Origin of the sequence: Rhodococcus sp. AW25M09 (assembly GCF_000333955.1) — a bacterium.
Lineage (GTDB): Bacteria > Actinomycetota > Actinomycetes > Mycobacteriales > Mycobacteriaceae > Rhodococcoides.
Window position 1 is genome coordinate 1 of sequence record NZ_CAPS01000104.1, and the last position, 56,931, is coordinate 56,931.

The window sequence follows — 56,931 nt, forward strand, 5'->3', positions numbered from 1 at the left end:
CCGCGGTCCACAACATCGGCAAAATCCTCACCCAACTCGCCGCAGCCCCCACCGCAGCACCTGCCTGAACGAGTGTGGCCGGGCCCTACCGGGCCCGGCCACATGCACCGACCTCACACGGCCGAACAGTTCATGCCCTCACGCGTACCAAAACGCAACAGCCCGCCTGCTACGAATTTCCGCTCACGTGTGCAGAGCCGCAGACCACTCCACCAGCGGGGTGAGAGCTCGCCAGGCATCGCGTACCTTCGTCGCGGCCTTCGGGGTCTTCAACCACTCGGGTGAGCCGAAATGCTTCTCGGCGGTGAGCGATTTGTGCCGCAGGAGATCGATACGGGGGTGATCGATGTCGTATCCCCGCGGTTTGGTCTTGAGCTTCTCGCCGCCGATCTCGTAGCCGGCCTTCGTCAACGTTGCGATCATTCGTTCGAGTTCGGCTCCACGGACGTCGTCGTCGACGGTGGTGCGGTACCGCGCAACGGCGTCGGTCGAGCCGTGGTAGAAACCGCCGGCGACGAAGAGTCCGGCGGGGTCGATCTGCACGTAGTACCCGAGACCGTCGCCCCGAGCGACGAAGCCACCCTGATGTGTCTTGTACGGCGTCTTGTCCTTGGAGAATCGGACGTCGCGATACGGGCGGAACAGCTTGGCGCTGCCGAACTCCGGTTCGAGGTCTGCGAGCAATGCCGTCATCGGTGCCTTGACTGCGCTGTCGTACACATCTTTGTGTTCGGTCCACCACAGCTTGCTGTTGTCGGCTTCGAGGTCCTCGTAGAAGTCCAGGGCAGCGAAGGGGATTCCGGTGAAGCCAGTCATCCCGCGATCTTATGCCGCTCCCGTGGCCGACGATCGTGGGATCGAGTGCAATGCGAGGTACACGTCCAGTCTGTCCTCGGTAGAGGCCAGGTCGCGGCCGAGCAAGTCCTCGATTCGCTTGATTCGGTATCGCACCGTGTTGAGGTGGACGTGCAACGACTCGGCCGTACGATTCCACGATCCCCCGGTGGCCAGAAACTCGCGAAGGGTGTCCGTCAGACCGGAATCGGTGCGGCGGTCGTACTCGAGCAGAGGTGCCAGAACGTGCTCGACGAAAGACCGACGCACGTCGTCCGGCAGCGCCGATAGCATCGACACCGCAGAGGTCAGCTGTGCTCCCGCGGTGACGGTCACCGGGCCTGTCCCCTGCCTGCTCATGTCGAGCGCGTGCCTGGCCGATCGCAGCGCGCCGTCGACGGTGACGCCGGTCGCCTCCGAGCTGACGCCCACCAGCAGGCGGCTCCGTCCGATACCGGAACCCAAGCGAGACAATCTGATTCGTAGAGTATGAGCGATGTTGGGATCGTCGGTGTTCACGATCGCGACGATGTCGCCGTGCGTACTGCATCCGACACACCCGCCGCCGAACGAGGTCAACGTATCGCTCAGAACTGTGCGCAGCATCTCGCGTAGGTCGATGCGCCCGCTGTGCACGACCCGGACGACGACCAGAGACCGGTCCGGGTCCACGCCTGCCTGACGCAACCGAGTCAGTGCTTCGGGCCTGGTGCTGTCGGCTTCGATCAACGCCACTGCCTGATCGGCGATTTCGCGCCGGACCAGCCGTCCCTCTTCGCGCCGAGCCCGGTCGAGTGCGGCGATGGCTGCAAGCTGTCCGAACGCATCGGAGATAGGCGGAGGAAACGTATCCATATCTCCTGCAACCGCCAGGAACCATCGCGTGGTTCTCTGCGCGAGCGACGGCCCGATGCCGAAGATACTGTATGTCGCACCGCCGCTGAGAGTGGTTGTTGTCGGTAGCCTTTCGCAGGACAGGGCAGCATGTGTCAGCGTGTCGACATCCGCATCGGAAAAAGCCGAGACTTCGGCGACCAGCCGACGCCCGGTCGCGGTGAAGATCAGGCACGCCATCCCGGTTTCTCGTGAGGTGTGCAGCGCCAGCTCGTCGAGGGCACGGCCGTCTGCGACTGCTGTGAGCAATTGGCGTTGCCGGACGAGCGAGTTGTTGAGCGAGGCAATTCGATCCCCGGTAACGCGGCCTACGAGAAATTCGGTGACCTCGCCGAACGAGACGGTGTCGGGTACCGCGAGCAGGGGCAGTCCGTGTCGCTCGCACGCGTCGGTCAAGTCGGATGGAATGTAGCCGAGTAATCCTTCCCCGGCGGCCAGTGCCGACGCTCCGGATTCGGCGACTGCCCGGACGAATGCCTCACTGTCTGCGGGCGTTCGACGCCACACGAGACCGGTGATGACCAACTCACCGCCTGCGATGTAGCGCGACGGGTCGGGAAGATCGGTCGTGTACGTCCATCTCAGCGTGCGGCGCGCAGCGTCGGCATCGGAGGTGAGCAATCGAATGCCGAGCTGCGTGGCGTCGAGCAAGTCCTGGACCTGCACTTCTGCCCCTCCCCAGGCTCGGCATGACTGAGTTCGTAGAAAGCAACAATATGTGTCGGTTGTTTCGGCCGAGTTTCGGGCGCATCGCCAGACCACCGAAGATCGGTAACAGAAATTCACTACAGTTCGAGTGAACGCATCGGGCGGAGGACCCTGCCGGCGAAGACGAGGTGAACGAAGGCCATGGATCTAGGCACTGTCGACGACATTCTGCTTCCCGGCGCCCGCGAGGATCTGCCCCCGGGACGAGCCGACACCGCTGTGCTCGCGGGTGGAACCTGGTTGTTCTCGGAGAAACAGGATCACCTGACTACCCTCGTCGACATCACGGCGTTGGGCTGGGAGCCGTTGACCGTGACCGAGACCGGGCTCGAGATCGCCGCCACCTGCACGATCGAGACGCTCGCGCGCTTCGAATCGCCGTGGCCTGCCACCGCGCTGTTCCCCCGTTGCGCTGCAGCGTTGTTGGCCTCGTTCAAGATCTGGAAGACCGCTACTGTCGGTGGCAACATCGCGCTGGCACTGCCTGCCGGTGCGATGATCTCGTTGACTGCAGCGCTCGACGGTATCGGGCAGGTGTGGTCGGGGCAGGGCCCCGATCACGACTACCGAATCGCGATCGACGATCTGATCACCGGTCCGCATGCCAACGCCCTTCGGCCGGGAGATGTACTGCGCAGCATCGAGATTCCGCAGCGCGCACTCGAGGCGAGAACCGCGATTCGCACGCTGGCACTGTCGCCACTCGGACGCTCTGCGGCCGTGGTGATCGGCCGGGCAGACGCCGGTGGCGAGTTCGTCCTGACGGTCAGTGCGTCGACGGTACGTCCCTTCGTCCTGCGGTTTCCGGCTGTGCCGACTGCCGCCGAACTCGACCACGCGCTCGAGGATGCCATCGGCCCCCAGCATTGGTACGACGACCCCCACGGCGCGCCGGACTGGCGTCGGCACATCAGTTGTACTGCAGCACAGCAAATTCGCGAGGAGTTGTCATGATCGTCGACATCAACGGTGTACCGACCGACGTCTCTCCTCGGCCTGGCCAGTGCCTGCGCACGATGCTCCGCGAGCACGAGCATTTCGAGGTGAAGAAGGGCTGCGACGCAGGCGATTGCGGGGCGTGTTCGGTGCTCGTCGACGGCGAGCCGGTGCATTCGTGCATCTTCCCCGCATTCCGCGCGGCCGACCGCTCCGTCACCACGGTCGCGGGGCTCGGCACCACGGAGGATCTTCATCCGATGCAGAGCCGGTTCGTCGAGGCGGCCGGGTTTCAGTGCGGGTTCTGCACAGCAGGCATGGTCGTGACCGCCTCGACCTTGACCGAGGACGATCTCGATGAACTTCCCGAGCGGCTGAAGGGAAATCTGTGCCGCTGCACCGGGTACCGAGCGATATCCGACGCGGTCTGCGGGGTGGTCAACACCGAAAAAGCGGTCGACGGTCCGGCTTGCGGACGTTCCCTCGCAGCACCGGCCAGTGCCCGCATCGTCACCGGAACCGAGCCCTACACCCTCGACCATTCTCCTCCGGGCCTTCTGCACGCCAGTGTGCTCGGCAGTCCTCATGCACACGCGCGAATAGTCTCGATCGACACCGCTGCGGCCGAGCAGGTGCCCGGAGTGCATCTGGTCCTGACCGCGAAAGACAGCCCGCTGACAGCATTTTCGACGGCCCGGCACGATCGCCGGGTCGAGGACCCCGACGACACCCACGTCCTGGACACCGTCGTGCGCTTCATCGGACAGCGAGTGGCGATCGTCGTCGCCGAGTCGATCGCTGCCGCGCAGGAGGGGTGCCGCGCGCTGGCCGTCGAGTACGACGTGCTGCCCGCGGTGTTCGATCCCGAATCCGCGCTGGCACCCGGCGCACCGAAGATCCACGGCGACAAGGACTCGTCAGCTCGGATCGCGGATCCGTCGCAGAATCTCGTCGCCGAGTTGCATGGCAGTACCGGGGATGTCGACGCCGCGGTACTGGCCGCAGCGGCGGTGGTGACCGGGCGGTGGACGACGCAGCGAGTGCAACACGTGCACCTGGAGACGCACGGCACCATCGGGTGGCTGGACGAGACCGGGAGGCTGAACCTGCGCACCAGCACCCAGGTTCCGTTTCTGGTGCGCAACGAGATCTGCGAAATCTTCGGCTTGCCGCACGATCGCGTACGGGTGTTCACCGCGCGGGTCGGCGGCGGCTTCGGCGGCAAGCAGGAGTTGCTGACCGAGGACGTCGTGGCGATGGCAGTGCTCCGCACCGGTCGACCCGTGCAGTTCGAGTTCACGCGGACCGACGAGTTCACCGTCTCACCGTGCCGTCACCCGTTCCGAGTCGATGTCACCGCGGCTGCGAGCGCCGACGGCACGTTGACCGCTCTGTCGATCGATGTGCTCACCGATGCCGGTGCCTACGGCAATCACAGCGCCGGGGTGATGTTCCACGGATGCGGGGAATCCGTGGCCGTGTACCGCTGCGCGAACAAACGGGTCGATGCGAAGACGGTCTACACCAACAACATTCCGTCGGGGGCGTTCCGGGGCTACGGATTGGGCCAGGTGATGTTCGCGATCGAATCGGCGATGGACGACCTCGCCCGAGAGCTCGACGTCGATCCGTTCGAGTTTCGCCGACGCAACGTCATCGTCCCGGGCGACGACATCGTCGCCGCACACCTGGAGGGAGACGACCTGCAGTTCGGCAGCTACGGCCTCGATCAGTGCATCGACCTTGCCGAGTCCGCCCTGCGACGGGGCAACGGCGAGCATGCACCTGCGGGCTGGAAGGTGGGCGAAGGCATGGCGGTGGCCATGATCGCCACCATTCCGCCGCGCGGACACCGCGCCGAGACGTCTGTGGCATTGCTACCCGAGGGGCACTACGAGATACGCGTCGGGACAGCGGAATTCGGTAACGGAACCACCACCGTGCACACACAGATCGCGGCGAGCGAGCTGTGTACCTCCGTCGATCGCATTCGGGTCGATCAATCCGACACCGACTCGACCACCTACGACACCGGTGCCTTCGGTTCGGCAGGCACCGTGGTGGCAGGGAAGGCACTCTATGCTGCGGTCCGCAGCATGTCGGCACGGATCCTCGACCTCGCTGCAACCGCGACCGGGCACCGGTACTCGGAGTGCACACTGGGTCCGGAGGGCGTGCGATGCGGGGACCGATTCGTCACCCTCGACGAGATTCTGGCACGGGCCGGAGGCTCACTCGTCACCGAAGGCGACAGTGGCGGATTACCGCGTTCTCTGGCGTTCAACGTCCAGGCATTCCGGGTAGCGGTGCACGAGGACACCGGCACGGTGAGGATCCTGCACTCGGTCCAGAGCGCAGACGCCGGCACGGTGCTGAACCCGCAGCAGTGCCGAGGGCAGGTCGAAGGTGGTGTAGCGCAGGCGATCGGCAGCGCGCTGTACGAGGAGATTGGTACCGACGGTGCCGGCCTGGTCACCACAGATTCCATCCGCAGCTATCACGTACCGCAGTTCGCGGACATTCCTCGTACGGAAGTTCTGTTCGCCGACACCTACGACAGGTTGGGGCCGTTCGGCGCGAAGTCGATGAGCGAGTCTCCGTACAACCCCGTCGCACCGGCGTTGGCGAACGCGATCCGTGACGCCGTCGGCGTCCGTCTTCACGACCTACCGATGTCCTCGGACCGCGTGTGGCGGGCCGTCAACGGTCGTAGAACGTCTGAAGAATGATCGTGCTGCGTGTCTGAACGTTGGCGGTGGCCCGGATCTCCTGCAACAAACGCTCGAGTGCCCGCGGCGACTCCACCCGAACCAGCAGCACGTAACTTTCCTCACCGGCAACCGAATGACACGACTCGATGGCCGAGATGTGCTTCAACCTGGCGGGAGCATCGTCCGGCTGGGCGGGATCGATCGGAGTGATGGCGACGAACGCTGACAACGCGCGACCCAGAGCTTCCGGGTCCACCTGCGCGGTGTACCCACGGATCACCCGCCGCGACTCCAGCCGTCGAACTCTGGATTGAACGGCCGAGACCGACAAGGACGCTTTTTCAGCCAGCGTCGCCAAAGTGGCGCGGCCGTCGGACACCAGCTCGTCGATGATCAAGCGATCGACGCGATCGAGATTTTCACTCACCTGCGCAATGTAGCCCAGTTCCGAGACGAATCAGCGCGCACGACCGCTTCTGCTGGTCGAATCGGTGTCTGCGACTCTTTCTGTTCGAACAGCGAAGTCATACGAACAGCGGAGGTAGGGCGAGCACCATGACGGCAGACCAACTGACGTGCGTGAGAATCGGAGCCAGAATTCCGCCGGAGGCACGCCGCTGCAGGCCCATCACGTACCCCAGAAGCACTGCGGCGAAGCCCAGCATCGGGTTGCCCGACGCGAGCGTGGCTATTGCATAGACGACCGTGGAGATGATCACCGGATGCTTGACCCCGATCGCTGCGTACAACGCGCCTCGGAAGAATATCTCCTCCGCGACACCGTTGAACAGCGCGATGAACACTATGAGCACCAACGAACCCACTCTGGCGTGCGCGAGCACATTCTCGGTGAATTCGGCCAGCGGAGGTATCTGCCGGACGACGAGACCGCCGAGCATGAACACTCCGCCTACGGCGAGACCGATCAGGATAGGGCTGACGATCGGTCGCCGGATCGACCCTCCGACCACTATGCGACCCAGATGCAGCGGACCCGACAGGATTCCGCCCACCGTCCACACCGCGGCCAACACCAGGGTCAGTGCGTAGAACACCGGGTCGCCCGGCTCGACCTTGAGCGAGAAGTAGAGCACCGTGGCACCGAGCACCAATGTGATCAACACGACGATTCGCCGCTTGCGAAACGCAGCGTCGGACTGTCGGTGATCGCGCTCGACCGGATCGACCAGAGCGGATTTCATCACGTTCAGCGCGGTCGTCGACCACGTTCCCATCACGCCTCCTCGGTATCGGTCAGCCGACGCACGGCCGACGTCACACGTCGATTCACACCGGCCAGCACGTCGAGATTGGTCCTCACCGCGGCCGCTACAGGCGTCGAGTACAGCAGTCGACGCCCACCGAGAGCTTCGATCAAACTCCAGGTGCGGTCCGAGGACGCCGCAACACCGCGACGCCTGATCCCCAGAACATCACCGCCGCTCCACGCAGCGTCGGTGTTCGCCAACCGAAGCGGATCCTTCAGTGCGCACACACCGGGAGGCTCGCCCACCGTGCCCCGCACACTACGGGCCATGGCGTCTGCGATGGTGGTCAGACCATGTGGCGGGTCCGGGACGAGTTCGCGTATGCGACTCTCCGATGTCGTCATCGTGTTGTGCAGCGACCCCACCAGATCCTCGGCGAGGCCGGCGGGAACCGGAATGATCCTACCGATCACTTTGCCTGCGAGCGAGGTAGGCACGAACGGCACCGGCACACCGATGCGCTGAAGACCGGCGGCCTCGACGTACGCGAACACCAGATCGCGATAGGGCACCGCGTCCGGACCACCGATGTCGTAGGAACCCGCGGGAACCTTCTCGGGATCGGCAGACGCGGCCAAGTAATGGAGCACGTCGTCGACAGCAATGGGCTGCACGGGCTCGGCGAGCCAACTCGGCAGCGGCAGCACCGGCAAGCGGTCGGCCAGATAGCGCAACATCTCGTACGACGTCGAACCGGCACCCAGGACGATCGCTGCTCGGAGCCAGACCAACTCGACGCCCTCGATCGTCAGAGCTTCGCCGACGTCCGCGCGACTCGCGAGATGCTCGGAAAGTTGATCGTCGTCGGGTACGAAACCGCCGAGATACACGATCCGACGGACACCTGCGCGGGCGGCAGCCGCAGCGAATTGCTCGGCCGACCTGCGGTCCTGAGCACGGTAATCGGACTCGCCGATGGCGTGCACGAGGTAGTAGGCCACGTCGATCTCGCCCGATTCGGCGAACGCGGCCGCACAGGACCCTTCGTCGGTGACGTCGAGCGAGACCGCGGTGACGGAGTCGTAGAAATCGAAGGCCCGCAGATTGTCGGGTGTACGAGAGCCGACGACAACGTCGACGTCGTCCGTCAGAAGAGCCGCCACGAGTCGCGACCCGATATACCCGCTGGCACCGGTGACGAGAGCTCTCATGCGTCGAGGCTAACGGCACTCGGGACGTAGCGTCGGTGTGGCATTGTCGCTCCTATGGCTCTGGTGTTGGCAGGTGTGGTGCTCCCCGATCCTCTCGGTACCGAAACGGTGCTCCGGCGCGGAGTCGCGGTGGCGCGGGTCGGTGCAAGCTGGATGCTCACCACGACCGAGATGGCGCTTACCCTGCCCAGCCGAATCGAAGCACTGCTGAGCCACATAGAGACATTGATGACACGAATCGACCGTGTGATCGACTCGGCCGACGCGGTGGTCGCCAACGTGCAGCGGACGACCGGTGCCGCCGACGACGTGGTCGCGTCGGCATCGGTCGCCTCACACACTGCGCTGGAGCTGATCGAGCTGTTCGATCCCATCGCCAAGAAATCCGAACCCATGGCACGCAGATTTGTCGACAATCTGTCCGACGAAGAGGTCGACGCCGCGATCGCCATGGTCGATCAGCTACCCGGACTCCTCGAACACATGGAGTCTCTGTTGCCCATTCTCGCCACCCTCGACACGGTCTCGCCCGAGATTCACGAGTTGCTCGGGGTCACCAAGGATGTCCGACGCGCGGTCATCGGCATCCCGGGGTTCAAGTTCTTCCGCAACCGCGGCGAGGACAAGCTGGCCGACGAGGAGCGAGAGGCCGAGCAGTAAACGCTACTTCACGAACGCGAACTCGTCGCCGGCGTGGAAGCGGGCGAGGGTTTCGGAGATCGACCGTCGTGATGGCGGATGAAATGCGAAGGCGTGCAACGCCGCTGCGATGTAGCCGATTTCAGGGGACTTGATGAAGCCGATTCCACCGAGGGATTCGATCGCCGCCGAACTGCTCCGTACCAGCGCATCGCGAATCGCGATCCGGTTGAAGAGCAGTCGTGCCGAGATGTCTTGTCCGCGTTCGCCTTCGTCGACCGCTCGCGCAACGTTCTCGATGGCCGCCATGGACGTCTCGAGTTCCGCAGCCGCACGGACGTAGCCCTCGTGGTCACCCTTGTCCTGCTCGATCATTCGCTCGAGCAACGCCGTTGCAGCACCGATGTAGTTCGCGGTGATCAGCATTCCGAACCAGAGGTACCCGGTCATCTCGTGCACACCGTCGGGATCGTCGTCCTTGTTCGGCAGAACCAGGCTGGCGGGCACCTCGACGTCTTCGAGTAGCACCTCCTCGCTCTGCGCTCCGGCCAGGATGTCGGTGGTCCAGAAGGGCTTCACACTCATCCCGGGCAGGTTCGCCGGAATCAACGCCACCGCACGGTCACCGTTGTCGATCTCGACGCTGCAGGTCAACAGGTCCATGGACCGCGCCAGGCTGCACGGCTTCTTGCTGCCGTTGACGATGTAGTTGTCGCCCTTCTTGACGGCGGTCATGGTCGGGATGAACACGCTTCCGCCGGTGACGCCCTCGGAGAAGCCGGAGGCCACGATTGCTTTCTGCTCCACCAGCCCCTTGATGAGGGCCCGATCGTCTTCGGTGGCAGCCTGAGCGAACTCGTTGAGCGAAGCCAGCGACAGGTGGTGCATCGTCGTCCCTGCACCGAGAGAGGGTGAGCGGCTACCGATCGCTCGTTGCGCGCGCACCGCATCGATAGCCGGGGCACCCAGACCGCCCAGGTTCTTCGGGACGCACAGCGCAGTTCCGCCGAATTCGCGAAACTTGTCGATCGCGTCGGAGTCACGAGCTTCCAATTGAGCGAGTGGCGTCTCGTCCAGGTACGCCAACAATCCCGGAAGGTACCGCTCCAGAGTTTCTCTTTCGCGCACCATAAGGCCAGTCATAGCTAATCTCCTTGTGTCACCGATTGTGTGCAAATTGTGTCACAGATTGAGTGCGACATAGTGGTCGTGGAACGTTGCCGTTCGGTTCAAATTTGAAACAGTTGAATTCGCGCTGGTCGTCGACGATACCCCGCGACCTGCGGTTATAAACGTAAAGTTTTCTTAAAATTAGAAGAGCGAAAAGAAACCTCGGATATTTTTTTGCAACATTTTCCACAAGCATCTCCGGATCTTTACGTCACAAACCTCCGATCGATTTTCTTCGATCCAATACCCATCGAACATCGTCACCGCTCCGAATTACTTGGGAATTCGCGAAAATTGCAATCTGACTCTGTAAGGAGTTCTGGTCGATAATGGCTGTCAACAGACTGATCAAGAGGCTCGGCGGGGACGCAAGAGTCGATCTGCTGCGCGCAACACGGGAAGCAGACGTAGTCCCGTACTTCCGCAAGATGGAGTCCGCCGTAGCGCCCGTGGTACGGGTCGAGGGCAAGGACAAGATCATGCTCGGGTCCAACAACTATCTCGGCATCGCCGACCACCCCAAGGTCGTCGAAGGTGCCCAGCATGCGTTGGACACCTTCGGCAGCGCGGTGACCGGTAGCCGACTGCTCAACGGCACGCTGGACCTGCACGTCGAACTCGAGCACGAGATAGCGCAGTGGCACGGGACCGAGGACGCCTTGGTCTTCACCACCGGCTATCAGACGAACCTGGGCACGATCAGCGCGATCGTAGGACCCGGCGACACGATCATCGTCGATTCGGCGGCACACGCGTCGATTCGAGACGGCAGTGCACTGTCCGGTGCCACCGTGGTCAAGTTCAAGCACAACGACATGGCCGACCTGGAAGCGAAACTGCAGCTGCCCGTCGTCGACGACGGTGCCGTGCTGGTCATTGTCGATGGCCTCTACTCCATGGAGGGTGATCTCGCCCCTCTCGATGCAATATCGGACCTGTGCCTGCGCTATCACGCAGCACTGATGGTCGACGAAGCTCACAGCCTCGGCATCTACGGTCCCGAGCTCACCGGCGCTGCGGAACTGTTCGGGATCAACAACGATGTCGACGTCGCGATGGCGTCGCTGTCCAAGAGCCCCAGCTCCACCGGCGGTTTCGTCACCGGTTCGAGCGATCTCATCGACACGCTCCGCATCAAGGCGCGCGCCTTCCTGTTCACGACGTCCGGTGTGCCTGCCGCCCTCGGTGCCGCCTTGGCTTCGGTTCGCCTGATCCGTAGCGATGAGGGCAAAGACCGTGCCCGACGCGTCCTCGACAATGCCGAAATCCTGCGCGGCGGCTTGCAATCGGCGGGCCTCGACGTAGCAGGACGGTCGGCGACACCGACGGGTGACACTGCCTCACCGATCGTGTCACTGCACGTGGGTGAGGATCTTGCGGCGATGAGTCTGTGGAAGACGTTGTACGACCGCGGTATCTTCACCAGCGCCGCACTGCACCCGGCGGTGCCGAAATCCGGCGCTCTGCTTCGCCTGTGTGTGATGGCCACACACACCGAGCAGCAACTGGCCACCGCCACCGAGCAGATAGTGGAAGCGGTCGCAGGAATGCCGACATGAGCGAGAAGCCGCGCGGTCTACGCATCGCGGTCACCGGAGCCACCAGTGACTTCGCGGCCGCGATACTTCCGACACTGTTCGACGATCCCGATGTGGACTCCGTCATCGGGATAGCCCGACGCCCAGCCCGTCTCGAACACCCCAAGCTCACCTCGGTGCGCTCCGACATCCGCTCACCGGACCTCGAGGAGACATTTGCCGGCTGCGACACGGTGATGCATCTGGCGTTCGTGGTCGAGGAGATGAAAGACAAGGCCGAGACTCACGACATCAATCTGCGCGGATCGCGAAACGTGATCGACTCCGCGTACCGCGCGGGGGTCTCGCGGGTGGTGATCGCGTCGAGCATCAATGCCTACGGTGCGGACATCACCCCGGAGCCACTCACCGAGAACACCTATCCCGCAGGTGATCCGGATCGCTACTACTTCTACGACAAGGCAGAAGTGGAGCACTACGCGGAGTGGTGGTTACGCAGACATCCCGGAGAGATGGCCATCTCGATGCTGAGGTGCACTTACATCGTAGGACCGGACTTCGCCAACGACGGAATCGACCAGTTCACCGGCCCGGTCGGAGCATTTCCCGAGGCAGATCGCGCGTCGTATCAATTCCTGTATCAAGATGACATGGCCGACGCATTTCATCGTGCGGCGAAGACCGACCTCGTCGGTCCGTACAACCTCGGCCCGGTGGACTGGGTGGGTGTACGCGAACTCGCCGCGATGCAGGGTCAGCTCATGTTCGACGTTCCGCAGAAGGCCGCCACTCACGTCGCGAACGTTGCGTTCCGGCTGAGGTTGACGCCGTTTTCGGGGCAATGGGTCACGCCCGGCGAACCCATCGTCGATTCGTCGGCTCTCGGCCGCGCCACCGGCTGGGCACCGACACTCACTGCGCACGAGAGTGCCGCGATGATGATTCTGTTGCAGGGCAAGTCGCTGCTGCGACGCGTCGACGCCCTCGAGCGCGGCATCGCCTGCGAGGCGGCGCTGCGTCCGGCATCCGAGGCCGTCGCGCTCGACCGCGCGGCCGTCGCAGCTCTCCAGGTGGAACATCGACAGCTCGACACCGGGACCGGCAGCGTGCACGTCGAGATTCATCGAGCATCTGCGGAATCCGGACAGTCGGTCGTGCTCGTCGCCGACCGCGGTCTGCACGCGCGCGCTCTGACGCCCTTGGCAACGGACATCGCAGCCGGTGGCGTCGATGTCGTGGTGCTCGACCTACCCGGGCACGGCTTGAGTACCGGTCCGCGAGGTCGATCTTCGGCAACACAGACAATCGAGGCCGTGGATGCAGCGCTCCGATTCGCTCGGATCGAACTCGATACCGCTCCCATCACCGTGCGCAGCGGTACCCGCCATGCAGCGGACACGCTGATCGGCGGAATTCTCAGGCGAGCCACTGGCTGGACGACGATGGAAGAACCCGCACATCCCGATGGGTTGATGCCGACGAGGACGCGGGTCGACGGGACAGCCGATATCCCGTTCGTATCGACGGCCGCCGACGCTCTGGCCCTTTGCACAACGCCGATGACGGGCCTCAGCGCCGCTCGGTGAAAGTATGGCGGATTCGCGTCCACCATGACGTTCTTCGAGAATCAGGGGTCGCTGCGTGAGGTGCGGCCGACTGCGAGCGATGCTCGCGCTCCAGTCGGTCTACCTCCGCACGGTTGGTTCTCCACTCTTCGAGCCATGCCTCGACGTCCACCGGACCGAGCGGCACCATCGGCGGAGTGGGGAAGCGAATCCAGTCGACGATGCGAGCGTTCAGCTCCTCCAACGCATCTCGTGCCGAATCCTCGCGCCGAATGCGGATCAGCGTGGACGGGAGACGTTCGATCTCCTTACGCAGCTGCAGCGCGGTGGGCAACAGCGCATCCGCAGGAAGATTCTCGCGCTTCAGATAGCCACGAACCCACCACAGCTCATCCGCAGGGTCGCCGATCGGGATCGGCTTGCCGGTACCTTCGAGCCCATCGAAGGCACCGTCGTCCTGCGCCTGACGAATCTGCTTGTCGACCCAGGACTCGAACGTGACTCCCGGTTTTTTGCGTTCGGTCACGCCATCGACTGTAGATCCGGTGGCCCGCGCTCTGCCACGTCTGCCGCACCGGCAGTGTTCACGAGCGGCCCACCCGCGCGGGATTCCGCCGGCATCCGACGATCCTGAACCGTCCGGTGCGGACTCGACGGTCAGCCGTACTCGGTAACCAGCCGATCGAACTCGTCCCGGTCGATCACCTGGGGTTCGTTGATGGCCAACGCCTGCGCATATTTGCTCGCCAGGTGGTAATCGCGCCCGATCGGCCCCTGCTCGGCGTCGTCCTCGTCGGACTCGATGCTCGCGCCGGGAGACACCTCGTTCTGCAGGCCGTTGGACTTGCTGCCGAGCAGAGCGTCGAGTTTCGCGGAAATCTTCTGCATGGTCTCTAGGTCGTCGGTCATGAGCTCGGTGTACCCGGAACCCCCGAATCGACACCGGCCAGTGATCGGGAATTGCTCGCAGGGTTACCTGTCGGTGCCCGAGGGCATGATGGTGGGATGGCCAGGCAGAATATCGGCACCGAAGCATCGGGCACGCTGTCGGTGATGGAAAAGCTGTCGCGGCCCACCCGCGAATGGTTCACCGGCGCATTCCCGGCTCCTACGTCCGCGCAGCTGGGAGCGTGGTCGTCGATCTCGAGCGGCTCTCACACCCTCGTGGTCGCTCCGACCGGCTCGGGTAAGACACTCTCGGCGTTTCTGTGGGCGCTGGACGAACTGGCGCAACTGGGTGCGGACAGCACCCGCAAGACGAAGGTCCTCTACATTTCCCCGCTCAAGGCTCTCGCCGTCGACGTCGAGCGCAACCTGCGCGCACCTCTGGTCGGCATCACGCAGACGGCCAAGCGGCTCGGCCTCGACCCGCCCGAGATCTCGGTCGGGGTCAGATCCGGCGATACCAGTGCCGCCGATCGCCGGAACATGATCAAGACTCCCCCGGACATCCTGATCACCACCCCCGAGTCGCTGTTCCTCATGCTCACGTCGGCGGCGCGAGACATCCTCGCCGAGGTCGACACCGTGATCGTCGACGAAGTACACGCCGTCGCCGGCACCAAACGCGGCGCGCATCTGGCGGTGTCGCTCGAACGGCTCGACGCAATGCTGGAGAAGCCCGCACAGCGCATCGGACTGTCCGCCACGGTGCGCCCGCACGAAGAGGTGGGCCGCTTCCTGGCCGGAGCAGCACCCATCGAGATCGTTGCCCCACCCGCTCCGAAGACCTTCGACCTGACGGTTCAGGTGCCCGTGGAGGACATGACCGAACTGGGCGTCGCCGACCCGAATGCCGATACCTCCGCCGCTCCCCCGACCCAGGGATCGATCTGGCCGCACGTCGAGGAGAAGATGGTCGATCTCATCCTCGAGCACAAATCGTGCATCGTCTTCGCCAACTCGCGACGGTTCGCGGAACGACTCACCGCGCGACTGAACGAGGTGTACGCCGAACGGATCGGCGACGGAGTCGACACACAGCACAAGCCGCCGTCGCAGGTCGGTACTCCGAACGACGTGAACCACGGTGCCGATCCGCTGTTGGCGAGGGCCCACCACGGCAGCGTCAGCAAGGATCAGCGCGCGCTGATCGAAGACGATCTCAAGACCGGCAGGTTGCGCTGCGTAGTCGCCACCAGCAGCCTCGAACTCGGAATCGACATGGGCGCAGTCGATCTGGTCGTCCAGGTCGAAGCGCCACCATCGGTGGCGAGCGGGTTGCAACGCGTCGGGCGCGCGGGGCACCAGGTCGGCGAGATCTCCAAGGGCGTGTTGTTCCCCAAACACCGCACCGACCTGATCCACTGCGCCGTCACCGTAGAACGGATGACGTCGGGCAAGATCGAGGCACTGTTCGTACCCGCCAACCCCCTCGACGTGTTGGCCCAGCAGACGGTCGCGGCCTGCGCTCTCGAACCGATCGACGCCGAGGACTGGTTCGACTCCGTGCGTCGCACCGGCAGTTTCGCCACCTTGCCCCGTTCGGCCTACGAATCGACCCTCGATCTGCTTTCGGGTCGCTACCCATCCGACGAGTTCGCCGAACTGCGGCCGCGGCTCGTGTGGGACCGCGACGCCAACACTCTGACCGGCCGTCCCGGGTCGCAGCGATTGGCCGTCACCTCCGGCGGCACCATTCCCGACCGCGGACTGTTCACGGTGTACATGGTGGGCGAAAAGCAGTCCAGGGTAGGCGAGCTGGACGAGGAGATGGTCTACGAATCGCGAGTGGGTGACGTGTTCGCACTCGGTGCCACCAGCTGGCGCATCGAGGAGATCACCCACGATCGGGTGCTGGTCAGCCCGGCCTACGGTCAACCGGGCCGACTCCCGTTCTGGCACGGCGACGGCCTGGGCCGTCCCGCAGAACTGGGCCAGGCCCTAGGCGCGTTCCTCCGCAGCACCACCGACCGCAGCAACCTCGCCGAGCGACTGAGCACCGACGGCCTCGACGCCAACGCCGTCAACAACCTCATCGCGCTGCTCGACGAGCAATTGGAGGCGACCGGCCAACTCCCCACCGACAAGACGATGATCGTCGAGCGGTTCCGCGACGAACTCGGCGACTGGCGACTGGTGCTGCATTCCACCTACGGCCAGCAGGTGCACGCCCCGTGGGCCCTCGCGGTGGGCGCAAGACTGATCGAGCGCTACGGGATCGACGCCGCACCCACGGCCTCCGACGACGGCATCATCGTCCGACTCCCAGACACCGACGATCAGCCACCCGGGGCGGAGCTGTTCGTGTTCGAGCGCGACGAGATCGCCGACATCGTCACCGAGCAGGTCGGCGGATCGGCGCTGTTCGCCTCCAGGTTCCGTGAATGTGCTGCGCGTGCGCTGCTCCTCCCCCGCCGCAACCCGGGCAAACGTGCGCCGCTCTGGCAGCAGCGCCAGCGCTCGGCTCAGTTGCTCGACGTGGCACGCAAATACCCGACGTTCCCGATCCTGCTCGAAACCGTCCGGGAGTGCCTGCAGGACGTCTACGACCTCCCCGCGCTCGAGGACATCCTGGCCCGAATCGGTCGACGCCAGATCAGGATCGTCGACGTCGAGACGCCGTCACCGTCTCCGTTCGCCAATTCGCTGCTGTTCAACTACGTCGGCGCATTCATGTACGAGGGCGACAGCCCGCTCGCCGAACGCCGAGCGGCCGCACTGTCTCTCGACTCGGCGCTCCTGGCCGAACTACTCGGCCGCGTCGAACTGCGAGAGTTGCTGGACGACAGCGTCATCACCACCACCGAACTCGAGCTACAGCGGCTGCCCGAGGATCGACGCGCCAAGGACATCGAGGGCGTGGCGGATCTGCTGCGGCTGCTCGGCCCGTTGACCGTAGAGGAAGTCGGCCTACGAACCCACGGCGACGAATACCCGATCTGGCTCACCGAGCTGGCCGACGCCAAGCGGGCCATGGAGGTCTCGTTCGCAGGCAAGAGCTGGTGGACGGCCATCGAGGACGCCGCTCGATTGCGCGATGCACTCGGTGTTCCGCTCCCCATCGGCACTCCTGCGGCGTTCATCGAACCCGTCGACGATCCGCTGGTGGATCTGATCAGCCGGTACGCCCGAACCCACGGCCCGTTCACTCTCGACGACGCGGCGGCGAGATTCGGGGTCGGCACCGCCGTGGTGCGCGACGTCCTGCGCCGACTGGCCGTCGACAAACGCGTCGTCGAGGGCGAATTCCGGCCCGGTGCCACGGGCAGCGAATGGTGCGACGCCGAGGTTCTCCGGCGCTTGCGGCGTCGCTCGCTCGCCGCCGCCAGGCAGGAGGTCGAACCCGTCTCGACCGCCACACTCGGCCGCTTTCTCCCCGCATGGCAGCACGTCGACAGTCGACGCCTGAGCGGAATCGACGGCGTCGCGACCGTCATCGAACAGCTTGCGGGCGTTCCGGTTCCGGCATCGGCATGGGAATCACTCGTGCTCTCGTCCCGGGTGACCGATTACAGCCCGGCGATGCTCGACGAACTCACCTCCACCGGTGAGGTGTTGTGGTCGGGACACGGCGCGATCTCGTCCAAGGACGGCTGGGTGAGCCTGCACATGGCCGATACCGCGCCGCTCACCCTCGTGCCGGCAGCCGAATCGGACCTGTCCGAACTGCAGATTCGCATTCAGGATGCAGTCGCCGGCGGCGGTGCGTACTTCTTCCGGCAACTCTCCGACACCGTCGGCAGTACCGACGACACTGCGCTGCAGGCAGCACTGTGGGAGTTGGTGTGGGCCGGCCGCCTGAGCAACGACACGTTCGCTCCACTGCGCGCCCTGTTGAACTCCACCGCCACCCGCTCGGCCCCGAGTCATCGATCACCCCGCCGCACACCGCGATTGCGCTCCTACCGGCAGTTCGAGCGCCCATCGCTGCCCACCAGGACTGGGCCACCGACGGCCGGGGGGCGGTGGTCGAGGTTGCCCGAACTCGAACCCGACCTCACCGTGCGCGCGCACGCTACAGCGGATGTGATGCTCGAACGCTACGGCGTGGTCACTCGCGGTTCGGTGATGAACGAAGGGGTTCCCGGTGGATTCGCCACGATGTACAAGGTTCTCACCGGTTTCGAGGACTCCGGTCGCTGCCGTCGCGGCTACTTCGTCGACTCACTCGGTGGCGCTCAGTTCTCCACCTCCGACGTGGTCGATCGACTGCGCAGCTATGACGAACCGAAGAAGAACGCGTCCGCCGTGGTGTTGGCCTCGTGCGATCCGGCCAACCCGTACGGCGGCGCTCTGCCATGGCCGAAAGCCGGCGGTGGAGAGGCTGGTGGCGGAGAGAAGTCAGACGAGACGACGAAGCATCGCCCTGGTCGCAAAGCCGGCGCACTGGTGGTGCTGGTCCGAGGCGAATTGACGATGTTCGTCGAGCGGGGCGGGAAGTCGGTACTGACGTTCGGCGAGAACGCCGACGACATCGGCGCTGCGGCAACCGCATTGGCAGCTACCGTCCGACGCGGCGGAGTCGACAAGTTGCTCGTGGAGCGCATCAACGGTCACGACATACATGGGACCGACTTCTCCAAGACCTTGACCGAGGCGGGTTTCTCGGCAACTCCCCGCGGACTTCGACTACGCCGCTGAATCGCTCGCGACACAGAATCAACGAAACCTGACCGAGAGGACATCGATGCCCGAGGGCGATACCGTCTGGCGCGCAGCCAACACACTGCGTGGTGCACTGGAGGGCCAACGGCTGACCACCTGCGATGTACGCGTACCGCGATACGCCACAGTCGATTTCAGCGGAGAAACCGTCGAATCCGTCGCCTCGAGGGGAAAGCACCTGCTGATCAGAGTGGGCGGATACTCCATTCATTCGCATCTGAAGATGGAGGGCACCTGGCACGTCTACGCACCCGGTGCTCGGTGGCGTCGCCCGGCGTTTCAGGCGCGCATCATCTTGAACACCGCGAACGCCCAAGCCATCGGGTTCGAGCTCGGGGTACTGGACATCCTCGAGAACGAGGACGAGGCCGTCGGATATCTCGGACCGGATCTGTTGGGGGCGGACTGGGACGCGAGCGTCGCTCTGACCCGCTTGGCATCCGACCCGGCCCGACCCGTCGGACTCGCTCTGCTCGATCAGCGCAACATCGCCGGGCTCGGCAATGTCTACCGCAACGAGATCTGTTTCCTTCGTGGAGTCGACCCTCGCACTCCGGTAGGCGACGCGGGCGACCTGCAGAAAATGATCGACCTGTCATTTCGAACGATCATGGCGAACAAGAACCGAAACCAGCGCGTCACCACCGGAGATCGACGACCAGGCCGGCATTTCTGGGTGTACGGCCGCGAGAACAAGCCGTGCCGACGCTGCGGAACCACCATCGAGTTCGGTCTTCTCGGCGACAGCCCGCTCGAGGAACGGCAGATCTACTACTGCCCGCACTGCCAACGGCTGCCGACCTGACGGCTCCCTATCAGGCGGAACCCAGCCTGCTCACAGCTTCGCCGACCACGATGGAAGCCATGCTGACACTTGCAATGCTCACCCTGCTGATGATGGCCGTGTCCGGTGCTGTTGCTGGACGCGCACCCCGCACTCTGGTCCGCCCGCGCTCACTGCACCGGGTGTGATCGACCAACCCTTCCGCACCTTCGAACCAGCAGCAGTCGGACCTCGTCGCGCGACGGTAACGCGATCCGACTGCCAGATGTTCGAGTAGAGGGGTCAGACGCCTGCCTGGCCCATCCGGGTGCTCTTGCGGATATAGAAGAACCACGTCACCACGAGCAGAACGATGAAGAAGAACACGTAGAACCACAGGGCCGGTTCGATGTTTCCTACCGAACTCTTCGACCACGCGTAAGCCAACGGAACGATGAAGCCACCGAAAGCGCCGACCGAGGAAATGATGCCGAGCGCGCCCGCTGCCTGACGACGCATGTGCTGCATGATCTCCGGCGTACCGCCCGCATCCTCGCCCTTGGTGCGGAAGATCTTCGAGATCATCCGGTAGGTCGATCCGTTGCCGATCCCCGTGGCAACGAAAAGAAACATGAAGGCCGCGAAGAAGAACGGCAGGTTGACCATTTTCACGGCCGCCAGGACGCCGGCCGCACCGATTGCCAGCATGATGAAGCTGACCGCGGTGATGCGCGCACCGCCGATGTTGTCCGCGAGCTTGCCGCCGAGCGGACGGGCGATCGACCCGATACCCGCACCGAGGAACGCCCACGTCAATGCGATGTCGCCGCGGTCGAAGACCGCTTTGAGCAGCGACGGGAACGCGGCGGAATAGCCGATGAACGATCCGAAGGTGCCGATGTACAGCAGTGACATCACCCAGGTCTCCTGGTGCTTCAACGAATCCAGAACCGGCTTGACGTCCGCTTTCGCCTCGGCAAGGTTGTTCATGAACAGGAACGCCAACACTGCGGCAACGATGGCGAGCGGGGCATAGAGCAGACCCGCGCGGGTCAACGCGACTCCGCCACCGGCGACAACGAGCAGCGGCACGATCTTCTGGGCCACGGCGACGCCGATGTTTCCACCGGCCGCGTTCAGCCCGAGGGCCCAACCTTTTTCGCTCTCCGGGTAGAAGAAGGAGATATTGGCCATCGACGAGGCGAAGTTACCGCCTCCGAAGCCGGCGGTCGCGGCGATCAGAAGGAGCAGCCCGTAGTTGATGTCCGGGTTGGATACCGCCCAGCTCAACCCGAGGCACGGGATCAGCAGCAGCAGGGCGGAGATGACAGTCCAGTTGCGCCCCCCGAAAAGGGGAATCGCGAACGTGTACGGAAGCCGCAGGACAGCACCGACCCCGCTGGGTACGGCGACGAGCCACAGCGCTTGGCTGGTGGAGAGTGCGAAACCCGATGCCGCAGCAGCACCGTCGGCCCCGACGGTCATCTGAACCACCACGATGCTCCACAGCAGCCACACCGAGAACCCGATGTGCTCCGCGAAAATCGAGAAGATCAGGTTCTTCCGCGCGACCGGCCGACCGATCGAGTTCCAAAAGGTCTCGTTCTCCGGTTCCCACTTGTGGATCCAGTGTCCCCTCAGGTCGAGTGCCTCGGCCTTGTCGTCACGTTCCAGAGTGCTGGTCATCGTAGTAGCCCTCCCCATCTTCACGGCTGCCGTCCGAACCGAAATGTCCGAAGTCGATGCTGCAAAAGGTAGAGAGGAAGGGTTACATCGGAGGGCTCGGCCGTTACGCGACGGTCAAGCTGTCCACACAGTCGCGGTGGTTCTCCGGTGAGGTCGGCGGATGCACGGCCGCGGAGTGCCTGCTGTCGCAGTCGTGCACTCCAGGTTCATCTGCTTCACCAGGTCGGTGTCAGAGCCCCGGGGGCGGTGGAGTCGCCAGGACGGGCTCCAGAATTTCCTGACGAGCCTCGGGGGCGACGACGCGCAGGGCGTCGGCGGACTCGTCGTCGGGCTGACGCTGCGATTCGATTTCGGCCTTCACACGGGCACGGTATGTCTCGACCTCCCGATCGACCGTTGCTTCGTCCCAACCCAGGATCGGTGCGATCAACGCCGCCACCTGACCCGCGCAGTTCATCCCGCGATGCGAATACTCGATGGAAATCCGGGTACGACGCGACAGTACGTCCTCGAGATGCAGAGCACCTTCCGCTGCCGCGGCGTAGACCACCTCGACCTGCAAGTAAGCCGGTGCGTCGGTGAGCGGTTGGAGAAGTTCGGGCTTGCCGTCCGCCATGGCGAGCACCTCGTCGATCAGCGAGCCGTAGCGGTCCAGCAGGTGTGTCACCCGATGCGGATGCAAGTTGTACATCTCGCCCAGATGCGGTGCCTGATTGACCAGGGCGAAATAGCCGTCGGCACCGACGAGCGGCACCTTCTCGGTGATCGACGACGCCACCCGTACCGGGATGTCCTCGGCGGCCAGATCGACTGCGTCCTCGGCCATCACCCGATAGGTCGTGTACTTGCCGCCGGCGATTGCAACGAGTCCGGGTGCCACCCGAGCGACCGCGTGCTCGCGGGAGAGTTTGGAGGTCTCGTCGCTCTCTCCCGCCAGCAGCGGGCGCAAACCTGCGTAGACGCCGTCGATGTCCTCGTGGGTGAGCGGAGTGACGAGTACGCCGTTGACCTCGCCCAGGATGTAGTCGATGTCGGCCTTGGTGGCGGCCGGGTGCGCAAGATCGAGATTCCAGTCGGTGTCGGTGGTACCGATGATCCAGTGCGCACCCCACGGAATGATGAACAGCACTGACTTCTCGGTGCGCAGAATGATCGCGGCCTCGCTGACGATCCGATCCCGCGGCACCACGATGTGCACACCCTTGGAGGCACGCACTCGAAAACGTCCACGCATGTTGGACAGCGATTGGATCTCGTCGGTCCACACTCCGGTGGCGTTGATCACCACATGCGCTCGTACCTGCGTGGTGGCACCGGTTTCCGAATCTCGCACACGTACGCCCGATACCCGATCTGCCTCACGCAAGAACCCGACGACCTGGGTGGAGGTCCGTACCACCGCGCCGTAGTGCGCGGCCGTTCTGGCCACGGTCATGGTGTGCCGGGCGTCGTCGACGACGGTGTCGTAGTACCGAATTCCGCCGATCAACGATTTTCGCTTGATTCCGGGTGACATGCGGAGCGCACCGGACCGCGTCAGATGCTTCTGCTGCGGCACCGACTTGGCCCCGCCCATCCGGTCGTAGAGAAAGATGCCCGCCGCGATGTACGGGCGTTCCCACAGACGATGAGTGAGCGGAAACAGAAACTTCAGCGGCTTGACCAAGTGCGGCGCGAGCGTGGAGAGCGAGAGTTCTCGCTCGTGCAACGCCTCACGGACGAGCCCGAACTCGAGCTGTTCGAGGTAGCGAAGCCCACCGTGGAACATCTTCGAAGAGCGAGACGAGGTTCCCGACGCATAGTCGCGCGCCTCGACCAGAGCAACCTTCAGTCCCCGCGTCGCCGCGTCGAGGGCCGCACCGGAGCCGACGACACCGCCGCCGACGACCACGACGTCGAACTGCTCCGAGCCGAGTTCGTCCCACGCCTCCACCCGCTGGCTGGGTCCGAGGAACTTCGTGTTCGATCGGTTGCTCACTTTCACGCTCCCACTCCGTCGACAAACCCTCGCACTGTGTGTGTCAGGCTACCGCCCTCGATCCGCCCCGCGCAGAACCTGGAGACCGAGGCCGCGTGCGTTCAGTGGGCGCGGGTGAACGCCGAGCGTGCCGAGGCCAATGGTCGCACTGCATCCGTCAGCACCGCCGGGGTCGCGCCGGCGAAGCTCAACCGAAGCGAGCGACGATACTGCTCACCGGAGCCGAACGCAGTCCCGGGCACGAAGGCAACTCCGTGGTCGAGGGCGGCGGCGAGCAACTCGCCCGTGTCGGTCGCATCCTCGAACGTGGCCCAGGTGAACATCCCTCCCGCAGGCCGGGAGACGGTAAGCCGAGCTCCGAACTCGGCGTCGAGTGCAGTCGTCAATGCTGTTGCACGACAGGAGTACTCGCGTCGAAGGTCGACCAGGTGCGCATCCAGCCACGCAGTGTCGCCGAGCATGTCGGCCGCCATCAGCTGCGTCATCGAGGAACCGCACAGATCGGCACCTTGTTTCAGCAGTTCCACCGCCGCACACACCGCACGCGGAGCAACGAACCAGCCCACACGCAGCGTCGGGGCCAGGATCTTCGACGCACTCGACAACCGGATGACACGGTCGCTGTGGCACGCGATCGGCAGCGGCGGAGCCCCGACACCGGGCGTCGCCGAGTCCGGTGCGGCGAACCAGATCTCACCGTACGGGTCGTCCTCGATCACCCAGAATCCGAATCGATCGGCCAGGGCAGCGAGGTGACGCCGACGCTGTTCGCTCATCGTGACCCCGCGAGGATTGTGGAAGTTGGCCACCGTGTGCACCACCGCTGGACGCAGTCCCGCCGCCAGCCGTCGTTCGAGCTCCTCGGTGTCCATTCCGTCACTGTCGATGGGAATTGCTTCGATACGTGCATCTGCAATCGAGAACACCTGCAGCGCACCGGTATACGCAGGTTCGTCGACCACGACAACAGCCCCGGGGTCGATCAGGGCCTGCGCGAGCAACGTCAACGCCTGTTGCGAGCCGTGCGTAACCACGACGGTGTCCACCGGAACCGTCACCCCGCCGCGCGCGTCGCTTTCCCTGGCCGCGAGCACGCTGCGGAGCGTTCCGTGGCCGCGGGTCTCGCAGTACTGGAGGGCGTCCGGTGTCCGCAAGGCGGCCTCGGCGGCTGCCGCGATGCGGTCGACCGGTATGAGATCCGTGGCCGGCAGACCCCCGGCCAGGCTGATGACATCGTCGCGCGCAGTGAGGGCGAGAAGATCGCGGATGGCCGAACTGGAGAGCGATTCGGTGCGCCTGGCCAGGCCGGCGGGAAGGTATGCGGAAGACATGGGAGAAACTCCGGAGCAGCAGGAAGGGGGCAGTGGAGATTGGGAAGAACGGCCCGCGGATCCGCTGAGTCGAGGAGAGAGCGGACGGGTGTGTCCGCTCTCTCGACTGTCTCACGTCTATCCGAAATATGAAACGCTGTTCTCACATCATGAGATCAGTCCAAATCGTCGTGCGCCATCAGCTGACGCGCAGCCTCGATGACCGATCCCGACAACGACGGATACACCGACAACGTGTTGGCCAGATCGTTCACCGACAAGTTGTTCTGGACGGCCATGGCGATGGGCAGAATCAACTCCGACGCACTCGGAGCGACCACGACACCACCGATGACGACGCCGGTGGCCGGGCGGCAGAAGATCTTGACGAAACCGCGCTTGAGCCCACTCATCTTCGCCCGCGGATTGGTGGTGAGCGGCAGCATCACAGAGCGCGCAGGCACGTCACCGGCGTCGATCGCAGACTGTGCCACCCCGACCGATGCGATCTCGGGTCGAGTGAACACCGCAGACGCCACGGTCTTGAGCTTGATGGGGCTGACGGCCTGTCCGAGCGCGTGATACATCGCGATGCGGCCCTGCATCGCCGCAACCGAGGCCAGCGGCAGCAGCCCGGTGCAGTCACCGGCAGCGTAGATACCAGCGACCGCAGTACGCGATACGCGATCCACCCGCAGGTATCCACCCCGATCGAGTTCGATGCCCACTTTTTCCAGTCCGAGACCGGAGGTGTTGGGAACCGATCCGACGGTCATCAACGCATGACTGCCTTCGACGGTGCGTCCGTCCGACAGCGTGACCAGCACACCGTTCTCGGTGGAAACCACCGAATCCGCACGGGCATGCTTGACCAGGGTGACGCCTCGCTCGTTGAACGCGTCCTCGAGGACGAGTGCAGCGTCCTCGTCCTCGTGCGGAAGAACGCGGTCGCGGCTCGACACCGCGGTCACCTTGACACCCATTTCGGTATAGGCGGAGACGAACTCGGCACCGGTCACACCGGATCCGACGACCACCAAGTGCTCGGGTAGAGCATCGAGGTCGTAGAGCTGGCGCCAATTGAGAATTCGCTCACCGTCGGGTTCAGCGCCTGCCAGCACGCGGGGCCGGGCACCGGTCGCGACGAGGACCACATCGGCGTCGAGGATGCGCTCCTCGCCGTCGGCCAGCACGGCCTTGATCTGGTGCGAGGCCATCCCGACGTGGGAGTCGATCATCTCGGCGCGTCCGGACAGCACCTTGACCCCGACCGAGGTCACGCGGTGGGCGATGTCGGCGGACTGCGCCTGCGCAAGGCTCCTCACACGGTCGTGAATCTGCGGAAGTGCGACAGCGGCCTGAGATGGATCGAGCGAGATTCCGAGGTCGCTGGCTCGGCGCATCTCGGTACGAATGCCGGTCGACGCGATGAACGTCTTCGACGGCACACAGTCCCACAGCACACAGGCACCACCGATTCCATCGGAATCGACCAGCGTCACCTCGCCGCCGTGCTGCGCGGCCACCAATGCTGCTTCGTACCCTGCCGGACCACCACCGATGATCACAATCCGGGTCATTGATCCTCTTCTCACCTGCTCGAAATCTCACGCGCTGTCGCGTCAACGGTATTGCAGAGGCCGCCTCGGTGGGTGGTAAGGCTCGCTTCACTCCCGACTATCAGAGGGCGGACCTGCGGCGACTCACCGAAACACGACCACGACGCGTCAACCGGTACCGATACGGTTTAGGCTGGCCGACGTGCCAATTTATGCCGCCTACGGATCGAACATGCATCCGGAGCAGATGTTGCAGCGATGCCCTCACTCGCCCTCGTCGGGAACCGGGTGGCTGCACGGATGGCGGTTGACCTTCGCCGGTGGCGACATCGGCTGGGAGGGCGCGCTGGCCACGGTCGTCGAAGATCCCGACTCGCAGGTCTTCGTGGTGCTCTACGACGTCTCCGACGAAGACGAGGAGAGCCTGGATCGCTGGGAAGGCTCGGAACTCGGCATTCACCGCAAGATTCGGCTGCGCATCGAGACCGGCCGTGAGCCGGTCCTGGCGTGGATGTACGTGCTCGACGCCTACGAGGGGGGCCTGCCGTCGGCCCGCTACCTCGGAGTCATGGCGGAGGCAGCCGAAATTGCCGGTGCTCCAGCGGAATACGTGCGAGACCTGCGAACTCGCGACAGCCGCAACGTCGGTCCTGGTACCGCCTCGTAGCTCGACGGACGACGGGGCCGACCTGGGTCAGAAGTAGTTCTTCATGACCGACGCGACCCAACTCGGCTCGGTCACATCCTCACGCGCTGGAACCATCGACTGCAGAAACGGCTTCACATCGAACACCGGTGAGCCATCGATGGCGTCGAGACCTCTGACGCGGACGCGCAGTCCATCGACATCGACGATCTCGCACCGCGACACTCCCAGATGATTGGGCCGGTCCTTGACACGCTGGGCCAGCACACCCACCCGAGGAAGCGTCGTATCGCCGCGGGGGTGGCGCGAGCCGATGGTCGTCGAGTCCGGGTCGCAGAGATGGAAGCCGTAGACCACCTCGAGGTGGGAGAAATTCTCGAGACCGAGGGTCGCGTCGACCTCGAGCACGGTCTCGTCGAGGTCGATGACGGACTCCACCTGCCCCCAGTTGTCGTCCACCACTTCCGCGCGATCGGACCGAATCATTCCGATCGGCGACACCTCGAAAACCATCGACAACTCCTTGCTGCTAGTTCGGATCCAGTGCGATGGCGGTCATCACCTTCACGCCCACGGCCAGTGCTCGCTCATCGAGATCGAACGTGGGCTGGTGGATGTCGAGTTGAGGGCCGGTACCCGGCCACACGCCCAGTCGAGCCATGGCACCCGGCACTCGTTCGAGGTACCACGAAAAGTCCTCGCCGCCGCCGGACTGCGCGGTATCGGCCAATGCGGTCGGTCCGACTCGCCCGATCGCCTTCTCGAAGGTGTGCGTGGACGCCGGATCGTTGACCACCGGGGGTACGCCGCGGCGGTAGTGCAGCTCGAACTGCACGCCGGTGGGTGCGAGCAACCCGGTGACGATGTCACGGACCAACGGCTCGAGCAATGCCCACGTCTCGTGGTCGCCGGTACGGACCGTTCCCGTCAGCATTCCGGTCTGTGGAATGGCGTTGGGAGCCTGACCCGCCACCACCGCTCCCCACACCATGACCGTGCTGGTTCGCGGATCGATTCGCCTGCTGAGCATCCCGGGAAGGCCGGTGATGACAGTGCCCAGCGCATAGACGAGATCGGTCGTCAGGTGCGGCCGCGAGGTGTGTCCGCCGGGTGAGTCCAGCCGCACCTCGACTGTGTCGGCAGCGGACGTGATGGCACCGACACGCAGGCCCACCTGCCCTACCTCGAGCCGCGGATCACAGTGCAGCGCAAAGATTTTGGTAACACCGTCGAGCGCACCCGCCGCCACCGCATCCAAGGCACCTCCCGGCATGACCTCCTCGGCAGGCTGGAAGATCAGGCGCACCCCGTACTGCAGGTCCGGCAGTGAGGCCAGCGCGAGCCCGGTCGCCAGCAACACCGTGGTGTGCGCGTCGTGCCCACACGCGTGCGACACCCCGGGCACCGTCGACGAGTACACCGCACCGGTGTTCTCCTGCAGCGGCAAGGCGTCCATGTCTGCGCGCAACGCGACGCGGGGCCCGTCGGGACCGATGTCGCAGATCAAGCCGGTTCCGCCGGGAAGCGGCTTGGGCGAGAGCCCTGCCGCTTCGAGGCGTTCCATCACGAACGACGTGGTGGCGAATTCGCGTCGAGCAAGCTCGGGGTTGGCGTGGATGTGCCGACGCCACAGCGACAGATCTTCCGTGTGCTCGAGGATCCACCGATGGATGGCCTCTTCGCGGGTGCTCATTGCTGGGCCGCCGATCGTGCAATCACGGCGTCGAGCAAGCGGGCCCGAGTGTCGGGGTCGGCAGCAGCACGCGCCGCGGTCCTCGCCAGACCCAGAGCTCCGTCCCGCAACGCTCGGTCGGCCGACTCGGTGACACACGCGGCAGCGAACTCCGGCTGATGAGTCACCGCCCCTCCTGCGTCGAGTCCGACGACGGGATGGATACCGGGTAGAACATTCGTCACGTTTCCCATATCTGTGCTGCCCAACGGGCGAAATCCTTCCAAATCCGGAGCCAAGGGCGATCGGCCCAACGCTTCGATCTCCTGACGAAAAGCCGCTACCAGCCACGCATCCGGCGTCAAGGCCGCGTATGTCGGTGAGACCGTACGAATTTCGTGAGTACACCCGGTGGCGACGGCCCCTGCCTCGAAACATGCGAATGCCTTCGCCGTCAGCGTTTCGAGGGACTCCGTGGTGTTCGCACGCAAGTAGTAGAGCAACTCGGCATGACCGGGAACGATGTTCGGTGCCACACCGCCGTCACTGACGATGCCGTGAAACTGCTGGCCCGGCGACAGATGTTGACGCAGCAGACCGAGTGCGACCTGGCTGACGGTGACCGCATCGCCCGCGTTGATTCCCCATTCCGGTGCCGCCGACGCATGCGCGGCACGGCCGGTGAATTTCACGGCGACGTCGGCCAGGGCCAGCGACGTCGCACCCACGATGTCGAAGGGCCCGGGGTGGACCATCAGTGCCGCGCCGATGCCGTCGAACACTCCACGCTCGAGCATCAACACCTTGCCGCCGCCGGTCTCCTCCGCCGGGGTGCCGAGCACGCGCACGGTGATACCCAGGGCGTCGGCGACCGGAGCGAGCGAGAGCGCGGCAGCCACGGCCGAGGCCGCGATGATGTTGTGTCCGCACGCATGTCCGATCTCGGGCAAGGCGTCGTACTCCGCGCAGATACCGACCACAAGATCACCACTGCCGAACGACGCGGTGAACGCGGTGTCCATGCCTGCGACGGAGGTCTCGACCTCGAAGTGGTGGGCCCGGAGAGTGTCGAGAATCTTGGCGACGCTGCGATGTTCCTCGAACGCAACCTCTGGTTCCGCATGAATCGAGTGCGAGAGTGCGACCACTTCGTCGGTGACGGCGGCGAGGGCGCGGTCCATCGCAACGCCCACGGCAGCACTGTTCGATTCGTCGATCACGAGAGACAGTGTGTCACTAGCGCGGCCGACTGTCGGCCGCAGCTGTGCCGTCCGGCTACTTCCCGAAGCTGAAGTTGCTGTCGTCGGTCGCGGTGTTCAACGCGGCGAGCAGGTCCACGTGCATGCGGGCCTTGATCCCGGCCAGGTTCGCACCTCGGGTGCTGGTCAGTGCCGCAGCCTTGGCCACCGCATCGGACACCAGCGATTCCTCCGATGCAGTCTCCTCGACGATTCCAGCGGCCACGGCCTCGGCACCGCCGTAGCGGCGTCCGGTCGTCATCGCATCGACGGCGGTCTGCTTGGGGAGCCGGGAGTTGATGAGCGCGGACATTCCGACGGTGAACGGCATGTTCAGATTCACCTCGGGCAGGCAGTAGAAACCCCGATCGGCTCGCTGGATGTGAAAGTCGTGTGAGGTGGCGAACATCGCGCCTGCCCCGAAAGCATGGCCCTGCACGGCGGCGACGGTGGACATCGGGAATGCGAGCAAGCGGGAGTAGAGCGTGTGGACGCGGTCGAGGTACCAGGTGATCTTGTCCAGGTTGGCGAAGAGCCAATCGGTATCGAGACCGTTGCTGTAGAACTTGCCCGCCGAGGTGGTGACCAGCGCGGCCGGACCGGTCGAGGCCTCGACCTCGTCGAGCAATGCGTGCACGGCGTCGATCCACTCCGGGTGGAAGCGGTTCTCGGGATTGTTCGCGCCGTCCTGGGCACCGAGGAACAAAATGTGGACGTCGCCGTCGCGTTCGAGATAAGGCATGCCGCGGATACTACCCAACAGTAACTTCCATCGGTCGTACATCCCTCACGCCGATCTCCTACTGTTGTTCCTCGTGGCTATCACCGACGCACATGAGACCGACCCCGTGACCGATCCCGAGGGGGCTGCGCGCACCGCCGCCGATGCTCTCGCCTCGGCAACCGGAATCGATACCCATTCCGTGGCCATCGTCCTCGGTTCCGGCTGGCAGGCGGCGGCCGACGTCTTCGGCTCCCCCACGGCAACAGTGCGGATGGCCGACCTTCCCGGGTTCGCGCCGCCGTCGGCGTCCGGCCACTCGGGCACCATCACCTCGGTGGACGTCGGCGGCACCCACACGCTGCTACTACAGGGCCGCACGCATGCCTACGAAGGGCACGACCTACGACGCGTCGTGCACCCCGTACGTACCGCGATCGCCGCAGGCGCAACGACCGTCGTGCTGACCAATGCCGCGGGCGGAATCCGCGAGGGCATGAGTGTGGGGCAACCCGTCCTGATCTCCGACCATCTCAACCTCACCGCACGGTCCCCTCTCGTCGGTGCCGAGTTCGTCGACCTCGTCGACGCGTACTCCCCCGAACTGCGGGCGCTCGCGGCCGATATCGATCCGTCGCTCGAAGACGGCGTCTACGCCGGTTTGCCCGGCCCGCACTACGAGACTCCTGCCGAGATTCGGATGCTGCGCACACTCGGAGCGGACCTCGTGGGGATGTCGACGGTGCACGAGACGATTGCAGCGCGCGCGAAGGGTGCGCGCGTTCTCGGCATCTCGCTGGTGACCAACCTTGCCGCCGGAATGACCGGTGAGCACCTGAACCACACCGAAGTGCTCGCTGCCGGTAAGGATTCCGCTGCCCGGATGGGATCACTGCTGCACGAATTGGTGTCCCGACTGTGACCGAGGAACTCACCGAGCACGTACAGCGGTGGATCGCGGGGGACCCCGACGCCGCCACTCGCGACGAACTCGACGGCCTGTCCGACGCCGAACTCGCCGATCGATTCAGCGGGCCACTGACTTTCGGAACCGCGGGGCTACGCGGCCCGGTGCGCGCGGGACCGAACGGGATGAATGTGGCGGTGGTCGTGAAGACCTCCGCGGGTATCGCCGCGTGGCTGATCGAGAGAGGCCTGGGCGGATCGACTGTCGTCGTCGGTCGCGACGCGAGAAACGGGTCCGAGCAGTTCGCCTTCGCGGCCGCCGAAACTTTCTCGGCTCAGGGCTTTTCCGTCATTCTTCTGCCCCGGCCGCTTCCGACACCCGTCGTTGCGTTCGCGGTACGGGCACTCGGTGCCGAACTCGGTGTGCAGATCACCGCCTCGCACAACCCCGCTGCAGACAACGGGTACAAGGTGTATCTGCGCGGCGGCTCGCAACTGATCCCGCCGGCCGATACCGAGATCGAAGCACTCATCGCCGTCACCGGAGATGCCGTCGACGTCCCCCGCACCATCGTCGAACCCAGCGGTTCCGATATTGCCGCGCGCTATCTCGATTCCGTTGTTGCACTGCCTCGTTCGGAGCGTCGAGACATCCGCATCGCACTCACCGCGCTGCACGGAGTCGGCGGTGAGCTCGCGACGGCAGCTCTACGCGGAGCGGGATTCCGCGACGTCCGGGTGGTCGACGAACAGTTCGAGCCCGACCCGGCCTTCCCGACCGTGGCCTTCCCCAACCCGGAGGAGCCGGGCGCTGCCGACGCGGTGCTCGCACTGGCGGCCGAGATCGACGCCGATATCGCCATCGCGCTCGACCCCGACGCCGATCGGTGTGCGGTCGGCGTTCCCGGACCCGACGGGTGGCGCATGCTGACCGGCGACGAGACCGGAGCCCTGCTCGCGAATTACCTGCTCAGAGATTCGCCCGCCGACTCCTTGGTGGCCAACACCATCGTCTCGTCGCAGCTGCTCTCCGCGCTCGCTCCGGCGCGCGGTGCTCGCTATGCCCGCACCCTCACCGGTTTCAAGTGGTTGGTTCGCGCCGGAGACGGTCTGGTGTATGCGTACGAGGAGGCCATCGGACACTGCGTCGATCCGAATGTGGTGCGCGACAAGGACGGTATCTCGGCGGCGGTGGTGCTCGCAGATCTGGCCGCCGGCCTGAAACAGGACCGCCGCACCCTGCTCGACGTACTCGACGACCTTGCGGTCGAGTTCGGTGTGCACCTGGGTGCGCAGGTCTCGCGCCGAGTGCAGGACCTTGCCGAGATCTCGAACATGATGCACCGGTTACGCAGTGAGCCGCCGACGCAACTGGCCGGCCGGGAGGTCACCGTGTTGGATTACGCCGAGCGCGAGGACGAATTGCGCACCGACGCAGTCGAGATCAGCGGGCCGGGGCTCCGGGTGATCGTCCGCCCGTCCGGAACCGAACCGAAACTCAAGGCCTACCTCGAAGTGATCGAGCAGGTCGACGATCGAGACGGCCTCACACGAGCGCGAACGGCGGCGGGTGATGTGCTCGCCGAGCTGACCACCTTCGCCCAGCTCCTGTAGGGGCCAGGACAGCACCTGTAGGGATCAGAACAGGGCCGACTGCACGGCGGGTAGGTCCGACTCGAAAGCACCGAGCTCGATTCGCCGACCCTTCAACGCGGCCAGATCCACGACGTAGCTCCCGTCGTCGACAGTGACGATCACCGCCTGCCCGACGCACGCTCTCACATCGCGTCCGTGGGATCCGGTTGCGATATCTGCGGGGTAGGCGACGCGACCGACGTTCTCACTCAACGCTTCGCGACCTGCCGGAGGTGTCCATCGTTCGTCGATCGGAGTGCATCCGGCGATGCTCGCGTCGGTCAGCATCTCACGGACCTGCTGTGCCCGACGAGCGAGAGCGGCATCGAGATGGTCCACATCGATCGGCAGGCACAGCGAGGCCGCTTTCGCTGCGGACCGCACTGCTTGCCGAAGCCCCATCGATTCGGTCACGAGATCCTCGGCCACCCGGACGGCCTTTCCGTCGTCTGCGTGAGCGACGTACTGGGCGCAGATGGCCCCTTGCTCGGCCAGCCGACCCCACTTGCGGGTGTCGGCTGCAGTACCGATCTTGAAGGTGCCGTTGGCGAAAGCAGCCAGATAGAGCCAGTGTGGTTGCATGACGTGCTTTTCCAGGTCACGCGAGACGAAACCGCTGCGATGCACGGTGTGCACGAATCGGAAGCTGTCCTTGTCTGCGCACGCCGCGCACTGCCCCGACGCGACGGCCCGTTCCTTGCCGGGGCACGGGACGTAGCGCGGCGGACCATCGGCCCGGAAGGCCATCCGCCCGGTGCAGTACCGATCGGTCGCGGCACCGGGTGCGCGGAAACCGAGTCTGCGGCCCACCAATTCGTGGAACTCGATCTGCTCGGTGTCGATGTCGAGCACCCGCAATCTCGGGCGCGGTTCGAATGACGCCTCCGAGGGCCAGGAGACGCCGAGGACCAACCTCGCCGCGGTACTGCTCGTCAGCGCGGACCGAACTGACGATCGCCCGCGTCGCCGAGGCCTGGAACGATGAAGGCGTTGTCGTTGAGGCCGTCGTCGATACTCGCTGCGACCAGCCGTACCGGCAGACCCGAGGCTTCCAGAGCGGCAACCCCTTCCGGAGCGGCAACGACACAGATGGCCGTGACGTCCGCTGCACCGCGGCCGACGAGAAGTTCGATCGTGTGGACCATCGAACCGCCGGTGGCGAGCATCGGGTCCAGTACGTACACCGGTGTCTGCGACAGGTCGTCGGGCAGAGATTCCATGTACGGAACGGGCTGATGCGTCTGCTCGTCCCTGGCCATTCCCACGAAACCGACACGGGACTGCGGGATCAGGCTGCTGGCCTTCTCGACCATCCCGAGACCTGCCCGCAGCACCGGTACGAGCAGCGGCGGGCGAGCCAGCCTGGTGCCCTCGGTCACCGCTACGGGCGTGCGCACCTCGAAAGTGTCGATGTCGGCATCGCGGGTGGCCTCGTAGACCAGCATGTTGGTGAGCTGACGCAGAGCCGTCCGGAACGTGGCGTTGTCGCTGCGTTCGTCGCGCATGGTCGTGAGCAGAGCTGCGGCCAGTGGGTGGTCGACCACGTGTGTTTCCATGCGTCCAGGATAGGACTTCGGGGGTAGGACGCGAACGGCAAGTCAGGGGAACCGAATGGCGTGCATCCGCGTCGAACCAGTTGGGCGTCGCATTCGGCGACCGCGAATCGATTGCATCTTCAGGGGGCACTGATGGCCGAACTCGTCGTCGATACCGAGGGAGTCCTCGCATACAGCGCGGTGGCGTCGACCATGGCCGAACAGATCGCCGCGGCAGGTGCTGCCGCCGCCGCATGTGGTCCGGCCGTACTGGCACCGGTCTTCGGCCTGATCGGGCAGGAGTTTCTCGGCGCGGTCACCGGTACTCATCTCGCGCACACCGACGCCGTAGTGCGATTGGCGGGAGCGGTGGCGAGCATCGGCTCGGCTGCGACCGCATCTGCGGTGTCGTATGCCCTCACCGATGCCGGCACCGATGCCACCGTTGAGGCCGCGGCCGCCGGTATCGCGTCGGATGCTCGGTAGCGGCGATGATCGATCTGCTGGCGCGTCCTATCGTCGAGCTGCTCGGAGCCTTCGGCAACGGAGCGATTCCGAGCGGGGGTCCGGCGGATGTGCTGCGCATGTCCTCGGCGGCAATAGAAGCAGCCCAGGGAATCGGCAGGGTCGCGATCACCGAGCTCGCCGCCAACTGGAACGGTGGTGCCGCGGACGCCGCGCTTAGATATGCCGAGAACGCTCACAGGAGTGCCGTCGCCATCGCGGACCACGCCGACGACATCGCTGCCGTCGTCGATCAGGCCTGCCGCGATACCCACCAGGGTTTCCTCGAGCTCCAGGCCATAGTGCAATCGTTCGTGGGCATTGCACTGTCCGCCGGACCGATAATCGCGACCCCGATAGGGCAGACCATGCTGATCTCGGCCGCCATCGAGCACCTGGAGAGGGCACTGGCGGTGGTGGCCCGCGTCCGCGCCGAATTGGCCGTGCACACCGCGAAAGTCGGTGCCCTCGCCGCTCCGCCGACGGTGCCCGCTCCCGTGGGTGCCGGGTCGGCCCCGGCCCCCGGCTCACCCTCGAATCTCCTGACCTCGCCTGCGACGTCGCAGGTGATCGAGGCAGGCGAGAAGCTGGCGAAGACATTCGCGCAATCGGTATCGTCCCCATCGCCGGGTGTCGAATCGTCGAGCAACGGTAGCGGTGTAGCGCAGAACTATCTGGGCAACCCGGCCGCAGATTCGTCTCGCTCGACAGACAGCGCAGTCCGAGGCGTCGAGGTGCGGCTGCCCGACGGCAGTACCGTCACCGCGCCGAACGCCGAGGCCGCCGGTGCTGTCCGCAGCGCGCTGACACAACAGGGCGTGCCGTACGCGTGGGGTGGAACCACGCCGGGAAGTGGGCTCGATTGCAGCGGATTGACGCAGTGGGCGTACGAGCAGCAGGGCGTCGAGATCCCCCGCCTGGCACAGGAACAGGACATCGGCTCGGCCGTGGCACCGGGCGACGTGATGCCCGGTGACCTCGCAGTCTGGGATGGGCATGTGGCCATGGTCATCGGCAACGGTCAGCTAGTCGAGGCAGGCGACCCCGTACAGGTGGGACCGATCAGAACGACCAACAGCGGTATGGGCTTCAAGGGCTTCTACCGCCCGACCGAATGAGAGCCAGACCGGATGAAGGGCAGGGCCACACAATGACGGACTCGACCACTACCGTCGTCAGCGCGATATCGGGAACCCGATCGGGATCGGTGACGGTGCGGGCAACCGAACACGGACTGCCGATCGCAATCGCCATCGACGAGCGCGAACTGCGTTACAGCGGTAGCGCGTTGGCGGCCACGATCCTGCAGCAGTGCACGCGGGCAAGTGCGGGCGCTCGCGCCCAGCGCCGAACACTTCTCGCCGACGACGGTGTTCCTGCGGAGGTTCTCGATCGACTCGGATTGCCCACACTCGCTCGCGTGGCCGCAGACGCGAACGACGACCTCGCCGAGGATGTCGCACCCACGAGTTGGTTGAAGCAGGTATGACCCACGCCCACAGCACCGAACTCGACGTTGTGGTCGACACCGCCCAGCGCCGTCTGGACACGCTGCGCGAAACCCACGAGCGACTCGACCGCATCACCGTTCGACTCACCTCACCGGACAACGTGGTGACGGTCGTAGCCGACGGGTCCGGTGCCATGGTTGCACTCGAGCTCGCCGAGAACCTCGGATCGATACCCGCTCACGAACTCGCGTCCACGATCACCGCCATGGCCGCTGAAGCCGCAACAGCGGCGCTGGCACAGCGTGACGCCATCCTGCAAAGTCTGCAGGCTTCGTTCACAGACTCCTGAGATAGGCTTCGCGCCATGGCTGGAGACATCATCCCGATCGAACTCGGTCTCACCGCCGGTGACTTCTCGACACTGTGGGCACCGGAGTGGCGAGAAGGCGACGACGAATGGGAAGCGTTCCTCGGACACGAGGACGACCTGTACGGATTCTCGAACGTCGCAGAGCTTGCGGCATTCGTGCGCTCCGACGACGACAACGATCTCGTCGACCACCCGTCGTGGCCGGTGGTCGCCGCTCTCGCGGCGCACGAACTCGAACCCGACGATCTCCATCGCTTCGATCTGGTGGCGGTACCGGAGTTGGTGGCCTCGGACCCCGAAGCCGATGTCCTCGCCGAGCTACAGGCCACCTTCGACATCGTTTCCTCCATTGGTGACGTGTGCGAGTTACGACCCGTCACAAGCTTTTTCAGCAGTAGCCCCTTCGTGGGCGCGGTCGGCGGAGGCGTCGAGAACTTCCTCGGCCGCGAGGGCGCCGAGTTGTGGGACCGCATCGGAAAAGCGGTAGCCAAGCACTGGGACGACGTGCTCGACGCCGTCGACTCCATCGTCACCTCCCCCGACGTCGACAGCGCTGCAGTTGCCGTCGCCGAAGCCGAGATCACCGCGGCGGAAGAGAACGCCGTCGACGCCGACGACGCGACGGACGACTCCGATTCCGACGAAGACGACGACAACGACGACGACGACGACGACGACAATGTCGACCGTGATCCGATCGCCGCGGCAGCCGCCGAGGAGACGTTCTGGACCACGGTCGGTATCGACCCGATTCGTATCATCACCTCGGACGACACTGTGTACACACTGCGCTGCTACCTCGGCGACAAGCCGGTGTTCCTCGGCCGCGGCGGGGCGATCAGCGTATTCGGTTCCGAGCGTTCGCTCGCCCGGTATCTGGCCGACGATCACGACCACGATCTGGCTCAGGTCAGCACGTACTCCGACATTCAGACCGCGGCCATCGATGGCTCGCTCGACATCCAGATCACCGACGACAACGTGTACGTGCTGCCCGGCCTGGCCGACGATCTCGCCGAGGGACCCACCGAAGTCGACGTCGACCAGCTGGATCTGGCCGTCGAGTTGTTCACCGACGCAGCCGATTTCGCCGGCGACAATTCCGTCGAGGAGGCGCTTGCCACGTCGACGCCGTTGGGTTGGTACGTCTCCTACACCCTCGAACCGAGCCCGGATCGGCTGGCTCCGAGCGCGCCGTTCGCCGTCGAGGCCGAGGCATGGCGCGCCCTCGAGCGCGAGTTCGAGACCCGTCTGCGCAAGCAGTAGTACCGGACCCGTCGTCGAGGTCAGCCGATCAGGACCGCGTAACCGGGCTTGATGATGTCGTCGATCAGCGCCAGTCGCTCGTCGAACGGCAGAAAGGCGGACTTCATCGCGTTGATGGTGAACCGCTCGAGATCACTCCACCCGTAGCCGAAAGTCTCGACCAGCTTGACCATCTCGCGACTCATCGAGGTGTCGCTCATCAACCGGTTGTCGGTGTTGACCGTCACCCGGAATCTTAGTCGCGCAAGCAGATCGAACGGGTGCGTCGCCAAGGACTCGACCGCACCGGTCTGCACGTTGGAGCTCGGGCAGAGCTCGAGCGGCATTCTGGTGTCCCGTACGTAGGCGGCCAGCAGGCCGAGTTCGGGGTTGCCGTGGGCGTCGCGGGTGATGTCGTCGGTGATCCGAACTCCGTGACCGAGCCTGTCGGTACCGCAGAACGCCACTGCTTCTTGGATCGACGGCAGACCGAACGCCTCCCCCGCGTGAATGGTGAAGTGCGCGTTGCTCGCCCGCATGTACTCGAAGGCATCGAGGTGCCGACTGGGAGGAAAGCCCGCTTCGGCACCGGCAATGTCGAAGCCGACCACACCGCGATCGCGGAACCGAACCGTCAACTCGGCGATCTCCCGCGACCGAGCCGCATGTCGCATCGCGGTGAGCAGGGTGCCGATCGTGATGTTCTTACCCCGCACTTTGGCCGCGGAGATCCCCGCTTCGAACCCTGCGAGGGTGTGAGTGACGACCTCGTCGAGGGTCAGGCCGCGTTCGAGGTGTTGTTCCGGCGCGAAGCGCACTTCGGCGTACACGACGCCGTCGTCGGCGAGATCCTCGGCGCATTCACGCGCCACCCGGAACAGGCCTTCCGGCGTCTGCATCACGGCCACCGTGTGCGCGAACGTCTCGAGATAGCGCACCAGCGAACCACTGTCCGCGGAGTCACGGAACCACTCGCCCAGTGCGACACCGTCGGTCGCGGGTAGCTCGTCGTAGCCGCACTCGTCGGCCAACTCCAGCACGGTCTGGGGGCGGAGTCCGCCGTCGAGATGGTCGTGCAGCAACGCCTTCGGAGCCGACCTGATCGATGCGAGATCGAGTGGCGCACTGCCACCGGTGGAAGTTTGTGTGTTCTCCATCGTGCTCATGTGTCGACGGTAGCGCGCAGCACCTCCGCACGCGCGCCCGCGGGAGCCTCACGGCGAGTCCACCAATTCCCACGAACTCCGCCTATTTTACGACCCATTTCGTTGCATTGTTACTCCGATGAAAACAAATCCGTCGATACACAGCGCACAAGCGACGGAAATCGTAGTGTTCATCCAACACACGCCGCCGATTCTGTCGGGTCTCCCTCCGACGTCCTCGGTCGACACGAACCTCGGAGAGATCAATGTCCATTGCGGAACCGCCGAACACCATTCCAGGTAAGGGACTCAACACTGGCGCTCTCGGTTTGGTCGGCAACATCGTCATCGGGCTCTCGGCGGTGGCCCCCGCATACAGCCTGGCCGCCACCCTCGGCTACGTCGTCCTCGCCGTAGGCGACAAAGCACCTTCGATGTTCCTCATCGCTTTCGTTCCGATGCTGCTCACAGCCTTCGCCTACCGCGAACTCGGCCGCGATACTCCGGACTGTGGAACGTCCTTCACCTGGGGCACCAAAGCGTTCGGGCCGTGGGTCGGCTGGATGGCGGGATGGGGGCTGGCAGTGTCGGCGATCATCGTGCTGGCCAACGTCGCCGAGATCGCCGCCATCTACTTGTTCGAGTTCCTGGGACTGTCGGGGCTGGCGGAGTCGACCGCAGCCAAGGTCGCACTCGGTTCGTTCTTCATCGTCTCGATGACCTACGTCAGCTTTCGCGGCATCCTGATCAGCGAACGCATGCAGAACGTGTTGCTGGTGGTGCAGTTCGGCGTTCTCATCGGAGTATCGGTGACAGCTCTGGTCAAGGTGGGGACGGGTACCGCCGGACCCCAGGCCATCACGCCTCAGTGGAGCTGGTTGGTTCCCACCGGGGTGACGATGTCCGACGCGGCCCAGGCCATCATCCTGTGCATCTTCATCTATTGGGGGTGGGACGCCTGTCTGGCGGTCGGCGAGGAAACCAAGGACTCGGAGAAGACGCCGGGACGTGCCGCAGTGATCACCACGCTGATTCTCGTCGCGACCTATGTACTCGTCGGATACGCCGTGCAGTCGTTCGCAGGGTTCGGCGATACCGGAATCGGACTGAACAACCCCGACAACGTCGACGACGTGCTCACCATCCTGGGCGATCCGGTCGCCGGCTCCCTCGTCGCGTCACTGCTACTGCTGACGGTCTCCATCTCGGCCCTGTCCTCGACGCAGACGACCATCCTGCCCACGGCTCGCGGAACACTGTCGATGGCCGTGTACGAGGCCATACCCAAGCGTTTCGCCAGCGTGCACCCCAAGTACATGACGCCCGGCTTCGGCACGCTCGTGATGGGCGCTGCAGCCCTGGTGTTCTATTTGGTGCTGACCTTCGTCAGCGCCAATGCGCTGCAGGATTCGGTGGCATCACTGGGGTTGGCAGTGGCGTTCTACTACGGGATCACCGCGTACGCGTGCACGTGGTACTTCCGCCGCACGTTGTTCTCCTCTGTCCGAAACCTGTTCATGCGCGGCATCTTTCCGCTCCTCGGCGGATTGTCGATGACGTGGGCGTTCGTGCAGAGCGCTATCGACATGCTCGATCCCGACTACGGTTACACCGTCTACGGCCCGATCGGCGGAGTCTTCGTCCTCGGAGTCGGCATGCTGGTTCTCGGAATTCCGCTCATGCTGCTGTGCTTCGTGGGCAACAAGGACTTCTTCCAGGGCAAGACCCTCACTGCGTCCACCGAAGTCAAGGTTCCCGACACTTACTAGAAGAGAAGGACCGAAAAGCTCATGAAGATCACCGTCGGCTACCTCGCCACTCCCAGCGGCGACGACGGCGTAGCCCTGGCCACCGCCGTTGCCCGCGCCCTCGACGCGTCCATCGACATCGTCCTGGTCATGGCCGTCGACGAACCGGTCATGGAAGGCAGTGGACCATACCGAAAAGTTCTCGAGACCAAGGCCGAGGCCTGGGTGAAAGACGCGGCCGCCCAGGTCCCGTCGGGCATCGAGGTGAGAACGCACGTGCTCTCTCACGAGTCCTTTGCCCGCGCACTGATCGACTTCGCGGTACAGACCGATGCCGACATGATCGTCGTGGGCGGTGCAGGCGACGGGCTGTTGAATCGGCATTCGATCGGATCGGTTGCCGGTCAGCTTCTTCATGCCTCGGAAGTTCCACTGGCGCTCGCACCTCGGGGCTATCGACTCTCGAACGCACCGATCACCGACCTGACCGTGGCAGTCCCCACTCGGGCCTCCGCGCCGAATCCGCTGCCGTTCGCGATCACCCTTGCCAGCGCAGCACACGTTCCGGTCCGGTTGGTATCGCTGGTCTCTCTCGAACCGACCGGGGCCCCGGCCGACGAGAACTCACTGGATACACGTCGACGACAGGTCACTGCCGCGCAGGACAATCTCGAACTCGCAGTACGCACCCTCCCCGACATCGAAGGTCTGCAGTCCGTCGTCGCCGATGGATCGACGCTGGACGAGGCCATGGGCAACCTCGACTGGAAGCCGGGCGATGTGCTGTTCCTCGGCTCCAGTCGACTGGCAACTCCCAAGCGGGTGTTCCTCGGATCGAGTGCGGCCAAGATACTGCGAGCAGCCCCGGTGCCGGTGGTCATCGTTCCGCACGACTAGAGCGGGTCCGTCGCTCTCTACTGATTCTGACTATTTTTGAACCTTTGACAACTGATTCTGTCGCAAAATTCGACTTTCGATACGAATTTCATTGGAAGCGGGTTGCGTTCACAACCACGGCAGTGACAGGATCGAGGCATGCCCGAGCAGCCGCCCATTGCACTCGACGATGTCTCCAAAGCGATCATCGAACAGCTCCAGGAGGACGGGCGACGCTCGTACTCCGCCATCGCCAAAGCCGTCGGTCTCTCGGAAGCCGCTGTGCGTCAACGAGTTCAACGTCTGACGGACTCCGGCGTCATGCAGATCGTCGCCGTGACCGATCCGGTACAGGTCGGATTCGAGCGGCAGGCCATGATCGGCATCAAGTGCACCGGAGACAGTTACGCCCTGTCGGAGGAGTTGTCGGCGATCGACGCCATCGACTACGTCGTCCTGACGGCGGGCTCGTTCGACATCGTCGTGGAAGTGGTCTGCGAGGACGACGAACAACTGCTGCAGATCCTGAACAAGCAGATCCGCAGCCTGGACGGTGTTACCAGCACCGAAACGCTGGTCTATCTCAAACTCGTCAAGCAGCAATACAATTGGGGAACACGATGACACGAACGACCGCCGAGCTCGATGCCTCCGCAGCCAAGCATCTGTGGGGTCACTTCACCCGTCACGGCGCAGGGGTCACTCCCCCGATCATCACCCGCGGCGAGGGTTCGACAATCTGGGACTCGAACGGCAAGAGCTACATCGACGGCCTCTCGGGACTGTTCGTCGTGCAGGTCGGTCACGGCCGCGAAGAGCTGGCCGAGGCCGCAGCCAAACAGGCGAAGGAATTGGCGTTCTTCCCGCTCTGGTCCTACGCCACCGAACCGGCCATCGAACTCGCCGAACGCCTCGCCGGGTACGCCCCAGGAGATCTCAACCGCGTCTTCTTCACCACAGGTGGCGGAGAAGCCGTCGAAAGCGCATGGAAGCTGGCCAAGCAGTACTTCAAGAAGGTCGGCAAACCCGGCAAACACAAAGTGATCTCTCGGGCCATCGCCTACCACGGCACCCCGCAGGGCGCCCTCGCGATCACCGGGATCCCTGCTCTCAAAGAGCCGTTCGAGCCGCTGACACCGGGAGCCTTCCGGGTGCCGAACACCAACAGCTACCGTGCGCCTGCGCCCCTCGACACCGATCCGAAAGCCTTCGGAATCTGGGCTGCCGATCGCATCGCCGAGGCCATCGAATTCGAAGGACCGGATTCGGTTGCCGCAGTGTTCCTCGAACCGGTCCAGAACGCAGGCGGGTGCTTCCCACCCCCGCCAGGGTACTTCGAACGGGTCCGCGAAATCTGCGACCGCTACGACGTACTGCTCGTCTCCGACGAGGTCATCTGTGCCTTCGGGCGCATCGGATCGATGTTCGCCTGCAACGATTTCGGATACGTGCCCGACATCATCACCTGCGCCAAGGGATTGACCTCGGGCTACTCGCCCATCGGCGCAATGATCGCCTCCGACAGGCTCTTCGAGCCGTTCGACGACGGAACCTCGAGCTTTGCACACGGATACACCTTCGGTGGCCATCCCGTTTCCGCCGCCGTCGCCATGACGAACCTCGACATCTTCGAGCGCGAAGGAATCAACGCCCATGTGGCAGACAACGCACCGGCATTCCGCGCCACCCTCGAGAAGCTGCACGACCTGCCGATCGTCGGCGACGTACGCGGCGAGGGATTCTTCTACGGCATCGAACTGGTGAAGGACAAGACCACCAAGGAGACGTTCAGCGACGCCGAAGCAGAACGCATCCTCCGTGGCTTCCTGTCCACCGCACTGTTCGACGCAGGCCTGTACTGCCGCGCCGACGACCGCGGAGACCCGGTGATCCAGTTGGCACCGCCGCTGATCTGCGGGCAGCGGGAGTTCGACGAGATGGAACAGATCCTGCGCAGTGTGCTGACCGAGGCCGGCAACCTGATCTGAGCGAGCCGCTACTGTCCGATGCGGTCGATGACGAGTGGCCGCAGCTGCGGCGGCGTGGCACCGATCTCCCAACTGGTGTCGAGTGCCTGCTGCGCGTACTCGAACCGCTCGGGAGTGTCGGTGTAGAGCGTCGCCAGCCGATCCCCGGCCCGCACTCGATCACCGGGCTTGGCGTGCAGACGCACACCGGCTGCGCTCTGCACCGGCTCGCCCTGTCGCTCGCGGCCTGCCCCGAGCCGCCACGCCGCGAGTCCGACGCCCATCGCGTCCAACCCGGTCACGACGCCATCGGTGGTGGCGGTGAACTCCTGACTCTCACGGGCGGTCGGCAACGCTGCATCGGGATCGCCGCCCTGCGCGGCGATCATCGTCCGCCACCGATCCATCGCCGAACCATCGGCGAGTTTGTCGGCCGGATCGACGCCCTCGATCCCGGCCGCGGCGAGCATCGTTCGCGCCAACGTGATCGTCAACTCGACGATGTCGGCCGGTCCTCCCCCGGCGAGCACCTCGACGGACTCCTCCACTTCGAGTGCGTTGCCCGCGGTGAGCCCGAGTGGGGTGTCCATCGCCGTCAGCACCGCCAGAGTGCGCACGCCCGCGTCGGTTCCGAGCTCGACCATGGCGGTGGCGAGTTCACGTGCGTCCTCGACGCTCTTCATGAACGCACCGGCACCGACCTTGACGTCCAATACCAGCGCGCCGGTGCCCTCGGCGATCTTCTTGCTCATGATCGAGCTCGCGATCAGTGGAATCGATTCGACGGTCCCGGTGACGTCACGCAGTGCATAGAGCTTCTTGTCGGCCGGAGCAAGACTGGCACCGGCGGCGCACACGACCGCGCCGACTGCCGGATCGGCCAGGATGCGGTGCATCTGTTCGCCGGTGAGATCCGCTCGCCACCCGGGGATCGACTCGAGCTTGTCGAGCGTTCCGCCGGTGTGCCCCAACCCTCGACCCGACAGCTGCGGAACCGCTGCCCCGCACGCGGCGACGAGCGGAGCCAGCGGCAACGTGATCTTGTCTCCGACACCGCCGGTCGAGTGCTTGTCGACGGTGGGCAGCGGCAGCGAGGAGAAGTCCATCCGGGTGCCCGAGGCGATCATCGCGTTCGTCCACGTACTCAATTCCCGACGCGACAGTCCGCGCAACAGAATTGCCATCGCCAACGCCGACATCTGTTCCGGCGCGACGGTTCCGCGAGTGAACTCCGCGATCACCCACTCGATCTGCTCGTCGTCGAGAACGCGACCGTCGCGCTTGGCGCTGATGATCGATACGGCGTCAGGCATGGTCGTTCACGCGTCCTTCGTCGAGGTTGTCGGGGCCGAATGCATCGGGGAGCAACTCTGCCAGTCGACGCGGTCCCGAGGTGGTGTCGACGAGCAGTTCCGGGCCACCGAACTCGAACAGCAACTGCCGGCACCGCCCGCACGGCATCAGGATCTCACGTCGAGAATCGCAGCAGGAGAAGGCCACGAGTGCGCCCCCGCCGGTCGAGTGCAGGTTCGAGACCAGTCCACACTCGGCGCAGAGCCCCAAACCGTATGAGACATTTTCCACATTGCACCCAGTGACTATTCGATTGTCGTCCACCAGAGCAGCCGCACCGACCGGAAAGTTCGAGTACGGGGCGTAAGCACGACGCATTGCCTCATGAGCGCTGTCGCGCAACGCATTCCAGTCGATTTCGTCCATAATCACTCATCCAATCATGCTGTCTGAATTGATGCAGAGAACTGCCGGAAACTTCGAGCCCGAATTGGGAAGGCAAACCTAACACCGAATTTCGTTGCGATACGAACCTCGAGTCGAATTAGTTCCGTGTTTCGAATGGGTTTACAGTTTCTTGTAAGCGGCTAGTACAACCAGCACTAGGGCCGAATCGCGACAAATCGAGCCAGGACAAGACCGGCCACCGGGCTCGACGCGTCCACCAACGACGTTGGAGGCATTGCACTCGATGAGTAGCACGACAGAAGCCGCTCCGGTCAAGGAGCACAAGCGGTCGCTGTACCGCGGGGATCCGGGCATGTGGTCCTGGGTCCTTCACAGAATCACAGGCGTTCTGGTCTTTTTCTTCTTGTTCGTCCACGTCCTCGACACGGCGATGGTTCGGGTCAACCCCGAAACGTACGACGCCATCATCGAGACCTACAAGACCCCTCTCGTCGGCCTGATGGAGCTCGGCCTCGTCGCGGCAGTGCTGTACCACGCGCTGAACGGCATCCGGGTGATGTTGATCGATTTCTGGTCCAAGGGACCGCAGTACCAGAAGCCGATGCTGTGGGTCATCGGAGTCGTCTGGCTCGTCGTCATGATCCCCGGTGCGGGACGAATCTTCTACAACATGTTCACGGCGGGTGGTCAGTGATGTCTACGCAGGGTCCCGAGGCCAAGGTCCTCGGTACGAACTACGACCGTCCGGCCAGCTTGGCCAACCCGCGTTCACCGCGTCGTCAGAGCAAGGGCAACTTCGAGCTCTACGCATGGCTGTTCATGCGCTTCTCCGGTCTGGCTCTGATCGTGCTCGTACTCGGACACATGTTCATCATGCTGATGCTCGACGACGGTGTGCACCGCATCAACTTCGCATTCGTCGCCGGTCGCTGGGCCAGCCCGTTCTGGCAGTTCTGGGATCTGACGATGCTGTGGCTCGCTCAGCTGCACGGCGGCAACGGCCTGCGCACGATCATCGCGGACTACTCACGCAAGGACACGACGCGGTTCTGGTTGACCACACTGCTGGTGCTGTCGATGATCCTGATCATGGGCGTCGGCACCTACGTCATCTTCACCTTCGATCCCAACATCTCGGCGAGCTAAGGACACTGACGCTTACATGCAGGAACATCGTTACGACGTACTGATCGTCGGCGCAGGCGGTGCCGGTATGCGTGCCGCGATCGAAGCAGGACCCCGCGCGCGCACTGCCGTACTGACCAAGCTCTACCCCACGCGCTCGCACACCGGTGCAGCACAGGGCGGCATGTGTGCCGCACTGGCCAATGTCGAAGAGGACAACTGGGAGTGGCACACGTTCGACACCGTCAAGGGCGGCGACTACCTCGCCGACCAGGACGCGGTGGAGATCATGGCCAAGGAAGCCATCGACGCCGTTCTCGATCTCGAGAAGATGGGCCTGCCGTTCAACCGCACGCCCGAAGGCAAGATCGATCAGCGTCGCTTCGGTGGACACACCCGCGACCACGGCAAAGCGCCCGTTCGCCGGGCCTGCTACGCCGCGGACCGCACCGGCCACATGATCCTGCAGACGCTCTACCAGAACTGCGTCAAGCACGACGTCGAGTTCTACAACGAGTTCTACGCACTGGACCTGTGCCTGACCGAGACCGACGACGGTCCCGTCGCCACCGGCATCATCGCCTACGAGCTCTCCACCGGTGAGCTGCACATCTTCCACGCCAAGTCGATCATTTTCGCCACCGGCGGCTCGGGCCGGATCTACAAGACCACGTCCAACGCGCACACCCTCACCGGCGACGGCATGAGCATCGTCTTCCGCAAGGGACTTCCGCTCGAGGACATGGAATTCCACCAGTTCCACCCGACCGGTCTCGCAGGCCTGGGCATCCTCATTTCCGAGGCGGTCCGAGGCGAGGGCGGCATCCTCCGCAACGAGTCCGGTGAACGCTTCATGGAGCGCTACGCACCGACCATCAAGGACCTTGCGCCGCGCGACATCGTCGCGCGCTCGATGGTCCTCGAGGTCCTCGAAGGACGCGGCGGCGGCCCGAACAAGGACTACGTCTACATCGACGTCACGCACATCCCCGAGGAAGTTCTGGACGAGAAGCTCCCCGACATCATGGAGTTCTCGCGCACCTACCTCGGTGTCGACCCCGTCAAGGAGCCGGTGCCCGTCTACCCGACGTGTCACTACGTGATGGGCGGCATCCCCACCAAGATTCACGGTGAGGTACTCCGCAACAACACCGACAGCGTTCCCGGTCTGTACGCAGCCGGAGAATGCGCTTGTGTGTCGGTGCACGGAGCCAACCGCCTCGGCACCAACTCGCTGCTCGACATCAACGTCTTCGGCCGTCGTGCGGGCATCGCAGCGGCCGAGTACGCCAACTCGGTCGACTTCACCCCGCTCCCCGAGGAACCGGCGAAGATGGTGCAGGACTGGTTGGAGTTGATCCTGTCCGATCACGGCCACGAGCGCGCAGCCGACATCCGCACCGAGATGCAGCAGTCCATGGACAACAACGCATCGGTGTTCCGCACCGAGGAGCGTCTCGAGACGGCTCTCAAAGATGTCCGCGCCCTCAAGGAGCGGTACAACAAGATCACGGTCACCGACAAGGGCAAGCGCTACAACAGCGATTTGCTCGAGGCCATCGAGTTGGGCTTCCTGCTCGAAATGGCCGAGGTCACGGTCGTCGGCGCCCTCAACCGCAAGGAATCGCGCGGCGGTCACGCTCGCGAGGACTACCCCGAGCGCAACGATGCCGAGTACATGAAGCACACCATGGCCTACAAAGAGGGCACAGGTTTGCTCACCGAGATCCGCCTGGATTACAAGCCGGTAATCCAAACCCGCTACGAGCCGATGGAGCGGAAGTACTGATATGAGTGCACCCACCCTGGACAAGAAGTCGAACGAGTCCGATCTGCCACCCGTCCCCGAAGGCGCGGTGATGGTGAACCTCAAGATCGCGCGCTTCAACCCCGAGAGCGGTGACGGACAGCGCTGGGACACCTTTCAGGTCCCCACCCTGGCCACCGACCGTCTGCTCAACCTGCTGCTGTACGTCAAGGGCTACCTGGACGGCACCCTGACGTTCCGTCGTTCGTGCGCACACGGCGTCTGCGGCAGCGATGCAATGCGGATCAACGGCGTCAACCGTCTCGCCTGCAAGGTGTTGATGCGCGACATGCTTCCCAAGGATTCGTCGAAGACGCTCAACATCACCATCGAGCCCATCAAGGGCTTGCCGGTGGAGAAGGACCTCATCGTCGACATGGAGCCCTTCTTCGACGCGTTCCGCGCCGTGAAGCCCTTCCTGATGACGACAGGTAACGAGCCGACCCGTGAGCGGATCCAGTCTGCAGCGGACCGCGCCCGATTCGACGACACCACAAAATGCATCCTGTGCGCGTGCTGCACCACCTCGTGCCCCGTGTTCTGGAGCGACGGCAGTTACTTCGGCCCCGCCGCAATCGTCAATGCACACCGGTTCATCTTCGACAGCCGCGACGAGGGTGCAACGGAGCGACTGGACATCCTCAACGATGTCGAGGGTGTGTGGCGGTGCCGCACCACCTTCAACTGCACCGACGCCTGCCCTCGCGGCATCCAGGTGACCAAGGCAATTCAGGAAGTCAAGCGCGCGCTGCTGTTCGCACGCTGACCATCACTGCCGACGGCGAGCGCCCCTTCGCAGATGCGAAGGGGCGCTCGCCGTTTCGTGTGTGTGGGACGAACGGGCTGTGTCAGACGAATGCGCTGAAGCCCGTGACGCCGCGGCCGACGATCAGGTTGTTGATCTGTGCCGTTCCCTCGTAGGAGTAGAGCGCCTCGGCGTCGGCGAAGAATCTGATGACGTCGTTCTCGATCAGAATTCCGTTGCCACCCATTATCTCTCGGGCCCAACCCACAACTTCGCGCAGTCGCGTCGTGCAGAAGGTCTTCGCGAGCGCCGCGTGCTCGTCGTGATGAATTCCGTTGCCCTGCAACTGCGCGACACGGATCGCCATACCGAGCGATGCGGTGATGTTTGCCGTCATGCGCGCGATCAGATCGGAAATGAGCTGGAAGGATGCGATCGGAGCGCCGAACTGCTCGCGTTCGCGTGCGTAGGCAACGGCTCGCTCGTACGCGCCCATCATGACGCCCACCGCCTGAAACGCCACCCCTCCTCGGGTCAATCGAAGCACCTTTGCGGTGTCTGCGAAGGAGTTCGCATCGGCGAGCTTGTTGGCGACCGGGACCCGACAGTTCTCGAGGTGGACGTCCGCGTTCTCCACCGCCCGCAGCGAGTACTTACCCTCGATCTTGTCGGCCCGGAATCCCTCGAACTCCTTCTCCACCACGAAACCTTTCACCTCGCCGTCGGCCTCGTCCTTGGCGAAGACGATGGTCAGGTCTGCAAACGTGGCGTTTCCGATCCAGCGCTTGCTGCCGTTGAGTATCCAGTGGTCGCCGTCGAGGCGGGCCGTGGTCTCCAAGCCGCCCGCGACATCGGATCCGCCGTGCGGCTCGGACAGTCCGAACGCGCCGATCGTCTCCATCCGGCGCATGGCCGGCAACCACCGCGCACGCTGCTCGTCCGAGCCGAGGATCGAGATGCTGCTCATCGCCAGCGAGCTGTGCACGCTGAACATGGTTCCCGTCGACGGATCGACGCGCGCGAACTCCATCTCCAGCCAGCCGGTGAGCAGCTTGCGTGAGGCTTTTCGGTCGTCGAATGCGTAACCGAGGCCGGCGATCTCGAGTTCGGCGATCTGCGGCATCAGATGCACCGGCGAGACGGCCTTCTCCCAGAATTCGTTGGCCCGCGGCGCTACCTCGTCCTGGAGGAACCGACGAGTGCGCAGCACCACCTCGATTTCGTCGTCGTCGAGCATTCCCTGATACCCGAAGAAATCGGATTCGAGAAAGTCCGGTGACAGTGGTCCGAGGGGCTCGTGCTCACTCATGTTCGGCTCCTTCGTCTGGCGCCTCCGTCGGGCACCGCTACCGCTCGACTACCCGTCGTGCCTGATTCTCACCCCTCACCGAGTCATCGGCCGAGTTCGTGGGTGAGGGTGGCGAGATCCTGGCCACCGGCCATTTCGGTGGTGAGATCGTCGAGCGTGATGTCGCCGTACGCACGATCGAGCGTCTGACGGCCGCGGTTGAGCAGGACGAAGTGATCTCCGACGAGGAACGCGTGGTGTGGATTGTGGGTGATGAGCACGACACCGAAGCCCTCTTCCTTGGCTGCGGAAATGTAGCGCAGCACCATCCCCGACTGCTTGACGCCCAGCGCGGCAGTCGGCTCGTCGAGAATGAGCACGCGGGCACCGAAAAACATGGCGCGGGCAATGGCCACGCACTGCCGCTGTCCGCCGGAGAGGGTGCCGATGGGGGCATCGACATCGGGCAGATCGATGCCTATCTTGCGAAGTTCGCCGATGGTCGTCGCGCGCATCGCCTCGATGTCGAGCGATTTGAGGATCGTGCCTCTGCGGAGCTCTTGGCCGAGAAAGAAGTTGCGCCACACCGGCATCAGGGAGACGACGGCGAGGTCCTGGTAGACCGTGGCGATACCCTTGTTCAGCGCATCCTTCGGTGAGTCGAATGTCGCTGGTTCGCCGTCGACGAGCAACTGGCCTTCGGACTGACGATGCAAGCCGGCCATGATCTTGATCAGGGTGGATTTTCCTGCGCCGTTGTCGCCCAGCACGCAGGTCACCTCACCGGCACCCACGCGCAGATCGATTCCCTGGAGCGCGACGATGTTGCCGTAGCTCTTGCCCACGCCCCGCAGTTCGATCAGTGGCACCGATGTGTCGGAGGAGGATTCGTTGTCAGGCGTTGTGGCGGGGGAAGTCATGGATCACCTTTTCGCCGCGTAAGTGCGGAAGGAGTTGTTTGCGATCACGGCGAACAGCAACATCGCGCCGAGAAAGAACTTGAACCAGTCGGGGTTCCACCCTGCGTAGACGATGCCCTGATTGGTCATGCCGAAGATGAACGCCCCGATGAAAGCGCCGACGGCGGTCCCGTACCCGCCGGTGAGCAGGCATCCGCCGATGACGGCGGCGATGATGTAGAGGAACTCGTTGCCGACACCCTGACCGGATTGGACGGTGTCGAAGGCGAACAGCAGATGCATGCCGACGAACCAGGCGCAGAAACCGACGAACATGAACAAGCCGATCTTGACCCTCGTGACCGGGACGCCGACGGCTCGTGCCGATTCCTGATTGCCACCGACTGCGAAGATCCAGTTGCCGATGCGCGTTCTCATCAACACCCATGTCGCCGCCAGAGTCAAGACGATCCACCACACGACGGTGATGCGAACGGACACGCCGAACAGCGAGAACGACGACGAGAAGACGGCCTTGGCCGAGTCGAATCCCTCCATGTCCGAGATGGACGGGGTGGCGACCTGACCGGTGACGAGCTTGGTGACGGCGAGATTGATGCCGGTGAGCATCAGAAACGACGCCAACGTGATCAGGAACGACGCAATTCTGGTGCGCATCACCAGATATCCGTTGAACACCCCCACAGACAATGCCAACACCAACGCCAGAACAGAACCGGCCCAGACGTTCAGGTGCAAGTTGTAGGCCAGCATCGAGGCCATGAGTGAGGAAAAGGTCACCGCCACACCGGTGGAGAGGTCGAATTCACCGCCGATCATCAGCAACGAGACACCGATCGCCATGATGCCGATGGTCGACGACGCGTACAGCACAGTGGCGAGAGCCTCGGGCGACCGAAACGGCGGTGCGACGATGCAGAAGAAGACGAAAATGACGACTGCACCGAAGAGTGCACCGAACTCCGGTCGAATCAGCACACGCTGCAACGGCTTCCGCTTTCCGGTTCGCCCATCCGCGATCGCGGTGCGTTTCGACAGAGCCGGATCGGCCTGTGTGGACATGATGTTCCTTCCGAGCCGAGGCGATGCACTCAGCGTGTGCCGTTGCGGGCGTACTCGGCGACGGCGTCGATGTTGGTCGAGTCGATGAACGCGGGACCGGTCAGGACCGGGGTGCCTCCGCCGACGGTGTTGCCGTTGTTGAGATACAGCCACAGCGAGTCGATGGCCAGGTAGCCCTGCAGGTAAGGCTGCTGATCGATCGCCCATGCGACGTCGCCGGACTCGATCGCGTCGACCAACGCAGCATTGGTGTCGAAGGTGACGACAGTGGCGTCGCTTCCCGCGTTGTTCGTGGACTGCACGGCAGTCAGGGCGATCGGAGCAGCGAGAGCGATGACGTGATCGATGGTCGGATCCTGCTGCAGCTTGGCGGTGATGGTCGCCTCCACGGACGGCATGTCCTTGCTGTTGACGTTCAGGATCTCGGTGCCACCTCCGGTGAAGCCCTGCCTGACACCCGCGCAACGAGCCTCGAGCGCGACAGCGCCCTGCTCCTGGATGATGCACAGCGTCTTACGTGCGCCGTCCTCGGTGAGCCGCGCACCGGCTGCCTGACCGGCGATGGTTTCGTCCTGGCCGAAGTATTGCCCAACCCCCATGCCTTTCCAGGAGTCGTAGCCGGAATTGAACGCGACCACAGGGATGCCGGCCGCCGTGGCCGCCTCCACCGAGGGTGCCATCGCATCGGGCTTGGCCAGGGTGACGGCAATGCCGTCGACCTTGGAATCGATCGCACTCTGGACGAGGTTGGCCTGGTTGGGTGCCTCGGGATCTGCGGAGTAGCGCAGTTCGATGTTGTCCTTGGCTGCGGCGGCCTCGGCACCCTTGCGCACGAGATCCCAAAAAGTGTCGCCGGGAACCTCGTGCGTAATCATCGCTACCGTCGCCGACGGCGTGTCGGCGACGCCCGCATTGCTCCCGTCGTCGGACGATCGAGGAGCACCACCGGTACTCGAGCAGGCAGTAAGCGTCAGTGCGACGACGGCACCGAGCGCGAACACCGCGATCGGCGTGCGGCCCGCCCGGTTCCGGGCTGTACCGAACACGCCGGCGTCGGGCCACTGTCGAAACGTCATTGCCACTCCCTCTCGGACAACTGTGCCTTTCGGACAACTGTGCCTTTCGGACCACCGAACGATCTTGGCACGACCGGTCCGGTCGATAGCTCGAAGGTTGAAATATACGGTGCATACAATTCTCATCGGTTCGCCAGGCCGAGCGCACCCAGTTGGCCGCATTCATCGTCGCAACTGTCGGACCACAGGGGCCGCCGGTCGGTCGCCAGCGCGAGTCGCCGCATCGACGAGCGCCGCAGCGCCTATGGTGATTCGCGATGAAAAGGATCAGAAGCTTCGTGGTCGCGGGTGCGGTATCGATGGCCGTGGCCGGTATCGGTGCCGGACCGGCTCTGGCGCAGCCTGCCGCCGAGCCTCCGATTGCGACGACGACACCGCCGTTCACGACGCCCGACACCGACGACTGCCCGTTCGCGGCGTCCCCACCGCCCGCAATCGACCTATCCGAGGTTCCGGCACCGGGACGTACTGTTCCGCAACCACTTCCGATTCCTGCGGACGCTGTCGGCGGAGATCGACTCGCCGAGTGCGGAGCGGTGGTGCCCGACGGTGCTCCCCCACTCCCCGCGGATATCTCTGCCACCGGATTCGTGGTCGCCGATATGGACTCCGGTGCGGTGCTCGCAGCCAAGGATCCGCACGGCCGATATCGGCCGGCGAGCACGATCAAGATGCTGCTCGCGCTCGTCGCACTGGACGAATTGAACCTGAACACACAGATCACCGCGACTGCCGAGGATGCCAACGCCGAGGGCAGCGCCGTCGGCATCGGTAAGAACGGGGTGTACACCAATCTGCAACTGATGCAGGGCCTGGTGATGGCGTCGGGAAACGATGCCGCGCATGCGTTGTCGGCGCAAATGGGCGGGAATGCCGCCACCGTGGACAAGATGAATGCCAAGGCCGCCGAACTGGGCGCGCTCGACACGCGCACCGCGACGCCGTCCGGTCTCGATGGGCCGGGGATGGCGTGTTCCGCCTACGACCTGGCTTTGATCTACCGCGCGGCTATGCGCAATCCGACTTTTGCGCAGCTGATTTCGACGGAGACCGTGCAGTTTCCAGGCTATCCGAAGGATCCCGCGATCCCGGACGATCAGGACCGGCCCGGGTTCGCCCTCTCCAACGACAATCGGCTGCTCTACAACTACGAGGGAGCCCTCGGCGGCAAGACCGGATACACCGACGACGCTCGCCAGACTTTCGTTGCCGGAGCCGAGCGCAACGGTAGACGGCTGGTGGTGACGATCATGCAAGGTGACGTGCTCCCGATACGTCCGTGGGAGCAGGCTGCACGACTGTTGGACTACGGCTTCGCCCTGAATTCGGCCAGCGGCGTCGGTGATCTCGTCGAACCGCAGTCGACATCGCCGGTGACGAGTACCCGCGCGAGCGACGCGACACCGACGCTCGCCCAGCCACCGTCATCGGTGCCGACGTCGCCGGACTCCGGTAGCCGGCAGTCCGACCTGCAAGCACAGGGCGACACAGTCGTTCGCATTGCGATCGGGGTCATCGGCTCGATCGTCGTGATCGGATTGCTGTGGGGAGCGCGAAAACTGTCGCGCAACCGGTGAATCGGACTCCGTTCGGCGCACCCACTCGACGTCAGCGGCGTCTGTTGCGTAATCCTGCAACACCGAGAACCGCTAGGGCCCCCGCGCCGACCAGCGCCAGACCGCCGCTCACTCCCGGTCCTTCGCTGACCTCGACCCTCGTACTGATCACCGCCGGTTCCGGTGCCGGAACGTGAGCTGCGGCGAGGCTTTCGCGAGTGGTCGCGGCAAACGACGTGGAGAACAGCACCAGCCGTGAGGTCGTGTAGACGAACACCAACAGACCGATGATGGGCCCGAAGACGACGCCCGCAGGACCACTCGTCACCGACCCCAGATAGATGGCACCGAGCTGCTTGAAGATCTCGAACCCGATTGCGGCAAGTAGCGCACCCTTTGCTGCGCTACGCCACGACACCGGCTCGCGCGGCAGCCGTGAGATCACCCAGGTGAACAACGCCCAGGTGCCCGCCAGTGCGAGAAGTATCGAAAATACGCGCAGTGCGATACCGACTCCTGGGACGGTGTCGAGATTCGCCCACTCGAGAATGCTGCGCATGACGCCGCCACCGGCCAGTGCCGACAACGCGAGCGACAACACCAGCGCGGCCCCGAGCCCGAGCAGCGCAGCAAAATCCTTGGCCTTTGTTGCCAGAAAACCAGCCGAGTCGCGCTGGCTCTCCCACATCGCGGTCAGCGCCTCACGCAGGTTGGCGATCCAACCGAGACCGGCATACAGCGCGCCGAACAGACCGATGATGCCGACACTTGCGCGTTCTTCGATTGCCGTCTTGATCAGATCGTTGATCGTCTCACCGAAACTGCCCGGCACGTTGTCGGCGATCTGCGACTGGATCTCGGAAAGCCACTCCGGCTGGTTCACCAGGACGAACCCGGCGACCGCAAAGGCAACCATGAGCAACGGAAACAGCGCCAGCACGCTGAAGTACGTCATACCGGCGGCATAGTAGTTTCCCTTTTGACCTTGAAACCGCTGCGCAGCAACGACGGTGTGATCGAGCCAGGGCCACTGGGCACGCTTGTCGTCGAGCATGGCCTTGAAGTCGGGCATGACACTCACCTTCTCACTGTCGTGGGCCGCTGTCTGATCATGTTGCCGCATCGTTGCGAAGCGACACCCACGGTGCCGAAAATGCTAGGCACCGGGAGGTAGGAAACCCACCCGGTCGTAGACCTGAGCGAGTGTTCGGCTCGCCACTTCTCTGGCCCGATCCGCACCTGCAGCGAGGATACGGTCGAGTTCGGCGACATCGGCCATGTACCCGTCCATCCGCTCACGCAACGGAACGACGAACTCGGTCAGCACGTCGGCGGTGTCCGACTTGAGGTCGCCGTAGCCCTTGCCCGCATATCCGGCCACGAGATCGTCGATACTCGCGCCCGACAACGCAGACTGCACGACCAGCAGGTTACTGACGCCCGCCTTGTTCTCCGGATCGAACACGATGTCGCGTTCGTTGTCCGTGACCGCCGAGCGAATCTTCTTCGCCGAGACCTTCGGATCGTCGAGAATATTGACGATGCCCGCCGGATTCGACGACGACTTACTCATCTTCGCGGTGGGATCCTGCAGGTCGAAGATCTTCGCTGTGCCCTTGATGATGTGCGCGTCGGGAACGACGAACGTCTTCTTGAATCGCGTGTTGAAACGCTG

Annotated in this window: 51 protein-coding genes (1 of these 51 only partly in view); 24 read left to right on the forward strand and 27 right to left on the reverse strand. The window is 64.3% G+C overall.

All coding sequences use genetic code 11. The annotated features are described in order from the left end of the window. Positions 1-183 precede the first annotated feature (183 nt). Positions 184-816, reverse strand: a complete 633-nt coding sequence (locus RHODMAR_RS19540; RefSeq protein WP_008717936.1) for a DUF2461 domain-containing protein — start codon at positions 814-816, stop codon at positions 184-186. 9 nt (positions 817-825) lie between these two features. Continuing rightward, positions 826-2,394 (reverse strand): PucR family transcriptional regulator, encoded by a 1,569-nt coding sequence (locus tag RHODMAR_RS19545; protein ID WP_008717938.1) that lies wholly within the window; start codon positions 2,392-2,394, stop codon positions 826-828. A gap of 183 nt (positions 2,395-2,577) precedes the next feature. On the opposite strand from RHODMAR_RS19545, the gene RHODMAR_RS19550 reads away from it, so the two are divergent. Continuing rightward, positions 2,578-3,390 carry an FAD binding domain-containing protein gene (locus RHODMAR_RS19550; protein WP_008717941.1) on the forward strand — a complete coding sequence of 271 codons (813 nt, stop codon included), beginning with the start codon at positions 2,578-2,580 and terminating at the stop codon, positions 3,388-3,390. After that, the gene (locus RHODMAR_RS19555) at positions 3,387-6,101 is read left to right on the forward strand and encodes a molybdopterin-dependent oxidoreductase (protein WP_008717943.1); all 2,715 of its coding nucleotides are present in this window, start codon (positions 3,387-3,389) and stop codon (positions 6,099-6,101) included. The genes RHODMAR_RS19550 and RHODMAR_RS19555 overlap by 4 nt, the downstream gene beginning before the upstream one ends. Here the strand turns inward: RHODMAR_RS19555 and RHODMAR_RS19560 are convergent. From RHODMAR_RS19560 to RHODMAR_RS19570, 3 genes are all read right to left on the reverse strand, one after another. Beyond that, the gene (locus RHODMAR_RS19560) at positions 6,073-6,510 is read right to left on the reverse strand and encodes an Lrp/AsnC family transcriptional regulator (protein ID WP_008717945.1); all 438 of its coding nucleotides are present in this window, start codon (positions 6,508-6,510) and stop codon (positions 6,073-6,075) included. The genes RHODMAR_RS19555 and RHODMAR_RS19560 overlap by 29 nt on opposite strands. Before the next feature lie 97 nt (positions 6,511-6,607). Continuing rightward, complete coding sequence (locus tag RHODMAR_RS19565; RefSeq protein ID WP_008717948.1) at positions 6,608-7,318, reverse strand: CPBP family intramembrane glutamic endopeptidase; 711 nt, start codon at positions 7,316-7,318, stop codon at positions 6,608-6,610. Beyond that, positions 7,318-8,502, reverse strand: coding sequence for an NAD(P)H-binding protein (locus RHODMAR_RS19570; protein WP_008717949.1), 1,185 nt, complete (start codon positions 8,500-8,502; stop codon positions 7,318-7,320). Before RHODMAR_RS19570 ends, RHODMAR_RS19565 begins: the two co-directional genes overlap by 1 nt. A 54-nt stretch (positions 8,503-8,556) precedes the next feature. On the opposite strand from RHODMAR_RS19570, the gene RHODMAR_RS19575 reads away from it, so the two are divergent. Next, positions 8,557-9,162 (forward strand): hypothetical protein, encoded by a 606-nt coding sequence (locus RHODMAR_RS19575; RefSeq protein ID WP_008717951.1) that lies wholly within the window; start codon positions 8,557-8,559, stop codon positions 9,160-9,162. Positions 9,163-9,165: 3 nt separating this feature from the next. On the opposite strand, the gene RHODMAR_RS19580 is transcribed toward RHODMAR_RS19575, so the two are convergent. After that, a complete protein-coding gene (locus RHODMAR_RS19580; RefSeq protein ID WP_008717953.1) occupies positions 9,166-10,284 on the reverse strand; it encodes an acyl-CoA dehydrogenase family protein in 1,119 nt (372 codons plus the stop codon). 356 nt (positions 10,285-10,640) lie between these two features. On the opposite strand from RHODMAR_RS19580, the gene RHODMAR_RS19585 reads away from it, so the two are divergent. Further along, positions 10,641-11,870, forward strand: coding sequence for an aminotransferase class I/II-fold pyridoxal phosphate-dependent enzyme (locus tag RHODMAR_RS19585; protein WP_008717955.1), 1,230 nt, complete (start codon positions 10,641-10,643; stop codon positions 11,868-11,870). Then, positions 11,867-13,435, forward strand: a complete 1,569-nt coding sequence (locus RHODMAR_RS19590) for an NAD-dependent epimerase/dehydratase family protein (protein ID WP_008717958.1) — start codon at positions 11,867-11,869, stop codon at positions 13,433-13,435. Before RHODMAR_RS19585 ends, RHODMAR_RS19590 begins: the two co-directional genes overlap by 4 nt. On the opposite strand, the gene RHODMAR_RS19595 is transcribed toward RHODMAR_RS19590, so the two are convergent. Both RHODMAR_RS19595 and RHODMAR_RS19600 read right to left on the reverse strand, forming a co-directional pair. Next, on the reverse strand, positions 13,419-13,940 hold the full coding sequence (locus RHODMAR_RS19595) for a J-domain-containing protein (RefSeq protein ID WP_008717960.1): 522 nt from the start codon (positions 13,938-13,940) through the stop codon (positions 13,419-13,421). The genes RHODMAR_RS19590 and RHODMAR_RS19595 overlap by 17 nt on opposite strands. 131 nt (positions 13,941-14,071) lie before the next feature. Next, on the reverse strand, positions 14,072-14,323 hold the full coding sequence (locus tag RHODMAR_RS19600; protein ID WP_008717962.1) for a hypothetical protein: 252 nt from the start codon (positions 14,321-14,323) through the stop codon (positions 14,072-14,074). 96 nt (positions 14,324-14,419) lie between these two features. Between RHODMAR_RS19600 and RHODMAR_RS19605 the strand changes: the two genes are divergently transcribed. Continuing rightward, entirely contained in the window at positions 14,420-18,997 is a 4,578-nt protein-coding gene (locus RHODMAR_RS19605; protein ID WP_008717965.1) for an ATP-dependent helicase, read from the forward strand. Between the two features lie 46 nt (positions 18,998-19,043). After that, positions 19,044-19,826 (forward strand): DNA-formamidopyrimidine glycosylase family protein, encoded by a 783-nt coding sequence (locus RHODMAR_RS19610; protein ID WP_008717967.1) that lies wholly within the window; start codon positions 19,044-19,046, stop codon positions 19,824-19,826. A 261-nt stretch (positions 19,827-20,087) separates the two neighbouring features. On the opposite strand, the gene RHODMAR_RS19615 is transcribed toward RHODMAR_RS19610, so the two are convergent. The 4 genes from RHODMAR_RS19615 to RHODMAR_RS19630 all read right to left on the reverse strand — a co-directional run bounded on the left by RHODMAR_RS19615 (position 20,088) and on the right by RHODMAR_RS19630 (position 26,338). Then, a complete protein-coding gene (locus RHODMAR_RS19615) occupies positions 20,088-21,470 on the reverse strand; it encodes a NarK family nitrate/nitrite MFS transporter (RefSeq protein WP_008717968.1) in 1,383 nt (460 codons plus the stop codon). 229 nt (positions 21,471-21,699) lie between these two features. Next, complete coding sequence (gene glpD, locus RHODMAR_RS19620; protein ID WP_008717970.1) at positions 21,700-23,454, reverse strand: glycerol-3-phosphate dehydrogenase; 1,755 nt, start codon at positions 23,452-23,454, stop codon at positions 21,700-21,702. 95 nt (positions 23,455-23,549) lie between these two features. Beyond that, positions 23,550-24,779 carry an aminotransferase-like domain-containing protein gene (locus tag RHODMAR_RS19625; RefSeq protein WP_008717973.1) on the reverse strand — a complete coding sequence of 410 codons (1,230 nt, stop codon included), beginning with the start codon at positions 24,777-24,779 and terminating at the stop codon, positions 23,550-23,552. A gap of 155 nt (positions 24,780-24,934) precedes the next feature. Then, positions 24,935-26,338, reverse strand: a complete 1,404-nt coding sequence (locus tag RHODMAR_RS19630) for an NAD(P)H-quinone dehydrogenase (RefSeq protein ID WP_008717975.1) — start codon at positions 26,336-26,338, stop codon at positions 24,935-24,937. Between the two features lie 181 nt (positions 26,339-26,519). Here RHODMAR_RS19630 and RHODMAR_RS19635 point away from each other — a divergent pair, with 181 nt between their 5' ends. Continuing rightward, positions 26,520-26,984 (forward strand): gamma-glutamylcyclotransferase, encoded by a 465-nt coding sequence (locus RHODMAR_RS19635; protein WP_042939924.1) that lies wholly within the window; start codon positions 26,520-26,522, stop codon positions 26,982-26,984. A gap of 27 nt (positions 26,985-27,011) precedes the next feature. Here the strand turns inward: RHODMAR_RS19635 and RHODMAR_RS19640 are convergent, their stop codons facing one another. The 4 genes from RHODMAR_RS19640 to RHODMAR_RS19655 form a co-directional block, all read right to left on the reverse strand. Next, a complete protein-coding gene (locus RHODMAR_RS19640; protein ID WP_008717980.1) occupies positions 27,012-27,476 on the reverse strand; it encodes a TrmO family methyltransferase domain-containing protein in 465 nt (154 codons plus the stop codon). A 16-nt stretch (positions 27,477-27,492) separates the two neighbouring features. Further along, positions 27,493-28,656 carry a M20 family metallopeptidase gene (locus RHODMAR_RS19645; RefSeq protein ID WP_008717983.1) on the reverse strand — a complete coding sequence of 388 codons (1,164 nt, stop codon included), beginning with the start codon at positions 28,654-28,656 and terminating at the stop codon, positions 27,493-27,495. Then, the gene (locus RHODMAR_RS19650; RefSeq protein ID WP_008717984.1) at positions 28,653-29,816 is read right to left on the reverse strand and encodes a M20 family metallopeptidase; all 1,164 of its coding nucleotides are present in this window, start codon (positions 29,814-29,816) and stop codon (positions 28,653-28,655) included. The genes RHODMAR_RS19645 and RHODMAR_RS19650 overlap by 4 nt, the downstream gene beginning before the upstream one ends. Positions 29,817-29,910: 94 nt before the next feature. Further along, positions 29,911-30,615 (reverse strand): enoyl-CoA hydratase-related protein, encoded by a 705-nt coding sequence (locus RHODMAR_RS19655; protein WP_042939925.1) that lies wholly within the window; start codon positions 30,613-30,615, stop codon positions 29,911-29,913. Here RHODMAR_RS19655 and RHODMAR_RS19660 point away from each other — a divergent pair. Both RHODMAR_RS19660 and RHODMAR_RS19665 read left to right on the forward strand, forming a co-directional pair. Beyond that, positions 30,614-31,516 (forward strand): purine-nucleoside phosphorylase, encoded by a 903-nt coding sequence (locus RHODMAR_RS19660; protein ID WP_008717988.1) that lies wholly within the window; start codon positions 30,614-30,616, stop codon positions 31,514-31,516. The two genes, RHODMAR_RS19655 and RHODMAR_RS19660, sit on opposite strands and share 2 nt — an antisense overlap. Then, positions 31,513-33,114, forward strand: a complete 1,602-nt coding sequence (locus RHODMAR_RS19665) for a phospho-sugar mutase (RefSeq protein ID WP_008717990.1) — start codon at positions 31,513-31,515, stop codon at positions 33,112-33,114. The genes RHODMAR_RS19660 and RHODMAR_RS19665 overlap by 4 nt, the downstream gene beginning before the upstream one ends. Before the next feature lie 24 nt (positions 33,115-33,138). Here the strand turns inward: RHODMAR_RS19665 and RHODMAR_RS19670 are convergent, their stop codons facing one another. Together RHODMAR_RS19670 and upp are read right to left on the reverse strand one after the other, a co-directional pair. Continuing rightward, positions 33,139-33,987 (reverse strand): DUF2797 domain-containing protein, encoded by an 849-nt coding sequence (locus tag RHODMAR_RS19670; protein WP_232433719.1) that lies wholly within the window; start codon positions 33,985-33,987, stop codon positions 33,139-33,141. Positions 33,988-34,067: 80 nt separating this feature from the next. Continuing rightward, positions 34,068-34,691 carry a uracil phosphoribosyltransferase gene (upp, locus tag RHODMAR_RS19675; protein WP_008717995.1) on the reverse strand — a complete coding sequence of 208 codons (624 nt, stop codon included), beginning with the start codon at positions 34,689-34,691 and terminating at the stop codon, positions 34,068-34,070. 132 nt (positions 34,692-34,823) lie between these two features. Here upp and RHODMAR_RS19680 point away from each other — a divergent pair, with 132 nt between their 5' ends. Genes RHODMAR_RS19680 through RHODMAR_RS19700 form a run of 5 tightly spaced genes read left to right on the forward strand, consistent with a single transcriptional unit; the run spans position 34,824 to position 38,261 of the window. Further along, positions 34,824-35,156: a type VII secretion target gene (locus RHODMAR_RS19680; RefSeq protein WP_008717997.1), complete on the forward strand. Its 333-nt coding sequence runs from the start codon at positions 34,824-34,826 to the stop codon at positions 35,154-35,156. Positions 35,157-35,161: 5 nt separating this feature from the next. Continuing rightward, on the forward strand, positions 35,162-36,292 hold the full coding sequence (locus tag RHODMAR_RS19685; protein WP_008718000.1) for a C40 family peptidase: 1,131 nt from the start codon (positions 35,162-35,164) through the stop codon (positions 36,290-36,292). A gap of 32 nt (positions 36,293-36,324) precedes the next feature. Next, complete coding sequence (locus RHODMAR_RS19690) at positions 36,325-36,663, forward strand: hypothetical protein (protein ID WP_008718002.1); 339 nt, start codon at positions 36,325-36,327, stop codon at positions 36,661-36,663. Beyond that, on the forward strand, positions 36,660-36,974 hold the full coding sequence (locus tag RHODMAR_RS28725) for a YbaB/EbfC family nucleoid-associated protein (protein ID WP_008718003.1): 315 nt from the start codon (positions 36,660-36,662) through the stop codon (positions 36,972-36,974). Before RHODMAR_RS19690 ends, RHODMAR_RS28725 begins: the two co-directional genes overlap by 4 nt. Before the next feature lie 15 nt (positions 36,975-36,989). Next, on the forward strand, positions 36,990-38,261 hold the full coding sequence (locus RHODMAR_RS19700) for a hypothetical protein (RefSeq protein WP_008718005.1): 1,272 nt from the start codon (positions 36,990-36,992) through the stop codon (positions 38,259-38,261). Between the two features lie 20 nt (positions 38,262-38,281). Here RHODMAR_RS19700 and RHODMAR_RS19705 read toward each other — a convergent pair whose 3' ends face one another. Continuing rightward, positions 38,282-39,397, reverse strand: a complete 1,116-nt coding sequence (locus RHODMAR_RS19705; RefSeq protein WP_008718007.1) for an adenosine deaminase — start codon at positions 39,395-39,397, stop codon at positions 38,282-38,284. A gap of 254 nt (positions 39,398-39,651) precedes the next feature. On the opposite strand from RHODMAR_RS19705, the gene RHODMAR_RS19710 reads away from it, so the two are divergent. The 4 genes from RHODMAR_RS19710 (at position 39,652) to RHODMAR_RS19725 (ending at position 43,997) form a co-directional block, all read left to right on the forward strand. Continuing rightward, positions 39,652-41,154, forward strand: coding sequence for an APC family permease (locus RHODMAR_RS19710; protein ID WP_008718009.1), 1,503 nt, complete (start codon positions 39,652-39,654; stop codon positions 41,152-41,154). A gap of 21 nt (positions 41,155-41,175) precedes the next feature. Then, positions 41,176-42,030, forward strand: coding sequence for a universal stress protein (locus tag RHODMAR_RS19715; RefSeq protein WP_008718011.1), 855 nt, complete (start codon positions 41,176-41,178; stop codon positions 42,028-42,030). Positions 42,031-42,168: 138 nt separating this feature from the next. Next, positions 42,169-42,633 (forward strand): Lrp/AsnC family transcriptional regulator, encoded by a 465-nt coding sequence (locus tag RHODMAR_RS19720; RefSeq protein WP_008718014.1) that lies wholly within the window; start codon positions 42,169-42,171, stop codon positions 42,631-42,633. Next, positions 42,630-43,997: an aspartate aminotransferase family protein gene (locus tag RHODMAR_RS19725; RefSeq protein ID WP_008718015.1), complete on the forward strand. Its 1,368-nt coding sequence runs from the start codon at positions 42,630-42,632 to the stop codon at positions 43,995-43,997. Before RHODMAR_RS19720 ends, RHODMAR_RS19725 begins: the two co-directional genes overlap by 4 nt. Before the next feature lie 8 nt (positions 43,998-44,005). Here the strand turns inward: RHODMAR_RS19725 and RHODMAR_RS19730 are convergent, their stop codons facing one another. Then, a complete protein-coding gene (locus tag RHODMAR_RS19730) occupies positions 44,006-45,289 on the reverse strand; it encodes a thymidine phosphorylase (protein WP_008718018.1) in 1,284 nt (427 codons plus the stop codon). Next, positions 45,282-45,695 (reverse strand): cytidine deaminase, encoded by a 414-nt coding sequence (locus tag RHODMAR_RS19735; protein WP_008718020.1) that lies wholly within the window; start codon positions 45,693-45,695, stop codon positions 45,282-45,284. The genes RHODMAR_RS19730 and RHODMAR_RS19735 overlap by 8 nt, the downstream gene beginning before the upstream one ends. Before the next feature lie 265 nt (positions 45,696-45,960). On the opposite strand from RHODMAR_RS19735, the gene sdhC reads away from it, so the two are divergent. Genes sdhC through RHODMAR_RS19755 form a run of 4 tightly spaced genes read left to right on the forward strand, consistent with a single transcriptional unit; the run spans position 45,961 to position 49,375 of the window. Then, complete coding sequence (gene sdhC, locus RHODMAR_RS19740) at positions 45,961-46,371, forward strand: succinate dehydrogenase, cytochrome b556 subunit (RefSeq protein WP_008718023.1); 411 nt, start codon at positions 45,961-45,963, stop codon at positions 46,369-46,371. After that, positions 46,371-46,823 (forward strand): succinate dehydrogenase hydrophobic membrane anchor subunit, encoded by a 453-nt coding sequence (locus tag RHODMAR_RS19745; RefSeq protein WP_008718026.1) that lies wholly within the window; start codon positions 46,371-46,373, stop codon positions 46,821-46,823. Before sdhC ends, RHODMAR_RS19745 begins: the two co-directional genes overlap by 1 nt. A gap of 16 nt (positions 46,824-46,839) precedes the next feature. After that, on the forward strand, positions 46,840-48,591 hold the full coding sequence (gene sdhA, locus RHODMAR_RS19750; protein ID WP_042939926.1) for a succinate dehydrogenase flavoprotein subunit: 1,752 nt from the start codon (positions 46,840-46,842) through the stop codon (positions 48,589-48,591). Between the two features lies 1 nt (position 48,592). Then, a complete protein-coding gene (locus RHODMAR_RS19755; RefSeq protein ID WP_008718029.1) occupies positions 48,593-49,375 on the forward strand; it encodes a succinate dehydrogenase iron-sulfur subunit in 783 nt (260 codons plus the stop codon). Between the two features lie 82 nt (positions 49,376-49,457). On the opposite strand, the gene RHODMAR_RS19760 is transcribed toward RHODMAR_RS19755, so the two are convergent. From RHODMAR_RS19760 to RHODMAR_RS19775, 4 genes are all read right to left on the reverse strand, one after another. Beyond that, a complete protein-coding gene (locus tag RHODMAR_RS19760; protein ID WP_008718031.1) occupies positions 49,458-50,663 on the reverse strand; it encodes an acyl-CoA dehydrogenase family protein in 1,206 nt (401 codons plus the stop codon). A gap of 83 nt (positions 50,664-50,746) precedes the next feature. Next, positions 50,747-51,562, reverse strand: a complete 816-nt coding sequence (locus RHODMAR_RS19765) for an ATP-binding cassette domain-containing protein (protein ID WP_008718033.1) — start codon at positions 51,560-51,562, stop codon at positions 50,747-50,749. Between the two features lie 3 nt (positions 51,563-51,565). Next, positions 51,566-52,624, reverse strand: coding sequence for an ABC transporter permease (locus RHODMAR_RS19770; protein WP_008718035.1), 1,059 nt, complete (start codon positions 52,622-52,624; stop codon positions 51,566-51,568). Between the two features lie 29 nt (positions 52,625-52,653). Next, the gene (locus RHODMAR_RS19775) at positions 52,654-53,700 is read right to left on the reverse strand and encodes a substrate-binding domain-containing protein (RefSeq protein WP_008718039.1); all 1,047 of its coding nucleotides are present in this window, start codon (positions 53,698-53,700) and stop codon (positions 52,654-52,656) included. 257 nt (positions 53,701-53,957) lie between these two features. Here RHODMAR_RS19775 and RHODMAR_RS19780 point away from each other — a divergent pair, with 257 nt between their 5' ends. Next, positions 53,958-55,277 carry a D-alanyl-D-alanine carboxypeptidase family protein gene (locus RHODMAR_RS19780; protein ID WP_008718041.1) on the forward strand — a complete coding sequence of 440 codons (1,320 nt, stop codon included), beginning with the start codon at positions 53,958-53,960 and terminating at the stop codon, positions 55,275-55,277. Positions 55,278-55,308: 31 nt separating this feature from the next. Here RHODMAR_RS19780 and yhjD read toward each other — a convergent pair whose 3' ends face one another. Both yhjD and trpS read right to left on the reverse strand, forming a co-directional pair. After that, positions 55,309-56,328, reverse strand: a complete 1,020-nt coding sequence (gene yhjD / locus RHODMAR_RS19785) for an inner membrane protein YhjD (RefSeq protein WP_008718043.1) — start codon at positions 56,326-56,328, stop codon at positions 55,309-55,311. Positions 56,329-56,412: 84 nt separating this feature from the next. Continuing rightward, on the reverse strand, positions 56,413-56,931 hold the end of the coding sequence (gene trpS / locus RHODMAR_RS19790) for a tryptophan--tRNA ligase (protein ID WP_008718045.1). The gene runs 522 nt beyond the window's last position; only the last 519 of its 1,041 coding nucleotides appear in the window; its start codon lies beyond the right edge, outside the window; it ends in the stop codon at positions 56,413-56,415.

Excerpts from the sequence above, each read along its gene's own strand:
- RHODMAR_RS19540 (WP_008717936.1), bottom strand. The coding sequence starts at position 816 with ATGACTGGCTTCACCGGAATCCCCTTCGCTGCCCTGGACTTCTACGAG.
- RHODMAR_RS19550 (WP_008717941.1), top strand. The coding sequence starts at position 2,578 with ATGGATCTAGGCACTGTCGACGACATTCTGCTTCCCGGCGCCCGCGAG.
- RHODMAR_RS19555 (WP_008717943.1), top strand. The coding sequence starts at position 3,387 with ATGATCGTCGACATCAACGGTGTACCGACCGACGTCTCTCCTCGGCCT.
- RHODMAR_RS19565 (WP_008717948.1), bottom strand. The coding sequence starts at position 7,318 with ATGGGAACGTGGTCGACGACCGCGCTGAACGTGATGAAATCCGCTCTG.
- RHODMAR_RS19570 (WP_008717949.1), bottom strand. The coding sequence starts at position 8,502 with ATGAGAGCTCTCGTCACCGGTGCCAGCGGGTATATCGGGTCGCGACTC.
- RHODMAR_RS19575 (WP_008717951.1), top strand. The coding sequence starts at position 8,557 with ATGGCTCTGGTGTTGGCAGGTGTGGTGCTCCCCGATCCTCTCGGTACC.
- RHODMAR_RS19580 (WP_008717953.1), bottom strand. The coding sequence starts at position 10,284 with ATGACTGGCCTTATGGTGCGCGAAAGAGAAACTCTGGAGCGGTACCTT.
- RHODMAR_RS19585 (WP_008717955.1), top strand. The coding sequence starts at position 10,641 with ATGGCTGTCAACAGACTGATCAAGAGGCTCGGCGGGGACGCAAGAGTC.
- RHODMAR_RS19590 (WP_008717958.1), top strand. The coding sequence starts at position 11,867 with ATGAGCGAGAAGCCGCGCGGTCTACGCATCGCGGTCACCGGAGCCACC.
- RHODMAR_RS19600 (WP_008717962.1), bottom strand. The coding sequence starts at position 14,323 with ATGACCGACGACCTAGAGACCATGCAGAAGATTTCCGCGAAACTCGAC.
- RHODMAR_RS19605 (WP_008717965.1), top strand. The coding sequence starts at position 14,420 with ATGGCCAGGCAGAATATCGGCACCGAAGCATCGGGCACGCTGTCGGTG.
- RHODMAR_RS19610 (WP_008717967.1), top strand. The coding sequence starts at position 19,044 with ATGCCCGAGGGCGATACCGTCTGGCGCGCAGCCAACACACTGCGTGGT.
- RHODMAR_RS19615 (WP_008717968.1), bottom strand. The coding sequence starts at position 21,470 with ATGACCAGCACTCTGGAACGTGACGACAAGGCCGAGGCACTCGACCTG.
- RHODMAR_RS19625 (WP_008717973.1), bottom strand. The coding sequence starts at position 24,779 with ATGTCTTCCGCATACCTTCCCGCCGGCCTGGCCAGGCGCACCGAATCG.
- RHODMAR_RS19630 (WP_008717975.1), bottom strand. The coding sequence starts at position 26,338 with ATGACCCGGATTGTGATCATCGGTGGTGGTCCGGCAGGGTACGAAGCA.
- RHODMAR_RS19640 (WP_008717980.1), bottom strand. The coding sequence starts at position 27,476 with ATGGTTTTCGAGGTGTCGCCGATCGGAATGATTCGGTCCGATCGCGCG.
- RHODMAR_RS19645 (WP_008717983.1), bottom strand. The coding sequence starts at position 28,656 with ATGAGCACCCGCGAAGAGGCCATCCATCGGTGGATCCTCGAGCACACG.
- RHODMAR_RS19650 (WP_008717984.1), bottom strand. The coding sequence starts at position 29,816 with ATGGACCGCGCCCTCGCCGCCGTCACCGACGAAGTGGTCGCACTCTCG.
- RHODMAR_RS19660 (WP_008717988.1), top strand. The coding sequence starts at position 30,614 with ATGCCGCGGATACTACCCAACAGTAACTTCCATCGGTCGTACATCCCT.
- RHODMAR_RS19655 (WP_042939925.1), bottom strand. The coding sequence starts at position 30,615 with ATGCCTTATCTCGAACGCGACGGCGACGTCCACATTTTGTTCCTCGGT.
- upp (WP_008717995.1), bottom strand. The coding sequence starts at position 34,691 with ATGGAAACACACGTGGTCGACCACCCACTGGCCGCAGCTCTGCTCACG.
- RHODMAR_RS19680 (WP_008717997.1), top strand. The coding sequence starts at position 34,824 with ATGGCCGAACTCGTCGTCGATACCGAGGGAGTCCTCGCATACAGCGCG.
- RHODMAR_RS19685 (WP_008718000.1), top strand. The coding sequence starts at position 35,162 with ATGATCGATCTGCTGGCGCGTCCTATCGTCGAGCTGCTCGGAGCCTTC.
- RHODMAR_RS19690 (WP_008718002.1), top strand. The coding sequence starts at position 36,325 with ATGACGGACTCGACCACTACCGTCGTCAGCGCGATATCGGGAACCCGA.
- RHODMAR_RS28725 (WP_008718003.1), top strand. The coding sequence starts at position 36,660 with ATGACCCACGCCCACAGCACCGAACTCGACGTTGTGGTCGACACCGCC.
- RHODMAR_RS19700 (WP_008718005.1), top strand. The coding sequence starts at position 36,990 with ATGGCTGGAGACATCATCCCGATCGAACTCGGTCTCACCGCCGGTGAC.
- RHODMAR_RS19705 (WP_008718007.1), bottom strand. The coding sequence starts at position 39,397 with ATGGAGAACACACAAACTTCCACCGGTGGCAGTGCGCCACTCGATCTC.
- RHODMAR_RS19710 (WP_008718009.1), top strand. The coding sequence starts at position 39,652 with ATGTCCATTGCGGAACCGCCGAACACCATTCCAGGTAAGGGACTCAAC.
- RHODMAR_RS19715 (WP_008718011.1), top strand. The coding sequence starts at position 41,176 with ATGAAGATCACCGTCGGCTACCTCGCCACTCCCAGCGGCGACGACGGC.
- RHODMAR_RS19720 (WP_008718014.1), top strand. The coding sequence starts at position 42,169 with ATGCCCGAGCAGCCGCCCATTGCACTCGACGATGTCTCCAAAGCGATC.
- RHODMAR_RS19725 (WP_008718015.1), top strand. The coding sequence starts at position 42,630 with ATGACACGAACGACCGCCGAGCTCGATGCCTCCGCAGCCAAGCATCTG.
- RHODMAR_RS19730 (WP_008718018.1), bottom strand. The coding sequence starts at position 45,289 with ATGCCTGACGCCGTATCGATCATCAGCGCCAAGCGCGACGGTCGCGTT.
- RHODMAR_RS19735 (WP_008718020.1), bottom strand. The coding sequence starts at position 45,695 with ATGGACGAAATCGACTGGAATGCGTTGCGCGACAGCGCTCATGAGGCA.
- sdhC (WP_008718023.1), top strand. The coding sequence starts at position 45,961 with ATGAGTAGCACGACAGAAGCCGCTCCGGTCAAGGAGCACAAGCGGTCG.
- RHODMAR_RS19745 (WP_008718026.1), top strand. The coding sequence starts at position 46,371 with ATGTCTACGCAGGGTCCCGAGGCCAAGGTCCTCGGTACGAACTACGAC.
- sdhA (WP_042939926.1), top strand. The coding sequence starts at position 46,840 with ATGCAGGAACATCGTTACGACGTACTGATCGTCGGCGCAGGCGGTGCC.
- RHODMAR_RS19755 (WP_008718029.1), top strand. The coding sequence starts at position 48,593 with ATGAGTGCACCCACCCTGGACAAGAAGTCGAACGAGTCCGATCTGCCA.
- RHODMAR_RS19760 (WP_008718031.1), bottom strand. The coding sequence starts at position 50,663 with ATGAGTGAGCACGAGCCCCTCGGACCACTGTCACCGGACTTTCTCGAA.
- RHODMAR_RS19765 (WP_008718033.1), bottom strand. The coding sequence starts at position 51,562 with ATGACTTCCCCCGCCACAACGCCTGACAACGAATCCTCCTCCGACACA.
- RHODMAR_RS19770 (WP_008718035.1), bottom strand. The coding sequence starts at position 52,624 with ATGTCCACACAGGCCGATCCGGCTCTGTCGAAACGCACCGCGATCGCG.
- RHODMAR_RS19775 (WP_008718039.1), bottom strand. The coding sequence starts at position 53,700 with ATGACGTTTCGACAGTGGCCCGACGCCGGCGTGTTCGGTACAGCCCGG.
- RHODMAR_RS19780 (WP_008718041.1), top strand. The coding sequence starts at position 53,958 with ATGAAAAGGATCAGAAGCTTCGTGGTCGCGGGTGCGGTATCGATGGCC.
- yhjD (WP_008718043.1), bottom strand. The coding sequence starts at position 56,328 with ATGCCCGACTTCAAGGCCATGCTCGACGACAAGCGTGCCCAGTGGCCC.